Consider the following 55,541-nt stretch of genomic DNA (forward strand, 5'->3'; position numbering starts at 1 on the left):
GATCTTCATCACGCACTGGCACAACGATCACGCCGCCGGCGCGGGCGAGCTCGCGGAGCGCTCGGGCGCGCGCGTCGTGTGCCTCGGGCCGGAGGCTCCCTACCTCCGGCGCGACACCGCGACCGGCGGCGTGCTCGGCTGGTTGTCCGACGCGGTGCCGGAGGTGGGGCCGTTCGTCCTCGCGAAGGGGCTCCTCGGCTCCGCGCCGATGCGCGCCGTCACGCCGACCGACATCATGAGCGACGGCGACGATCTGTTCGGGCTCCGCGTCATCGCCACGCCGGGACACACGGAGGGGCACGCCGCCTACTACTGGGAGGAGGCGGGGATGCTCTTCGCCGGCGACGCGCTCGCCTTCATCGACGGCGAGCTGCGCTTCATGGCGCGCTCCGTCACCCCCGATCTCGCCGCCGCGCGCGCGTCGATGCTGCGCGTCCTCGAGCTCCCGTTCCGCTACGTGTGCCCCGGCCACCGCGAGCCCGGCCCGGTGGACGACGACGAGCGCGCGCGCTTCGCCCGCGTCGTCGCCGCGGGGAGCTGGCCGTTCCTCGGCTAGAGGCCTAGCGCTCGTCTTTGCGGAGGCGGCGGCGCTGGGTGCGGGGGAGCTTGCCTTCGAGGGGCTGGCGCTGCGCGGTCGGCATCATGTGGAAGCGGCTCGGGGCGCGGCTCGCTTGCTCGGCGACCTTCACCTTGTCGCGCGTGACCTCGATGAAGCGCTGCTGCGAGCGGAGGAGCGGCGCGTTCGGCTTCGGCTGCACGCGCGAATAGGTCCCGTTCGCCTCGAGCGTCCACGCCTTCACGTTGTCGGAGAACTGCACGTTCAGGATCTCGATCAGGCGCGCGCGGATGTTCGGGTCGTCGATCGGGACCATCACCTCGACGCGGCGATGGAAGTTGCGCGGCATCCAGTCGGCGCTCGCGATGTAGACCTCGTCCTTGCCCGCGTTCGAGAAATGGAAGATGCGGCCGTGCTCGAGGTAGCGATCGATGATGGCGCGGACCTCGATGTTGTCGCTCACGCCCGGGACGCCGGGGCGGAGACAGCAGATGCCGCGGATCATGAGCGAGATGAGGACACCCGCCTGCGACGCGCGGTAGAGCGCCTCGATGACGTCCTCGTCCACGAGCGCGTTCATCTTCGCGACGATGCGCGACGGACGGCCCTGGCGCGCGTTCTCCGTCTCGCGCGCGATGAGGCCGAGGGTGGCCTCGTGGAGGCCGAGCGGCGCGACGATGAGCGAGTTCCACTTCGCCGGCGCGCTGTAGCCGGTGAGCAGGTTGAAGAGCGAGGACGCGTCGGCGCCGAGGGAGGGGCGCGCGGTCAGGAGACCGACGTCGGTGTAGTGACGCGCGGTGCCGGGGTTGTAGTTGCCGGTTGCAAAGTGCACGTATCGGCGGAGCGAGCCGCGCTCGCGGCGGATGATGAGGAGGCACTTCGCGTGCGTCTTGAGGCCGAGGAGGCCGTAGACGACGTGGACGCCGCTCTGCTCGAGCGTGCGCGCCCACTGGATGTTCGACTCCTCGTCGAAGCGCGCCTTCAGCTCGACGATCGCGGTGACCTGCTTGCCCGTCTCGGCCGCGCGCGCGAGCGCCTTCACGATCGGAGAGTCGCCGCCGGCGCGGTACAGCGTCTGCTTGATCGCGAGGACGTCCGGGTCCTCCGCCGCGCGCGTGATGAGCTCGACGATCGGATCGAACGACTCGTACGGGAGGTGGAGGAGGATGTCGCTCTCGCGGATCGCGGCGAAGATGTCCTCCGCGTCGCGGAGCGGCGGGACGACCTGCGGGTGGTACGGCTCGTCGCGGAGGTCGCGGCGCTCCTCGCGCGGCACCCAGCCCATGAGGTCGGAGACGTTGAGGAGCGCCGAGCGATAGACGTCGCGCTCGGGATCGAGCTTGAGCGCCTTCACGAGCTTCTGGAGCGAGTTCGGGGTCGGCTCGCCCGCGACCTCGAGGCGGACCGCCGCGCCGCGCTCGCGGCGGCGGAGCTCCTGCTGGATCGTCTGGAGGAGGTCCTGCGCCTCCTCCTCGTCGATCTCGAGGTCGAAGTTGCGCGTGACGCGGAAGGTGTACACGCCCTTCAGCTTCACGCCCGGGAAGATCGTGCCGACGTGGCGCGCGATGAGGTCCTCGAGCAGGACGAAGGAGTGCTTCGCGAACCCGGGCTCTTGCTTCGGCTGCTGCACCTCGAGGAGGCGCGGCAGCATCATCGGCACCTGCACGACGCCGAAGCCGGGCTCGAGCTCGCCCTCGCGCGAGAACATGACGCCGAGGTTCAAGCTCTTGTTGCGGACGTGCGGGAACGGGTGGCCCGGGTCGATCGCGATCGGCGTGAGGATCGGGAAGACCTCGTTGTGGAACCGCTCGTCGAGCGCGGCGAGCGCGTCCGGCGGCAGGCTGTCGGGCTTCATCAGCACGAACGAGCCGTCGGACGCGAGCTGCGGGAGGAGGCCGCCCATCAGCGACGCCATCTGCTGCGCGATGAGCTCGTGCACGCGCGCGGAGATCTTCACGAGCTGCTCGTGGGCGGTGAGGCCGTCGGCCGCGAGCTCGCCGACCTCGCCCGTGAGCTGCTGCTTCAGGCCCGCGACGCGGACCATGAAGAACTCGTCGAGGTTCGAGGCGGCGATGGCGTGGAACTTGAGGCGCTCGAGGAGCGGCACCGCCTCGTTGTCGGCCTCGGCGAGGACGCGCGCGTTGAACTCGATCCACGACAGCTCGCGGTTGAGGTAGAGCGCGGGCGCGCGCAGGTCCGGCGTCTCGGCGGGCGTGACGGAGGTGGCCGCGACGTGCGGCCCCGACACGCGCTCCGCGGGCGCGGGCGGCACGACCGAGACCGGAGGGGCCGGCGGGGTCGACGCCTGAGGGGTCGGCGACGAGGTCGGCGGCAGGTCCGGGACGGACGTAGGCATGCGTCCGCTAGTCTAGCCCGATCGGAGCGGCTCCGGCTGTGACGGTTGCGCGACGAAACGTCACTGCAAGAGGTCGTCGCGGACCCAGACCTCGGAGGGGTAACCGCCTCGATTCGTGTACTTTTCACGCATGAACGACGCCGCGCGCGGGCAGTGCGCGTCGAAGTCGAGGTGCGCGTTCGTGTTGCTCATGAGCGGGGAGAGGCTGACGAGCACGAACGCGGCGGGCGGGTCCTGCGTGATGCGCGCGAGGAGGTCGGCGGCGTGGCGGTCGCGCATCGCGCGGATGACCGCCGCTTGCTCGCGGGTGGGGCGCACCGCGCCTTCTTCCCATCCCCCCGCCGCCGCGGCGTCGACGTTCAGGTCGTACGCGTAGATGTACGGCGTCGCGCTGAGCCTCCGCGCGAGGAAGAGGAGATACGGGTCCATCGCGTAGGTCTGGACGCGATCGGTCGGCTTCGTGGAGCTCGCGACCGCCGCCGCGGCGACGCGCATCTGATGAGGGAAGTAGTCGATGCGATCGAACCAGCGCAGGCGCTCGGCGCTCTCGAGCGCGGCGGTCGTGCGCGCTCCCGGCGACGGCGCGGGCGGATACGGCGCGGCGCGCCCCAACACCGCGGCGTGGATGCCGATCGCGCCGGCGCCCGCGAGCGCGAGGAGCGGGACGCGCCGGCGCAGCGCCGCCGCGGCGACGATCCACGCGAACGTCGTGCCGGCCGTGATCGGGTGAAAGTGGTAGGGGAAGCCCTTCGCCTGGACGAGCATCGAGACGAGCGCGAGGACCGGCATCAGCGCGATCGGGAGCGCGCGCGTCGGCAAGACGCGTCGCGCGATGAGCGCGCTCGTGCCGAGCGACGTGAGCACGGCGAGCACGGCGATCGACTTGTAGCCGGGCATGGAGAGGATCGCGCCTGCCGGCCGCGGCCAGATGAAGCGGTACATCGCGGGCACGTCGACGAACGTGATGTGCGCCCACGCGCGGACGTCGCCGCACGCGAGCAAGAAGAGGAAGGGCACGAGGAGCCCCGCCGCGCCGCCGAGCGCGAAGAGCACGAAGCGCCGCCGCCGGTCCTCGCCGAGCACGATCGCGAGCACCTCGGCGACGGTGAAGAGCGCGAAGGTCGGCTTGCCGAGCCACGGCAAGAACGACGCGGCGCCGGCGAGCACGACCATCGCCGCGCCGCGACGCGACCGCACCTCGTCGGCGGCGAAGAAGAGCGCGATCGACACGAGCGCGAACCAATCGAGGAAGCTCTCGCGCTGCGCGGTGTCCCAGAAGCCGAACGAGAGGTACTGCGCCGAGAGCGCCACCCACGCCGCGAGGCCCCAGAGCGCGCGCTCTCCGCGGCGCGCCTTCGCGGCGACGAGCGCGCCCGCGACGACGAACGAGGCGCCGGTCACGGTGAGATCGAGCACGCGGAACCGATGCTCGTCCTCGCCGCCGAGCCACTGGAAGAAGACGTGCACCATCGTGATGACGGGGCCGTTCACGTCGCGCACGTCGCGGTAGAGCACGTCGCCCTGCCGGACCGCCCACGCGATGTACTGAAAGATGCCTTGATCGCGCCCGAGCGTCGTCCACGACGCCCGCCACGTCGCGTCGATCACCCACCACAGCGCGGGCAGAACGACCCCGAACGGTACGAAGATCTGCGCGCGACGACCCATCTCAGAACCGCGGACCCTACCATGCAAAGTGCATTGCTCGTGCCACGACCCGATGGGTGTAGCCCTCGGCTCGTCCTGAACAGCTTGACTTGGATGCGGGGTCGGCGACGCTAGGGGGCCAACCCATGAACGAACCCGTCCGACGGTTGCCGTTGCCGGATCGCGCCCAAAGAGCACGTGAGTTTGCAGAGGCGCTCAGCGCAGCCAAGGGGAAGCACCTCCTCATTGCGCTGCGCGGGCACCCCGATCCCGACGGCATCGCGTCGGCGCTCGCGCAGGCGCACATCGCCCAGCGCGTCGGCGTCGCGAAGACGACGATCAGCTACTGCCACGAGCTGTCGCACCGCGAGAACCGCGCGCTCGTGAAGCTGCTGAACGTCGAGATGAAGAAGATGCGCAACGTCGTCGACCTCGCGGAGCCGGCGGACTTCATCGCCCTCGTCGACGCGCACGACGTCGACCCCGACATGGTCGGCGTCGATCAGATCGAGACGCTCACGATCGTCGATCACCACCGCGCGCACGCGCCGCCGCGCGCGCGCTTCATCGACATGCGCAACGACGTCGGCGCGACCGCGACGATCTTCGTCGAGTACCTGCAAGAGCTCTTCCCGCTCTCGGCCGAGAGCGACGACGACCGCCGCGTCGCGACCGCGCTCATGCACGGCCTCGCGACCGACACGGACGACTTCTCGCTCGCGCGCACGACCGACTTCCGCGCCGCGGCGCAGCTCGCCGAGATCTGCGATCGCGATCTCCTCCAGGACCTCTCGCGTCGCCTCATCGCGCCGTCGGCGATGGACGTCATCGCGCGCGCGCTCGCGGCGCTCGTCGTCCGCCGCAACTTCGCGATGTCCGGCGTCGGCTTCGTCTCGGAGAGCGAGCGGGACACGATCGCGCAGGCGGCCGACTTCTTGATCCGCCGCGAGGACATCGACACCGTCGTCGTCTACGGCATCGTCGGCGATCGCTTCATCGAGGGCTCGCTCCGCACGCACTCGCCGAGCGTCGATCCCGCGCTGTGGATCGAGCAGGCGTTCGGCCACGACGAGCGCGGCAAGGCCTACGGCGGCGGGCGTCGCGACAAGGGCGGCTTCCGGATCCCGATCGGCTTCCTCGGCCGCGCGACCGATCGCGCGCAGCTCTGGGCGCTCGTCGAGCACGCCGCGCGGCAGGCGCTCCTCAAGCAGCTCGGCGAGGAGGGCCCGCTCGGCGCGGCCGCCGCGCACGCGCCGCTCCCGGCCACGCGAACCCCCGAGTAGTGCGGATCGCCTTCGTCGGCCTCCCCCTCGCGGCGCTCTTGCTCGCGAAGGATGGCCACACGATCGCGTGGGCGGGGATCTGCCGGAGGGACGCGCCCGGCACGCGGCGGCTCCGGCGGCTGCTCGGCGACGGCGTCGTGCACGTCGTGCCCGACCTCGCGCGCGCCGCCGACGCGATCGCGGCCGCGAAGCCGGACCTCGTCGTGAGCTGGTTCTGGACGAAGAAGGTGCCGCGCGCGGTGCGACGGCTCGCGCGCTTCGGGGCGATCGGCGTGCATCCTTCGCTCTTGCCGCGTCACCGCGGACCGGATCCGACGTTCTGGGCGATCGACGCCGGCGACGAGGTGACCGGCGTCACGGCGCACGTGCTCGAAGACGACTACGACACCGGCGCGATGCTGGGGCGGCGATCGCTGCGGATCGATCCGGCGTGGAGCGCGTGGACGCTCGCGAAGAAGCTCGATCGTCCTTCGCTCGCGCTCCTGCGTGAGGTCGTGGGCGCCTACGCGCGCGGCGAGCCGCCGGCGGCGGAGGCGCAGGACGAGGCCGCGGCGACGCCTGCGCCGACGCCGGACGACGACGTCCTCGAGCTGCGATGGACCGAGCCGGCGGCGGCGATCGTGCGGCGCGTGCGCGCGGCGAGCCCATGGCCCGGCGCGTTCACCGCGATCGGCGACGAGGTGCTCACGATCACACGCGCCCGCGTGACGACGAACGTGCCGCGCGCCCTCGAGCCGGGCGAAGCGTTCGTGCGAGACGGCGTCGCGATCGTGCGCGCGGCCGACGCGGGAGTGGAGCTCCTCGGCGCGCGCCTCGACGAGGAGGAGGAGCTCGACGCCGAGACGATCGCCGACCTCGTCGGCGCTTCCTCTTAGGCGCAGGGGCGCGGCGCTTCCTCTTAGGCGCAGGGGCGCGCGGGCGCTTCCCCTCGGTGCGGGGGCGCGCGGGCGCTTCCTCTCAGGGGCGGGGGCGCACGGGCGCTTCCTCTTAGTGCGGGGGCGCGCGGGCGCTTCCTCTCAGGGGCGGGGGCGCGCGAAGAACGCGCGGGCGCCGGCGAGCTGGAAGCCGGCGCGACGTGCGTTGCGCTCGCTCGACGTGCCCGGGCCGGTCATCACGCACGCGAGGTCGCTCCCGCGTTCGTGGGCCGCCGCGAGCCGCACGTTCATCAGCGCCTGCTGGAGGCCGCGGCCGCGGTGGTCGGGGCGGACGGCGCCGCCGAAGAGGATCGTGAGGCCGTGGCTCGACTCGGAGCAGCCGACGCCGACGATCTCGCCGCGGGCGCGCGCGACGAAGGTGTCGTTCGTCGGCATCGTGAGATGCATCATCGTCCTACCAACCGCGATTTCGGAAGGCTCGCGCTCGGGCGAAAAGCAGCGGTCGTTGTGGACCGCCGCCGCGCGCACCGCGCTCGCGTCGGTGCGGTCGAGCCGCTCGATCGTGATCCCGGCCGGCGGCGGCGTGCGCGCGACGTCGCGGACGGAGAGCGCGAGGACGTGCGTGAAGAAGCGGAGCTGGAAGCCGCGCGCGGCGACCGCATCGAGGACGGGGGCGGGGGCGTACGACGACGTCTCGAGCTTCGTGTCTTCGCCGCGCGCATCGAAGAACGCGATCGCGCGGTCGACGTGCTCGGGCGCGAGGCCGAAGCCGGTGACGCGGTTCGAGTACGCGCCGTGGCCCGCGAACGCGGCGGCGCACTCGTCTCCGAAGCGCAGCGTCTCGTCGGCGAGGGCGAGCGTCAGCTGCAGGTGTTTCGCCTCGAAGCGGCGTGCGACGGCGGCGAAGTCCACGGCGCAACCATAACCACGCGCCTCGGAATGCAATCCCGCGCCACCACTTTTCTTCAGATGCCTCCTCTTCAGATGCCTCCTCTTCTTCAGATGCCTCGGCCGAGGAGGGCGAGCGGCAACACGAAGGCGACGTTCGCGTCGCTCGGATCGTCTTTGCGGATCGTGAGCTGGTTGTGGACGTCGCGCACGCCGAGCACACCCTCGGCGACCTCCTCCGCGATCCGCTTCGAGCGGCGATCGGTGACGGTGCCGGTCAGCGTGACCTCGCCGGCGTGCACCGTCACGTCGATGTCCGTCGCGTCGAGGTCGCCGCGGTACGTGAGCGCGTCGTTCACGTCCTCGAGGATGCGCGCGTCGGCGCGGACCGCGTTCTTCGGCGCCTTGCCGGCGTGGAGGAGCTCGAGGGCGCCGCCCTTCAGACGCTGCCAGAAGCTGTCGCGCCGTCGATCGTGATCGAGGTGCGCGAAGTAGGGATCCTCTTTCGGCGAGGTGTAGTTCAGCCACGGCCACGCCTCGCGCTCGTGGAGGGTGGGACCGTTCTCGTCGTGCTCCTGGCGGTCGTGCTCGTCATGCCTGAAGTCGCGGTGGTACGCGTAGCTGCCGTCCTCGGGGTGGAGCGCGGGACCGCGCCCGTAGCCTTCCTCGTCGATGCGGCTGTTGCGCGTGTAGAGGTCGCGCTGGTTCCAGTGCGAGACGCCGATCGCCCACGGGCTCTGGTTGATCGAGCGCAGCCTCTCGATCTCGCGGATCCGATCGCGCCGCTCGACATCGGGATCGTGCTCGATGCGGGGGGTTGCATAGCGCTCGCGCTCGGTCCGGTCACTCCAACTCATCGGGTCCTCCACCCCCATACGTTGCGAACCACGTGCCGTCGCGCGATCCGCGTGGGGTAGGAGCGCGCGATGCACTCTCGACGCTTTCGAGAGGCACGGAAGCGCCTCGATCGTCGCAGGATCGAGCGCGGCACCTTGTCCCGGGGCACGGGGCAGCTTCCTTGGTTCGGCGCGGGACGGTCGCGTACCATCGTTCGGGCGAGGTCACCTGGTGAGCGATCCGATCACGATGTCGAAGTCTGCCCGCGAGTCGCTCTCACGCGGGCTGAACGCGCTCCAGGCCGATCCGAGCGTGCCGAGCCATCTCGTCGAGCTCGCGGCGCCGATCGCGCAGGCGATGGGCGCGCTGCACCAGCTCGAGAAGACGAGCCAGCTCGCGCCGCACGCGGAGGTCGCGCTCAACCACGTCCGCGGCGCGCTCGCGCAGCTCCAGGCGGCGCCGCCCAACCACCCCGCGGTGACGAACGCGCTCGACAACGTCGCGAAGTCGCTCACGGTGGTGCACGCGCTGAGCCGCATGGCGACAGGCGCAGCCCCGCTCGTCCCCGGCGGCGCCGCAGCCCCGGCAGCGAAGCCGGCAGAGCCCGCAAACTCACCACCCGCACCTGCCGTTGGTCCCGGCCGCACGCTGGCGCCGAACCCACCGCCCGCCGCCGGCCAACCCGCATTCGGCGGGGCCGGACCGGCCCCGAAGCCAGCTCCAGGCCTCGCCGCAAGTGGCCCGACGCCGGGAGGCGGCCCGACGCAGAATCCGGCGCTCGGCGCAGGCGCAGGGGGCGGACTCGGCGCGGGTGCGGGGGCCGGCGCGGCGCTGAATCCGGGGTTCGGCGCAGGTCCGGCCGCGGGCGGCGGGCTCGGCGCGGGCGGCGCGGCCGCGGGTGCGGGGGCCGGCGCGGCGCTGAATCCGGGGCTCGGCGCAGGTTCGAGCCCGGCGCAGAATCTGGCTCCGGGCCTCGGCGCGGGCGCGGGCGCGGCGCTGAATCCAACTCCGGGCCTTGGCGCGGGTCCGGGCGCAGCGCTGAATCCGGGTTTTGGCGCCAATCCGGGGACACCGCAGAATCCGGCTGTTCCGGCGGGGTCGCCGGACTTCTCTGCGCATGCGCCGACGGTGGCGGCGCAGCCGGGGGCCACGCTGAACGCGCCGCTCCGGCCGCCCCCCGGGTTCGCCTCGACCGCGCCGGTCGGCGCGCAGGTCCCGCAGCCCCAGCAGCGCCCCGGCTCGCAGCCGAGCTTCTCGCAGCCACAAGCCGCTCACGCTCCCGGTGCCGCACCCCATGGAGCTCATGCGGCTCATGCTCACGCGGCTCACGCACCTCATGCGCCTGCTCCGGCGCCTGCGAATCCAATGGTCGCGCGCGACCCGTTCGCCGCGGCAGGGCCGAAACCGGCGACGCCGAGCATGCCGGTCCCGGCGCCGCCCGCGGCGGGCAACATGCAGCTCATCCCGGCGGACCTCGGCGCGCACAGCCCGACGAATTTCTACAAGGGACTCTCGGGCAACGACATCATCGACCACGGCGGCCTCTTCGTGTCGACGTACGTGCCGCCGAAGATCGGCACTCCTGTCCGTCTCAAGGTCTCGCTTCCCGGCGGCTACGAGTTCGAGGCGAACGCGGTGGTGAAGTGGACGCGCGAGCAAGGAGGCGATGCACCGCCGGGCTTCGGCGCGCGCTTCACCGCCATCACGAACGAAGCGCGCCAGCTCATCTACCGCTACGTCCGCAACCGCGAGCCGCTCTTCTACGACGACCTCTGATCCCGACGCGCTCACCGAGCGTCATCGTCCGCCTCGTCGCTTCAGATTCGTCGGTTCATTCGCCTCGTCGCTTCAGCTTCGTCGGTTTCATCTGCCTCGTCTGTGGAGTGACTGAGGAGTGACTGAGGACGTCCTGTGGGGACGGTGTGAAGAAGCTGGGCGGATGTCGCGACGACGTTGCGCACGGCGAGGCGACGGCGAACGTCGGGCCCCACTTCCGCGAGATCACGCGCGCGTCCACGTGCGGCAAGCCACGTGTCCCCGCGCGCGTCCGTGTGGCGTCGGAGGAGCTCGCGCAGGCGCTGCGGCGCGAGCTCGGCGACGAGACCGAGATCGTGTGCGCGCCGACGCCCGAGCTCGACGAGGTCTTCGCGTCGCTCATCGAGCATCTCGACAACGCGCCCGACGACGACGCCGAGGACGCCACGTACCTCACCGCGGGCCTGACCCCGGACGTGATCGCGCGGCTCTTCCGCGCCGCGGCGACGGTCTATCGCGCGCAGCCCTGGCGGCTCCTGCCGAACGACGACGCGCGGATCGCGGTGACGATCGCGGCGCTCGACGTCCGCGACGCGCGCCTCTCGGTGATCGGTCAGATGGGCGAGAGCCACGGCCTCGTGCTCTTTCCGAGCCAGGCCTCGTACGAGCGCTTCCTCGACGCGACCGACGACGCGTTCGCCGGTGGCGCGCCTCCGCAGCTTCCACCGCACGTGACCCTCAACTTCATCGGCCGCGACGAGCTCGAGAAGGAGCTGCAAGCCGAGATCGTCGCGCACCGATGGAGCATCGCGGGCCCGCGCGCGTATCCGCTCCCTCTCGTCGTCGACGACGACGGGATCGCGCGCCCGCCCGCCGCGCGCGAGGTCGCGGTCCTCGAGGCGCTCTCGCTCGCGGTCAGCAAGCTGCTCGAGATCGAGGCCGTCGGGGTCGCGGACGCGTTCATCGGCGCCGAGTCGATCGTCGAGACGTTCGAGGTCGAGTCGTCGCTCGGACCGGTGAACGTCGAGCTCACGATACCTCCTCCCGGGAGCGGGCTCGAACGCAACCCCTACGCCGTGGAGCTCGACATCCACGCTCACGTCACCGCGATCGAGGACGAAGACGACGAGACCGCCGCCGAGATCGAGGACGTGCTCGTCGAGCGGTTCGCGCGCTCGCCCGAGGCCGAGCCGCTCGACGACGACGCGCCGGTCTGGGTCGCGCGTCTGCTCGATCTGGCGCGGTCGTATCACGGCGTCGCGGTGACCGAGCTGTCGCCGGACGTCTTCGAGGAGATCGTGTTCGAAGATCTGCCGCGGAAGGTGAGCTGCGAGCCGGACGTCGCGCCGGAGGTCGTCGCGACGCTGCGCGCCTTCGTCGCCTACCTGACGCGCGAGCATGGCCTCGCGAAGGTCGCGGGCTGCGCGTCCGTCCTCGGCGACGGCGCGGAGGTCAAGCTTCGCAAGCGCCTCTCCGACCCACGCTACTTCGGGATGACGAAGTCGATCTTCATGGGCGCAAGGGCCGCGGGCGTCGACCTCGCGAACGAGTCCGACGTGACCGCCTTCATGACGGAGATAATGAGCGAAAAGGTCGCTCGGATGGCGTACCCGAGCGCCCCGCTCGGCCTCCCCGACGCGCCCGCCCCACGCCCTTCTCCGGAGTCACGCGCGAAGAAGAAGAAGCGCAAGGCGCAGCGCGCGAGCCGCCGCAAGAGCCGCCACTGAGCCCACACGCGCCGTCCTCGCGGCGCGCCAGGGCCGCGCCACGGCTCGACTTCAGGCGCAACAGCAGTCGCCACGGAGCCGGGCGCGGCCAGCGGCTCCGGACGCGGCGAACGGCGCGGCCGCACAGCGACGGCTCCGGACGCGCGGCCTCACCGCCACCTGCAACCCGGGCGGCGCGGGGCGCGGAACGATCGCGAGGCGACGACTCCAGACGCGGCCACGGTCGCGCGGGACGATCGGCGCGGCGAACGGCTCCGGCCGCGGTCCTCGGCGCGGCGAACGTAGAGCAGCTGCGGAGCCGTCGCACGGCGCGCCTTGCCGTCATCACGATCGCGAGCGGCTGCTGAATCACGAAATCGTCCGGGCAAACATTGACACCATTTACTGTCACAGTTATAACAGTTCCACTTCACGGCAGGACACTTTCCACTGCATGGCAGGCGGGAGAGGTGCGCGTGCCGTCGACGGAGGAAACCAATGATGCAGTTCGAGTCCGAGGCGGCGCGCCTCGAGAGCTTTGGGCGTTCCATCGACGCCATCCGGAAGGACGTGGAGGCGCGCGTCGGCGCGGCGGACCTCGCGCGCGTGCGGTGGCTGCGGCGGCTGTCGCGCGGGCTCGAGATCGCCGGGCGTGGGGCGATTCACTTCTCGTTCGAGCCGATCGGGTTCGGGGCCGGCGTCGTGATGCTCTGGCTCCACAAGCAGCTCGAGGCGACCGAGATCGGGCACACCGCGCTGCACGGCGCGTACGACCGCTTCGGCAGGGACACCGGGTTTCACTCGGCGTCGTTCGGGTGGCGCGTGCCGATCGACGAGGCGTCGTGGCGGCATGGGCACAACGTGCGTCATCACGGGAACACCAACGTCGCGGGCAAGGACCCGGACGTTCACTTCGGACCGATCCGGCTCACGGAGCACACGCCGTGGAACCCGTTCCATCGGTTCCAGGTGCCCTTCGCGCTCCTCGTGCTGTTCCCGACGTTCACGTTCATGATGAACCTCCACTTCACCGGCGTGAACGACGCGTGGGCGAACAACGGACGCGGCGGCATGGACTTCCTCGAGGACCGCTCGCTCCGATCGCGCCTCCACGCGCACGGCCGCGCGCTGCGGAAATACGTGCCGTACTACGCCTACGAGTACGGCCTCTTCCCCGCCCTCGCCGGGCCGTTCTGGTGGAAGGTGCTGCTCGGCAACTGGCTCGCCGAGACGATGCGCGACGTCTACTCGGCGGCGACGATCTTCTGCGGCCACGTCGGACCCGACACCGCCGCCTACCCGGAAGGCGACAAGGCGGCGAGCCGCGGCGCGTGGTACGCGCGGCAAGTCGAGGCGACGAACGACTTCGAGGTCGGCCCCACGTTGAGCGTGCTCTGTGGCGGGCTCGACCGCCAGATCGAGCATCACCTGTTCCCCAAGCTCGCGCCCGAACGGCTCCGCGAGATCGCCCCTGCGGTGCGCCGCGCGTGCGAAGAGCACGGCGTCGCGTACCGCACCGACACGTGGCCCGCGACGTTGAAGAAGGCCTTCGCGCACCTCCGAACGCTCTCGCTCCGCGAAGCGATGGTGGAGATGGCATGAGCGGCGAAGGCGTCGTGCAAGCCGCGCTCGACCTGGCGATGGGTGTGCTACTCCCGGAGCTCGAGATGGGCGACGGAGAGGCAGACCTGACGATCGACGACCTCGCGGCGCGCTCGCAGGTCCCGAGCCGCACGATCCGCTTCTACCAATCGAAGGGCGTGTTGCCGAAGCCCGAGATGAAGGGGCGCGTCGCGTACTACGGGCAGAAGCACGTCGAGCGGCTCGAGCTCATCGCTTCGCTCCAGGATCGCGGGCTCCGCATCGAGGCGATCCGCGAGCTCGTCCTCCGGATCGATCGCGGCGAGGTCGACATCGGCGAGTGGCTCGGGCTCGAGGCGCAGCTGCAGCAGCCATGGGACGACGATCAGCCGCGCACGGTGACGGAGGAGGAGCTCTACGAGCTCTCCGGCCGCAAGCGGGTCGGGCTCCTCAACGACCTCGTTCGCGGGAAGCTCGTCGAGCGACGCGGCAACGTGCTCTTCGTGCCGAGCCCGGCGCTGCTCGCGATCGCGACGCGGCTCGAGGGCGCCGGCCTCGACCTCGACGTCGTCATGAAGGCGCGCACGATCCTCGAGAAGCACATCGGCCGCGCGGCGAAGGAGCTCACCGAGCTCGCGGTCGACCGCGCCGGCGCCGCCGACGAGCTCGATCCCGCGAAGACGGTCGAGCACCTCCGACCGCTCGCGATGGAGGGCGTGCGCGTCCTCTTCGCGCACGCGATGCAGAACGAGCTCCGCGAGATCGCGCGCTCGCCGAAGGTCGCCAAGGTCAGCGCCCGCAGAGCGCGCGCGGATCGTCGGTCATGACGCCGTCGGCGCCCATGCCGAAGAGGCGCTGCGCCTCGGCCGGGTCGTCGATCGTCCAGAAGTCGACGCGGAGCCCGACGATGTGGAACCGATCGATCGCGGCCTGGCTCGCGAACTGAACGCCGTACGCACGCCGCGGCACCTGCGCGGCGTGCCCGCTCGGCCGCATCCACTTGAGCGCCGCGCGCGGCACGAACATCAGCCTCGCGACCTCGTTCGGCGAGAGCCCGGTCTCGCCCGCGTACCCGAGCGCACGCGCACGCGCGAGGTTCCGCCCCGAGAAGCTCGCGATGCGCACGCGCCCCTCCGCCTTCTGCGCGCGGATCGCGCGGAGGAGCGCCGGGATCATGTCCGGCGACGTCTGCTTCGCGTCGACGTTGAAGAGGATCCCCGGAAACGCCTCGAGCGCCTCTTCGAGGAGCGGCATGCGATAGACGACACCCGGCGCGAACACGCCGGCGCGACGCGGCGTGAAGCGCGCGCCCATGTCCCAGCGCCGCACCTCGGACCAGCTCGCGTCGGCGATCGCGCGCGCGACGCCTGCCGCGCGTTCGCCGGTGGCGTCATGCGAGAGCACGACACGACCGTCCCGCGTCATGTGCGCGTCGGTCTCGATCGCATCGGCCCCGAGCGACAACGCGAGCGCAAACGACTCGAGCGTATTCTCCGGCAACTCGAAGCTCGCGCCACGATGCGCGTAGATCATCGACGCATCCTAATCGACCCCCGCGGCGAGGGAGGACGCGGTGTGGCCAGGACGCGCGACCGCAGGCGGGACGCCACGAGCGACGCGCGGGCACGGACGAGCGACCCGCGGCGGGAGGTGCGAGCGATGCGCGGGCGGGCGGGACGCGCGAGCGGACGAGCGACCGACGCGCGGCGGGACGCGCGAGCGATGCGCGAACGACGCGCGAGCAGAACGCGCGAACAACGCGTGGGCGGGACACGCGACCGACGGCCGGGACGCGCGAACGACGCGCCAGCGGGACGCGCGAGCGATGCGCGAACAAACGCGCGGGCGGGACGCGCGAGCGATGTGCGGGCGGGACGCGCGGGCGGGACGCGCGAGCGATGTGCGGGCGGGATGCGCAACCGACGCGCCAGCGGGACGCGCAACCGACGCGCGGGCACGGGCGAGCGACCGACGCGCGGGAGGATGGGATGCGCGGGAGGATGGGACACGCAAACCCAGCGGGACGCGCGAGCGACGTGACGCGGGATGCGCAACCGACGCGCCGGCGGGACGCGAGCGATGCGGGCAGGACGCGCGACCGACCGACGCGCGGACACGAGCGACCGACGCGCGGGCGCGCGACCGACGCGCGAACCCAGCGGGACGCGAGCCGACGCGCGAGCGCGCGACCGACGCGCGAGCGCGCGACCGACGCGCGAGCGCGCGACCGACGCGCGAGCGCGCGACCGACGAGCGCGGCCTGCGCAACGGGACGAGCGGCCAACGCGCGGGATGCGCGAGCGGGACGCGCGGCCGACGCGCGGCAGGACGCTCGAGCGATGTGCGGGACGAGCGGCCGCGCCGGCGGCGGGACGCGCGAGCGATGCGCGGCCGGCCGAAGGAGCTGCGTCGCTCCGGCGCGGGCCGATCCGCGACGGCGCGGATCGACTGCAAGCTGCCCTAGGGCGTGGAGGCGGTGTGCCGCGCACGCGGCGCAGCACTAATAGTAATGTAATATCATGCAAATAGAAGCACTCGCCGCGGCGCGAGAGCGGCGGTGCGCCTTAATTCGGACGGCGAATGGTGGTTGAGACTCGACTCCCCCACATTCACGGAGCAGGGAGGTGCCGTGCATACACTGCGCACCTTATCTCTTATCACCTTTACACTGGGGCTCGCGGCGGCTTGTGCGACTGGGGCGGATGAGGCGGGGGCGGATGCGTCCGAGCTCTCGGCTGTCCATCAGGCGCAGATCGCGACGCGGGTCTACCGGAAGCTCGTCGGGCGTGATCCGACCGCGGCCGAGATCCGCGCGCTCCGCGAGGCGACCCTCGACGAGATGGTCGACCACGTGCTCGCGTCGGAGGACTACGCGCGGAATGGGTTCTTCTCGTTCCAGCGTGACCGGCTCCTCCTCCATCGCGACGGGGACGACAACTGGCGGAGACGATCGCTCGGCGACTACTGCGCGCTGAAGCTCGATCTCGAAGACGTCGCGCGCGCCGACCAGGACGGCGCCGGCTACTACGAGATCCTCCGCTACCGCGATCGCTGGCTCTCGATCACCGACGCGAGCCTCGGGATCCCTGTCGCGTGCCTCGCCGAGAAGGTCGGCCCCCTCAAGAAGGCGATGAACCTCCCCGGCGGAGCCGCGACCGCGACGCCGACCGCGCAGACCTGCGCGAGCCGGCTCAACTCGCGCGCCGCCTTCAAGACCGCGCTCGGCGCGCTCCCGACGAGCGCGAACGAGCAGCCGATGCTGACCACCGCGCCCGCCCGCACGCTCCTCGCCGACCTCCTGAAAGAGCGAGCCTTCAAGCCCGCGAGCGGCGCCGGCCCCGCCGTGGAGCTCGCGGACGACGCGTCGGGCCGCCCCGCGCTCCGCGTCCCGAACGGCGTCGCGAACGATCGCTGCGACACGCTCGATGCGCTCGCGCCGAGCGGAGCCGCGAGCCCCACGACCCCCGCGACCCCCACGATCCCCGTCGGCACCGCCGCGCTCGCGTTCCTCAAGGTCCGCGTTCCCGAGGTGACCGAGGGCGTCCACGGCAGCATGTACTGGCTGTCGCGCCACGGCTCGACGCAGAAGAACCGCGATCTCCACCGCGCGCGGATGGTGTTCTTCTCGTATCTCTGCACCGAGATCAGCCCCGCGATGGCGGCCGTCGGCGGCGGCGAGCCCGTCCACATCCCCGAGCTCGTGCCGTACTTCGATCCGGCCGACGAGCACGTGAACTCGTCCGCCAACTGTTACAACTGCCACACTCAGGTCCAGCCGATCGCGAACTACTTCGGCGAGCTCACGAAGGGCACCGACTACACCGCGACCGCGACCCCGACCTTCTTCAGCAACTACCACCGCGGCGACGGCTTCCGCCGGCCCGGCGGCCTCTGGAAGGGCGACGCGTTCCACCCCGACGGCGCAGGCGCGTTCGGGATGGGCGGCCTCGCCGACCTCCTCTCGAACCTCCCCGCCGCCCACGAGTGCATCGCGCGGAACGCGTGGGGATCGCTCGTCGGCTCCGGCTATCCGCTGACCGACCGCGAACGCAGCGCCGCCGTCGCCGCCTTCAAGGGCGACGGCACGTTCCGCTTCTCGAGCCTCCTCCGCCACCTCGCCGTCGAGAGCCCGCGCGGGAAGGCCTTCTTCGAGGGCGGCGAGAACGCGCTCGCGCAGGTGCAACCGCCGGCGTCCCCCGACTGCCGCGACGTCGCGTCGGTGCCCGACGACGCCGCCGACGCGCACAAGACGCTCCTCGTCGGCTCGTGCGCCGGATGCCACAGCGGCTCCGGGAGCCGCGCCTTCTTCGACCGCGTGATCGAGGGCGGCGTCTCGACCTCGGTCTTCAACCCGGAGCGACAGGTCGGGCCCGACCTCCGCTACAAGCACCTCGCCGAGTTCTACGACAACGCTTACTGCAAAGTCTGGTCGGACCAGATGCCGATCGGCGGATGGAGCTCGCCGGACGCGACCCCCGCCGACGCGATGAAGAAGAAGGCGCTCTGCTTCCTCGGCGGCAAGCGCAACGAGGCCGCGCGCGCGAGCGACGACCCGCAGATCCGCGCCCTCGACGCGCGACCTTGCGCCGGTCAGGACGGCCCGCCGAACCGCGACCCCCACCCTATTCAGCCCGATTGACGATGAGACTCCACTTCCTTCTCTGCCTTCCACTGACACTGACACTGACACTACTGAGCGTGGCCTGCGCCGAGCGGCCTGCCGGCGAGCCGACCGGCTCCGCCGCGAGCGAGCTCGCCGGCGACAGCCCGCGGAGCGCGCGGCGCGTGCGGCTCGAGCGGCTCGCGTCGGTCGACGCGCTCGCGCGCCTCTATCTCGGACACGGCCTGAAACGTGACGAGCTCCTCGCGCTCGACGCGACGAGCGAAGAAGGCGTGATCGCCGCCCTGAAGGCGCGGCCCGACTTCCGCCAGCAATACGCGACGCGGCTCGGGACCTTCGGCGCGACGGAGGGCAAGGGCGCGAGCTCCAACGTCGTCGACCCGCGCGCTCCGATCGCGGACGTGTTTGGCGAGCCCAAAGACGCCGAGCGCTTCGCCCGGTGGCTCGTCTGGACGCTCGCCCCCGCCGCCGCCGACGACGTGCTCGCGAAGCACGACGCGGTGCTCGGACAGATGACCTACGACGAGCTCCTCGACGCCGTCCGGGCCGGCGCGGCCGCGCGGAGGGGATCATGAAGCGCGTCCTCGGAGCGCTCGCGATCGCGGTCGTCGTGGCGTGCGGCGCCGCCCCCGAAGGCGACGCGAGCGACACCTCCGGCATGACGACGGGCCCCGCCGCGATCCACCCCGGCTGGTTCAAGACGCCGGAGGCGATCGTCGAGACGATGACCCGGACGTGGGAGCTCACGCTCACCGCCGACGAAGAGAGCCGCTACGTCGGCGGCCTCCGCGCGAGCCTCGGCGGCGTCAGCGTCGCGCAGCAAGGCTCTCCGATCGATCGACCGCACGAGCTCTTCGCGCTCGCGCTCCAGTCGCTCGCCACGTTCACCGCCGAGAAGCTGGTAGCCAAGCAGATCGCGAAGACGGCGGCGGGCGAGCCGTACGTCTTCGACGGCCTCGGCCTCTCGGGCGAAGACGACGGCTGCTACGCCGACGACTCGCAGGACTGGTGCGACGCCGCCGACGGGATCTTCGTCGGCGAGCTGACCGCGCGCGGGTTCGACCCGACCGCGCCGTCGCGGAGCGACCGGAAGCGCCTGATGCACAAGATGCAGAGCATCGGCGAGTTCTTCCTGATGGCGATCGACGACCGGACGACGATGCCCGACGGCGACCGGCACGCGCCGGCGTTCCTCGTCGACGAGGTCCTGCTCCCGAAGCTGCGCGAGGCGCCGCTCTCGGTCGAGCAGGAGAAACAAGCGTGGCAGGAGGTCATCACGACGATCCTCCTCGGCGGCTACTACTTCGACCTTCCGGCGACGGAATAGCGGGAGCGAGACATGAGCCTCAGCCGTAGAGACCTCCTTCGTGCAGCCACCGCCGGCGGGATCGGCGTCCTCGGGTCGAGCTTCCTCCGCTTCGAGGACATCGCCCGCGCCGAGACGACCTCCGATCACTTCTTCCTCTTCATCGAGCTCCGCGGCGGCGTCGCCTGGAACCTCGCGACCGGCGCGCGCGACCTCGCGACGCTCCCGCTCGACGATCCGAAGGTCGTCCAGAAGATCGAGCTCAAGGCCGACGCGACGACCGCGCCGTTCACGACCGAGCAGCGGAACGCGCTCCTGAACGCCCCCGGCGCGCGCTCGCTCCACGGCAACTTCATCGTGCTGCCGTACATCGGCTCGCTCGAGGAGTCGTACCGGAAGGGCACGACGCGCCTCGGCTGCCCCTGGCGCCTCGGCCTCTCCGGTCACGCGCTCGAGGAGCACGTGAACGATATCGCCGTCGTCCACGGTGTCCGCAACATCCACAATTTCCACGGCGGCGCGAACGACGAGATCTGGTCCGGGATCTTCAACGACCGCGCCGACCAGAAGAAGAAGCACGTCGCCGCCACCCTCGCGCAGAGGCTCACCGCCGAGCGCGGGGGGCTCCTCCTCGACAACATCGTCTTCGAGGGCGCGACGTTCCCGGGCAAGACCGCGAGCGACTTCGCGACGCCGATGAAGATCGACGTCCGGTCGCTCGGGCTCCTCGCGGTCGCGCAGTCGACCGGGACGGTCGCGCCCGAGCAGCGGTTCGCCCGCGCGCGCCAGCTCGCGGAGGCGCTCGGCGATCAGACGACGCTCGGCCCCCAGCACAAGGACGCCTTCCTCGGCTACCTCTCCGCGCTCGAGAAGGGCCCCGCCGTCCAGAAGAAGCTCGCCCAGATCGCGGATCGGATCGCGACCGGCGAGGCATCGTACGACCTCGATCTCCAGGTCGACACCGCGATCACGCTGTTCGAGTCGCGCCTCACCCGCGTCGCGACGCTCTGCCTCGGCACGCCGAACGGCATGAACCAGATCGACGGCAACGGCCTCTTCGACGGCCACTACGGCTTCTTCCACAAGGCGCCGGCCACGGCCACCTCACGCACGCGCACGTACGGCCACTACCTCAACGTGCGGAGCGCGATGGCGTCGATCTCGCGCCTGATCAAGCTCCTCAAGTCGACGATGGTGAACGGCAAGTCGCTCTTCGAGCAGACGACCGTCGTCGTCGCGAGCGAGTTCTCGCGCCCGTCGAACTTCGTCGGCAACGAGGACGGCGGCGGCTACCTCGGCGTCGGCCACTACCACTTCAACAACGACTACATCCTCTTCGGGAAGGGCATCAAAGGCGGCGCGTGGATCGGCGAGAACGATCCCGTCACGCAGTACTCCTACCTGACGAAGATGACGAGCCTCGACCAGCCGGATCCGACCCGGCTCGAGCAGCGCGCGCCGTCGTTCTTCACCCTCAACCCGGCGACGAACATCCGGAACGTCCCGTCCGACGCCAGGATCGAGGGCCTCGCCTGCGAGTCCCAGATCCAGTTCGTCGGCGGCGCGGAGCGTCCGATCATGCCGAAGGACATCCTCCGCACGCTCTACACCGTGGCCGGCCAAGAGAGCTTCCGCGAGAGCTACGACGGCAACTGGTTCTCGGACGCGCGCACGATCCGGCCGATCCTGGCCTGACTCAACGCAGGGCCGCGGCGAGCGTCCCTCGCCGCGCGACGACGACGTCCTCGAGGCCCAACCAGTCGGCCATTCGACGGAGCTCGGCGCGAACCGGCTCCGCGACCGCGCCCGCGCGTCTTCCCTCCTCGAGCCACGCGCTCTGGACGCGCAGCACGCGCGCGGCGCGGTCCGCCTTCAAGTCGACGCGCGCGACGAGCTCGTCTCCGAGCAGCACCGGCAGCACGTAGTACCCGTGCGTGCGCGCGGCCGCGGGCGTGTAGATCCCGATCCGGTAGTGGAAGTCGAAGAGCCGCAGCGCGCGCGGCCGATGCCACACGAGCGGATCGAACGGCGCGAGCAGCGCGCATCCCTCGAAGCGCCGGGCGCGCGCGTCGCGATGCCTCCACGCGGGCCGGTCCCAGCCCTCGACCGCCACCGGCTCGAGCTCGCCCTCCTCCACCAGCTCCGCGACGCGAGGGCGCGTCTCCTTCCGCGAGAGGCGAAACCAGTCCGCGAGGTCGTCCTCCGTCGCCACGCCGAGCGCGCGCGCCGCGATGCGCACGAGCTCCCGGTGCGCGTCGGCCTCGCGCGGCGTCGGCGCCGCGTGCACCTCCGCCGGCAAGACGCGCTCCGGCAGATCGTAGACGCGCTCGAACCCGGCGCGCCGCGTCGCGACGCAGAGCCGACCTTGCCAGAAGAGCGCCTCGACCGCGTGCTTGGCCTCGCTCCACACCCACCAGCCGCCCTTCGACGCCTCCGCCGACGACAGCTCCGACGCCGCGAGCGGCCCGCGGTCCCGGATCTCGCGCAGCACCCGCGCGAGGTAGCGGCGCTTCTCTCGCGCGAACCGCGCGACGTGTCCCCACGTGCCGACCCCTTCACGCGCCCGCGCCATCCGCCAGCGAAAGAGCGGCTGCGACCCGACCGGCAGCAGCGACGCCATGTGGCCCCAGTACTCGAACAGCCGATGCGTCCGCCACGCCGCCGCGTCGAGCACCCCGCGGTCATACGCACCGACCCGTGCAAAAACCGGCAGGTAATGCGCCCGCGCGAGCACGTTCACCGAATCGATCTGAACGACCCCCAACCGCTCCACGACCGCAACCCCCCTCCGCCGCCCCCCAAACCCCTGCCCTGCCACCGCAACCCGCCGCGCCTCACCAACCCTCATCCCCACCATCCTCCCACGAATCCACGCAGCGGTTCCCAAGGGGCCCCAGAAGCGGGCGCGAAGCGCCCGGCGTCTTCGCCGGGCCGTGTCTGGGGTAGGGGTGTCGGGGGCAAAGCCCCCGACGTTGGGTGCTATAGTCGCGCCCGCGATGCGGCGAGGCGGCCTGTGCTGGAGGGTCCTCGCATGCGCCATCTTGCTCCTGCTCGCCCTCGTCGAGCCCGCGCGCGCCGCGTTCGATCCGACGCTGCGCTGGCACACGATCGAGACGCCCCACTTCCGCGTCACGTACTTCGACGGGCTCGAGCAGGTCGCGCAGCACGTCGCGAGCACGATGGAGAGCATCTACGGCGAGATGGTCATCGCCATGGGGTACGAGCCGCAGAAGGACAAGACCGAGGTCCTCGTCATCGATCCGACCGAGTCCGCGAACGGCTCCGCGTCCGCGCTGCCCTTCAACGCGATGCGCCTCTACGTGACGTCGCCGGAGGACCTCTCGCCGCTCGGCGACGTCGACGACTGGTACCTCGAGCTCCTCGCGCACGAGTACACGCACGTCCTCCACACCGACAACATCCGCGGGATCCCGACGCTCGTGAACGCGGTGCTCGGCAAGACGCTCGCGCCGAACCAGATCCAGCCGCGATGGATCCTCGAGGGCTACGGCGTCTACCACGAGAGCCGGCGCACGAGCGGCGGACGCCTCCGCAACTCGATGTGGGACATGTGGCTTCGAGCGGACATGCTCGAAGGCAACATCGCCACGCTCGACCAGATGTCGAACGTCGTCCGCCGCTGGCCGCAAGGGAACCTGTTCTACCTCTACGGCTCGTACTTCATCGACTGGATCGCGCAGACGTACGGCGAAGAGGCGCTCCGGCGCGTCGCCCACGACTACGGCGGGCAGCTCATTCCGTGGGGCATCCACCGCTCCATCCGGCGCGCGACGGGGAAGACCTACGAGGAGCTCTACCCGCTCTGGATCGCGGCGATGAAGGATCGCTACGGCGCGCAGGCCGACGCGGTGAAGAAGAAGGGGATCCGCGAAGGCACGCGCCTCACGCACCACGGTCAGCTCGCGCGCTACCCGCGCTGGATCCCGAAGGGCGCGTGGCCCGAGCACCAGGGCGGCCTCCTCTACTGGAGGGACGACGCTCACCAGCGCGTCGGCCTCTACGCGCTCGACCTCCGCCGCGACGGCGCCGGCAACGTCGTCACGGTGAACGAAAAAGGCAGCGAGCTCGTCGCGCGCACCGCGTCGGCCGAGTCGGTCGCGACCTTCACGCCCGAGGGCGGCGTCATCTTCGGATCGGCGCAGGTCGACCGCATCGCGTTCGTCTACAACGAGCTCGAGTACCTCGCCCCTGGCGCGAAGAGCCCGTTCGGCACGCCCGACGGCGAGCGATCGGTGCTCACGCAGCCGCGCGATCGCGCGACCGATCCGAGCGTCTCGCCCGACGGCCGCCACATCGTGTTCGTCAAGAACAACGCCGGCACGCGATCGGTCCACATCGCCGACATCGACGTGAACGCCGTCATCACCAACGAGCGCCCGCTCGTCGCGGCCGCGTTCACCGAGCAGGCGTTCACGCCGCGCTGGTCGCCCGACGGCAAACACGTCGCGTACAGCCGCTGGCGCCCGGGCGGCTACCGCGACGTCCGCTACGTCGACGTCGCGAGCGGCGCCGTGCGCGAGGTCACGTCGGACCGCGCGGTCGACGGCAACCCGTCGTTCTCCGCCGACGGGCGCTGGCTGTTCTTCCACTCGGACCGCACCGGCATCAACAACGTCTACGCCTACGAGCTCGCCTCCGGCCGCCTGCGCCAGGTCACCAACGTCGTGAACGGCGCCTACTGCCCGGAGCCCTCGCCCGACGGCAAGACGCTCGCGTACGTCGGGTACACGTCGAAGGGCTTCGACGTCTACGCGATGCGCATCGACGAAGACGCCTGGACCGAGGCGCCCGCGTACGTCGACGACCACCCGCCGATGCCGAAGATCGAGCACAAGAAGTGGCCCTCGCGCCCGTACAGCCCGTGGCGCACGCTGATGCCGCGACGCTACGGCCTCCAGATCACCGAGGGCGCGTTCGGCCGCGCCGTGATCGTCGACGCGACCGCGACCGACATCACCGGCCGCCACACGGTCTCCGCGACGATGACGAGCGAATTCGAGCAGCCCACCCTCCAGGGCTCGCTCGGGTACACGTACGGCGGGATGTACCTCGACTACACCGGGAGCGCGTTCCGCTCGATCGCGCCGCGCGGCGGCTACGCGCTCGGCAGCTACCGGCCCACCGTGATCCAGGAGACGATGGGCGTCGCGAACACGCTCACGTACTACCAGCCGAGCTCCTACGACACGCGCACGTACGTGGTGACCCACTCGCTCGGACGCACCGGCGCCCAGCTCCCGATGCCGATCGAGCGCCTCGATCCGTACGAGACGCCGGCGTTCCCCACCCGCGGGGTCACGAGCACGCTCCACCTCGCCTACTCGTACAGCAACGCGGAGGGCTTCCTCTGGAGCATCGGCGCCGAGCGCGGCTACGCCTACTCGATCGCGTTCGACCTCACCGATCCGCTCATCGGCGCGCAAACATCGGGTTTCGCGACGAACGCGGATTTCACGATGTACCTGCCGATGCCCTGGATCCGGCATCACACCCTCGCGCTCCACGCCGGCGCCGGCACGAGCGGCGGCGCGTTCCCCGGTCGCGGCGCCTTCTTCATCGGCAGCTTCGTCGATCTCCCCGTCGTCGACACGATCCGGAACGTCCTCATCCAGGGCGGCGTCACGCTGCGCGGATATCCGAGCGTCGTCCAGGCCGGCCGCAGCTACGCGCTCACGAACGCGGAGTACCGCTTCCCGATCGTGAACCTCGATCGCGGACCGTCCACGCTCCCGATCTTCCTCAACCGCATCAACGGCGCGGCGTTCATCGACTACGGCAGCGCGTTCGACGACTTCCCGCTCGCGCGCTTCAAGACCGGCGTCGGCGCCGAGGCGTGGTTCGATTTCACGCTCGGCTACGTCGCCTCGTTCACCTTCCGCGCCGGCTACGCGCGCGGGCTCGCGAGCGGCGGCATCGACAAGATGTACTTCGTCGCCGCCGTTCCCTACTGAAAAACAGCTGCAAATGGCTGCAGCGGAGCCGGCTTGTTGAAATTGATTTTCAACAACCTGAAAAACGCGGTAAGGGAGCGGCCAAGGAGATTCTTAGAGATGCAGAACCGCGTTGTGCTTGGGGGTTTCGTTCTTGCGTTGGTCGGTGCGGCGCTCGCCGTGGCGTGCGGTGACGACGACGACGTCGGCTCGTCGACCTCTTCGACTTCGTCGAGCACGAGCAGCAGCACGTCGAGCACCTCGAGCACCTCGAGCACGTCCAGCTCGACCTCGAGCTCGTCGAGCACGGGCGGCCCCGACGACGCGGCCGACGGCACGCCGGTGCTCGTGCCGCGCTCGACCACGCGCCTCCTCAACGCGATCAACCCGTACGGCCTCACCTACGCCGAGGACGGCCAGCTCTACGCCTCGGGCGCGACGGTCGACGGCACGCGCAGGCTCGCGGTCTGGCGCTTGACCGCCGACGGCGCGCGCGATCCCAACTGGGGCACCAACGGCGTGGTCTCGCTCGAGGTCCCCGGCGTCAACAACATCGCGTCGTTCGACATCGCGGAGGTCACGGCGAACAACTTCGTCGTGCAGGCGGTCGGCGGCGGCAAGGTGTGGCTCGTCAAGTTCACCGTGAGCGGCAACACCGGCACGTTCGGTACGCCGCGCGAGGTGAAGTTCGGCTGGTCCGACGGCGACACCGGCTGGCCCGCGGGCAGCTCGCCCACGTACCAGGGCTGGGGCGTCGGCATCGACAAGAGCGACGCGGCCGCGCCGAAGGTCGTCGTCTTCGCGTCGGGCGCGCCGGCGAAGGCGACGCCGCCGGAGCCGCAGCGCACCGACGCCGATCGCTGGATCGCGCGCGTGCTCTGGCCGGCGACGGGCGACGACTTCGCGGTCGATCCCTCGTTCAACGGCAACGGCGCCGCGTACACCGTCGACGGCGACGGCAAGAACATCAACGACAACGCGCGCCGCGGCTTCGTCGCCGCGGACGGCACGATCTACTCGTCGGGCTACACGAACATCGGCGGCAACAAGGTCATCATCATCAAGCTGAAGCCGGACGGCACGCCGGACCCGGCCTTCAACTTCGGCACCACCGACGGCACCGCCGCGGGCTCGACGACGCCGCTCGCGCGCCCGGGCCAGGTCCGCGTCATGCCGTTCACCGGCAACGGCGCCGGCGCCGAGGCGTACAACGTCGTGCTCCAGCAGTCCGGCCGCTTCATCACGACCGGCTACGGCACGTCGAACTTCGACGGGCCGACGTCCCAGCCCGACCTCGTCTCGGTCGGCTTCAAGGCCGACGGCCTCGACGCGACGTACGGCCGCGCGGGCGGGTTCGCGGTCCAGAGCGAGCAGGACAAGGGCGCCGGCGTCGGCCCCACCGGCTTCGAGGACCGCGGTCGCGACCTCGTGCTGCTGCCCGACGAGCGCGTCGTGCACGCGGGCGCGTACGACGGCCAGGCCGCGATCTTCGTCACCTCGAAGGACGGCGTGCTCGACACCACGTCTGGCGAGAAGGGCGTCGTCTCGTACGCGTGGCTCGGCAACTTCTTCGGCATCGCCCGCTCGGCCGACGGCAAGAAGATCGCCGCCTCCGGCGTCTCGCTCGTGCAGACGAACGACGCCGGCGCGCTCGACGCGGGCCAGGGCAGCGACTCCATCATCGTGACGCTCGACGTCGCGCGCTGATCGCCATGCAGCTCCGCGAGAAGCTCGCAGGCGCGGGGGTCGGGCTGGCGATCGTCATCGCCGCGATCGCGGCGTGCCGTTCGACGGACGATCCCCTCGAAGGCACGCCGCAGGGCAACACCAGCACGAGCAGCTCGTCGACGTCCGGCAACGCCTCGAGCGGCGGCGCCGACGCGGCGGGCCTGCCGAGCGGCGACATCGAGTGCGGAGCTGCGCCGACGGGAGGAGCGTTCTCGAAGCAGGCGCTCCTCGGCGCGGCCGCCGACTGCGCGGCCTGGCACTCCTGCCAGCTCGTCAACGCGGCCTCCGCGCTGCGGAAGGCCGTGCACGAGAACGGCGATCGCCAGGCGGCGTGGAAGGTCGCGATGGACTCCGCCTCGCGGCTCGAAGGCTTCCGCTTCGGACCGTGGGCGAGCAAAGGCGTCGACCCGTACCACGGGCGCGGACTCCGCAGCTTCGTCCACGCGTGGCCCGACATCAACCGCTGCGAGGTCGAGAAGCAGGTCGCGCTCCGCGACTACGAGAAGGGCTGGAACCTCACCTTCCCGAGCGGCCGCGGCCTCTTCGGGCTCGAGGTCCTCTTCTTCTACGAGGGCGCGGACACGGCCTGTCTCCCCAACTCGGCGACGGGGCAGAAGTGGGCCGCCTCCTCTCCCGCCGAGCTCACGGCCGGGAAAGAGGCGTACGCGAAGGCGCTCGCCGACAACATCCTCGCCGTCGCGGTCGAGGCGCGAAACGTCTACCTCCCGGTCGCCGAGGGCGGCGAGGGCTTCAAGGAGAAGCTCCTCGCGGCCCAGGGCTACGGCTCGGAGCAGGAGGCGCTCAACGTCGTCGGCTGGTCGCTCTTCTATCCCGAAGGGGAGATCAAGGACGACAAGCTCGCGGCCCTCGCCGGGATCACCGGCGCGACGGCGGCGAACCGCGAGACGCCGTTCGCGAAGGTCGACATCGAGAACATCCGCACGAACCTCCGCGCGTTCCGCTCGCTCTTCCAGGGCTGCGGCGAAGGCGGCGCGGGCCTCGGCTTCGACGACTGGCTGACCGAGGCCGGACACCAGCAGCTCGCGAACGACATGCTCACGGCGCTCGCGAAGGCCGAGGCCGCGGCGGCGGCGTTCCCGCCGTTCGATCAGGCGTCGCAGGCGCAGTTCAAGACGTTCTACGACGAGGTCAAGCCGCTCTCCGATCTCATCAAGGGATCGATGTTCGGCTCCGGCAGCCCGCTCAACTTGAAGCTCCCGGCGAGCGCGGCGAGCGACACGGACTGAGCGAACGTGAAGATCGCGAAGCGCCTCCTCGAGCCGATCGACGCCGCCTGGTTGGCCGCGTTCCGCGTGCTCTACGGGCTGGCGCTCGCGATCTCGATGGAGCGCTTCCTCGCGCACGGGTGGGTCGAGGAGCTCCTCGTCCGCCCGCGCTTCAAGTTCCACTACGCCGGGTTCGCGTGGGTGCCGGTCCTGCCGAGCGGCCCGATGCACGCGCTCTTCTGGATCTTGATGGGGCTCGCGCTCGCCGTCGCGGCGGGCGCGGCGTTCCGCGTGACGGCGCCGCTCTTCGCCGCCGGCCTCACGTACATCCAGCTCGTCGACGTCTCGACGTACCTGAACCACTACTACCTCGCGGCGCTGCTCGCGTGGCTCCTCGCCGCGTCGCCGGCGAACCGGATGTGGTCGGTGGACGCGTGGCTGCGGAAGCGCGCGCGCGAGGACGTCGCGCGCGCGTGGCTCTGGGTGTTCCGCGTCCAGATCGGGCTCGTCTACGTCTACGCCGGGCTCGCGAAGCTGCAGCCCGACTGGCTGCTCCACGGCCAGCCGCTCCGGATCTGGCTCGGCGCGCGCACCGACCTCCCGATCCTCGGGCGCATCTTCGCGTGGGGCGGCGTGCCGCTCATGATGAGCTGGGCCGGCTTCCTCTTCGACCTCACGATCGTCGGCTGGCTCTCGTGGCGCCGCACGCGACCGTACGCGTACGCGGTGCTCCTCACGTTCCACACGCTGACGCGGCTCCTCTTCGACATCGGGATGTTCCCGATCATCATGAGCATCGCCGCGCTCGTGTTCTTCAGTCCCTCGTGGCCCCGTCGCTTCGTCCGGCGCCCTGCGTCGCCGCCGATCTCGATCGCTCCGGCGCGCTGGCATCGCTACGCGCTCGCGTTCGGCGCGCTCTACTGCGCGGCGCAGCTCCTCCTCCCGCTGCGATCTCGGCTCTACGGCGGCGACGTTTTGTGGCATGAGCAGGGCATGCGCTTCTCGTGGCGCGTCATGGTTCGAGCAAAGGGCGGCGCGGTGACGTTCCTCGTGAAAGACAAGACGACGGGCGCGATCACGCACGTCTCGCCGCGGCGCTACCTCGCGCCGTTCCAGGAGAACGAGATGGTGGGGCAGCCCGACCTCGTCCTCCAGCTCGCGCACGCGATCCGCGACGATCACGGCGGCGACGTCGAGGTCTACGCCGACGCGATCGCCTCGCTCGACGGACGCCGCGCGCAGCGCTTCATCGATCCGAACGTCGACCTCGCGCGCGTCGACGACACCCTCGCGCCGGCAGCGTGGATCTTGCCGGCGCCCACCGATCCGCCGCCTCATACGCGCCCCGTGCTGTGAAACGTCGCACCGCTCTCCTCGTGGTGGGGATCACGTTCGCGAGCAGCGTCGCGCGCGCGGACGACGACGAGGTCGTCGTCGCCGGCACGCGGGTCTCGCACACCGCCGGCTCGGTGCAGGTCGTCGACAAGCAGAAGCTCGAGCGCTTCGAGTACGACGATCCCGGCGCGATCCTGCAGCAGGTCCCGGGCGTGTACTGGCGCGGCGAGGACGGCATCGGCCTCCGCCCGAACCTCTCCATCCGCGGCGGCAACCCGGACCGGAGCAAGAAGCTCACGCTGATGGAGGACGGCATCCTCTTCGGCCCCGCGCCCTACTCCGCGCCGGCGGCGTATTACTTCCCGCTCGTCACGCGCATGACGCAGGTCCGCGTCATCAAGGGCCCCGCCGCGATCTCGTACGGTCCGCAGACGGTGGGCGGCGCGATCGACTTCGTCTCGCGACCGATCCCGATCGACGGGAGGCTAGAGGGCGCGGTCGACCTCGCCGCGGGCGAATACGGCTATGGCAAGCTCCACGCGTACGGCGGGTGGGGCGACGAGAAGATGGGCGTCCTCGTCGAGGGCGTGCGCCTCGAGAACGACGGCTTCACGAAGCTCCCGAGCGGCGCGGACACGGGCTCGACGCGCAACGACTGGATGGTGAAGGCGGGCTACACGCTCGACCCGCACGCGAAGACGAAGCACCGCTTCCAGCTGAAGCTCTCGTACGGCGACGAGGTCTCGAACGAGACGTACCTCGGTCAGAGCGACGCCGACTTCCGCTCCGACCCGTACCGCCGCTACCCCGCGAGCGCGCTCGATCAGATGCGGAACCACCGCACCGGCGTGGTGGTGAGCCACGTCATCGACGGGCCGGAGTCGCAGTACAAGCTCGAGACGAAGGTCTACCGCTTCGACTACGCGCGCACGTGGCGAAAGCTGAACCGCCTCGGCAACGCGGGGGCGGCGGAGGTGCTGCAGAACCCGAACGATCCGTCCTACGCCGGCTACTACGGCGTCATCACGGGCCGGACCGACTCGAGCACCGCCGCGAACACGCTGTGGGTCGGCCCGAACGATCGCCGCTTCGTGAGCCAGGGCGTCCAGACCGTCCTCTCCACGACGACGCGCACGGGGCCGATCGATCACCGCCTCGAGGCCGGCGTTCGCCTCCACTACGACGAGATCAAGCGGCTCCACAGCGAGACCGCGTACCTGATGCAGGGCGGCGAGCTCGTGAACGCGAACGAGCCCACGCTCACGGTCGCGAACAACCGCGCGAGCACCTACGCGCTCGCGACGCACCTCACCGACGCGATGTCGTGGCGCGGCCTCACCGTCACGCCCGGCGCGCGCGTGGAGGTCATCGCGTCGAAGGTCGAGGAGCGCGGCGCGACGCGCGGGACCGACACGGGCATGACCGCGGTCGTGCTGCCGGGGGTGGGGGCGTACTACGAGATCACGCGCGAGCTCGGCGTCCTCGGCGGCGTGCATCGCGGCTTCAGCCCGCCGCCGCCGGGGAGCGGCAACGACGTGAGGCCGGAGTACAGCGTGGCGTACGAGGCGGGCGCGCGGTACACGCGCGGCGCGGCGCGCTTCGAGGTCATCGGGTTCGTGAACGACTACTCGAACCTCACCGACGTGTGCACGCTCGCGAGCGGCTGCGTCGCGGCCAACCTCGATCGCCAGTTCGACGCGGGCAAGGCGGTCGTCCGCGGCCTCGAGGTCTACGGCACGTACGAGCCGCGCCTCCGGCGCTACGATCTCCGCTTCCCTGTCACCGCCGCGTACACGCTGACGGAGGGCTGGTTCCAGAACTCGTTCACGTCGCAAGACCCGATCTACGGCAACGTCCGCGAGAACGACGACATCCCGTACATCCCGCTCCACCAGCTCAACGTGACGGGGGCGGTCGAGCACCGCCGCGCCGGCGCGAACGTCGCGGTGACGTACGTGTCGCCGATGCGCGAGGTCGCGGGCCGCGGAGCGGTCGAGAGCGCGCTCCACACCGACGAGCAGCTCTGGGCCGACGTCGGCGCCTACGTCGCGCCCCTCCGCTGGCTCCGCATCTACGCGAACTGGCGCAACATCTTCGGCGGCGAGTTCATCGTCGGCCACCGCCCCTACGGCGCCCGCCCCAACGCCCCCCGCTGGCTCCAGGTCGGCATGAAGGCGACGTTCTGATCCTCAGAGATCGACGAGGACGTCGCCGCCGGACGCGGGGAGGGTCAGTGTGCGGTCGGTGCAGCGGAGGCCTTCGGGCTTTTCGTTCATGTTGCGCAGCGGTGGAATCTCGTCGAAGGAGCAGACCTTCACGGCGTACGAGCCGGGAGCCAGGTTCGTGCCGCGCCAGCAGTCGCCCTCGCGAGTGACGCTGATCGGCTGCCAGTGGATTGGTTTTTCGGCGCCGGGGTCGATCTGCACCGAGTAGAAGGCGGGATCGTTGTGGTTCCACTTGGGGCCGTCGCACCAGTGGTGGCCATACCCGTTGAGCTGCAGCGGCGGGGTGCCGATCTCGAAGTCGATCGGCGTTTGCTGCATGTCGAGCGCGACCCAGCGCGGCGCGTCCGACGCGTTGCGAAGGACGAGCGTCGTCCTCGCATGCGCGGCGCTCGCCTCGTCTCTCTCACTCTTCGAGGGCGCGGGCGCCGGCGTGCTGACCGGCTCGGTCTCGCCGCCACACGCCGCGAGCGCGAGCGCGAGCGCGACGAGCGCGACGTGGAAGGGACGCATGCGCGGCGCGTCAGCGCGTTCCGTGCCACGCACGTTCGCCGCGAGATCGCGGCGGCTCGCAAAGCGCACCGCGACAGCGCGGACAGAGCTGGCACAGCGCGGCACGGCTCTGGGGGTGGCGATCCCCAGCTCCCCAGCTCTATTCGGGCGAACGTGCCGCGCCGTCGTTGCTGAGCGCGGGGTAGACGATGCCTGCGAGGGCCGCGCCGACGAGCGGCGCCACCCAGAACAGCCAGAGCTGCTCGATCGCGAAGCCGCCGCAGAAGACGGCGGGTCCGGTGCTGCGCGCCGGGTTGACGGAGAGGTTCGTGACCGGGATGCCGATGAGGTGGATGAGCGTGAGGCACAGGCCGATCGCGATCGGCGCGAAGCCCTTCGGCGCGCGCGCGTCCGTGGCCCCGAGGATCACGAAGAGGAAGAAGAACGTGAGGACGACCTCGGCCAGGAAGCACGCGCCGAGCGCGTAGCCGCCAGGAGAGTGATCGCCGAACCCGTTCGACGCGAAGCCCTGATGGACGTCGAACCCCGCCTTGCCGCTCGCGATCGCGTAGAGAGCGCCGGCGCCGAGGACGCCGCCGATGACCTGCGCGACGACGTACGGGAACGCCTCGCGCGCCGGGAAGCGCTTCCCGACGACGAGCCCGAGGGTCACCGCCGGGTTCAAGTGACAGCCGGAGACGTGCCCGATCGCGTAGGCCATCGTGAGCACCGTGAGCCCGAACGCGAGCGACACGCCGAGCAACCCGATGCCGACGTTCGGGAACGCCGCCGCGAGGACCGCGCTGCCGCAGCCACCAAACACCAACCAGAACGTCCCGAAGACCTCTGCACCTGCGCGCTTCATGATCGACATACGACGACTCCTCGCTCAGAACGCAAAACCGGATTGAAACTGAAAGCCGATGCTCGGCCGCATCGCGGTCCCGGCGTCCCGTAGGAACATCGGGACGTCGCCCTCGACGTAGTAGGTGACCTTGTCGCCGAGCTTGGCGACCGGCAGCACGACGATGGGCACGAGGCCGATGTTCGTCGGCGCGCCCACGATCGTCGCGACGCGAAGGCCCGCGGAGACGGGACCGGCGTTGTAGACCACGCCCGGATCGACGACCCAACGCGTGGCCGCAGGCGTCGCCTTCAGCTCGTTCAGCGCGATGAACTCGAAGTCCACCGACCAGCGCTCGTCGAGCTTGACCGTGAGGCCCGGCGTGAGACCGATCGTGACGAAGTCCGCGCCGATCGCCGTGACGGGGTCCGCGATCGTCACGATCGGCACCGCGAACCCGAGGTGCCCGCCAACGCGCGGGAACGCGCCCGCGCTCACGGCGGGCGCGGACGCCGGCGCCGAAGCGGGTGCCGGCACCGAAGCGGGTGCCGGCGCCGAGGTGTTCCCGCTCTCTTGTGCGAACGCAGGCGCTCCCCAAAGCGCGGCGCCGATCGTGACGAGCCCCAAGGAAGCTCTGCGAAGCGAATGACGCGTCATCGTAAGTTACCTCTGCGCGACGTCGAGCACGGCTCGTGCCTTGTCGCTCTCGCGCGGATTTCGAGGAAATTCGTGTATTTCGTCCCGCGTCATCGCGCCCCTGTAGCGCCGATGCAGCAATCTCCGTCGCGCCGGCGCTGCAGCAGGCGCGCTGTCCACCCCCGGTACCCAAAGCGACCGCGCGAAGCGCGCTGCGCATCGCTCTCCAACCGCGTGAAGGTCAGGCGCGGGTCAGAAGACCTGCGAGCGATCGACCGACTTCGCGGGCGGAGGCGTCGGCGACGGTTGCGGCGGCTCGGCGGTCTCGATCGGCGGCGGCTCGGCGACGACGGACGGCGCGCCGACGACCGGCGGCTCCAGCGGCGGGGGCTCGACCGGCGGCTCCGACGGCTCCGATGGCGGGGCGGCGACCGGCTCCGGCGGCGGGATGAGGTCGGAGCCGCGATCGAGCGTGACGGCGGGGGCCTCGAGCTTGCTGCCGGCGGCGAGGCCGGCGGGGGCGACGTCGTCGCGGCCGAAGCGACCATAAGCGACGGTGAACGCGCCGCCGAGCGCGAGGAGGACGACGGCGGCGATGATCGCTTGGCGGTTGCTCCCACGCGGAACGCCCGCGGCGACGATCGCGCTCTCTTCCTTCGGTGGAGCAGGAGCGGAAGGCGGCGGAGCGGAAGGCGCCGACTGCGAGGGCGGTGGGAGCGAGAACGTGACCGCGGGGCGGTTGCCGGCGGCGCGATCGAGCGCGGTCGCGAAGGACTCCGCGGTCTGGAACCGATCGCCGATGTTCTTCGCGAAGGCCTTGTCGAAGAGCTCCGCGATCGCGGGCGGGAGGTCCTTGCGATGCTCGGTGATCGCGAATGGTTGCACGCGCGTGAGGCGCTTGAAGAGCTCCTCCGCGTTCGCGCCGTCGAACGGGAACTGCGCGGTGAGCAGGTGATACGTGATGACGCCGAGCGCCCAGACGTCGGCGCGGTGATCGAGCAGTTTGCCGCGCGCCTGCTCCGGGCTCATGTACGCGGGCGTCCCGAGGAGGAAGCCGCGCAGCGTCGCGTGCTTCGCCTCGCGCGCGGTGACGCCGCGAGGGAGACTCGGCGCGGCGCCGGCGCTTCGCGCGTCGTCCTTCAGCTTCGCGATCCCGAAGTCGAGGATCTTGATGAGCGGGTTGCCCTCCTCGTCGAGCGTGAGGAACACGTTGCCGGGCTTGAGGTCGCGATGGACGATCCCCTCCGCGTGCGCGACCGCGAGCGCGCGCGCGACCTGCTGCACGACGGGGACGACCTTCGCGAGCGGGAGCAAGCCCGAGCGCGCGAGGCGCGTGTCGAGCGGCTCGCCGCTGAGGAGCTCCATGACGAGGTACGCCATGTCGCCGTCGTCGCCGTGATCGGTGACCGACACGATGTGCCGCGTCTTGCGCGAGAGCATGCGCGCGACGCGCGCCTCGAGGAGGAAGCGCGAGTCCGCGGTGGAGCCGTCCTCGTGCTGGATGTCGCGGAGGACGAGCTTGATCGCGACCTCCTCTTCGAGCGACAGATGGCGCGCGGCCCAGACCTCGCCCATCGCGCCGACGCCGATCTTGCGGAGCAGCTCGTATTTGTCTCCCGCGATGCGGCGGCCCGCCACGAGGTCGGGAGGCACCGAGGAGGAGCGTACCGGCGCCTTCGCTGCGTCCTCTTTGAAGAAGCCGCTCTCGGTGAGCATTCATGGAAAAGTATACCGATCGGCATCACCGCGCCACGGGCGGCGTGACGCACTGCGCCGCCGGCTCCGGCGTTCTTTCCGCGGCGGAGAAGTGCTAACTCCGCGTCGTGACGGCGATGACGGCGCACGACGAACGAGTCCGCGGGGCGCTCCAGCGCGCGCTCGCGACGGTCCCGTTCTACGCGAAGCAGAGCCTCGCCGGCCTCGTCACGCCCGACGCGCCGATCGACGACGTGCTCGCGCGGCTCCCGCTCCTCACGCGCGATCGCGTGCGGCCGACGCTGCCGAAGCAGTGGTTCCCCGAAGGTCGCGACGCGAAGGCGGAGCTCGCGGCGGGATCGGTCGCCGTCATCGAGGTCGGCGGCGCCGCGCGCGTGCGGGCGCTCTTCGATCCGAAGTGGTGGCGCAAGCAGGAGCTCGCGGCGCTCGCGACGAACCCGCACGCGAAGAGCGTGCTCGACGGCGAGGTCGGTGCGTTCAAGGACGCGGTGCTCTGGGTGCCGGAGCGCGGGACCGGCTCGTGCGGCGCGGGCGATCCCGGCTACGACGATCGCCTCGAGGGCACGCGGCTCCACCTCAACTCGCGGCAAGACCCCACCTTCTGGACCGAGCCCGTGATGACGCGGATGCTCGACGAGCTCTCGCTCCACGAGACGAAGGCGCTCTTCGCGGACCCGTTCTACCTCGACGTGCTCGCGCGCCACGCCGCGATCCTCGGCCGCCGCCTCGACGTGCGCGGCTGGATCTCCACGATGCGCGCGCGCCCCACGCTCGCGCAGCGCGCGGCCCTTGCCCGGGTCTTCCAGGGGACCTACATCGACGTGCTCGGAGCACGGGAGGTCGGCACGCTCTTCGTTCAGCAAGACGACGGAAACATGCATCATGCAGGCATCTCGACGCACGTGGAGCTGCTCCGCGCGCGGGTGGAGACGCCCGGCGCGGAGGACGTCGCGCTCGTCGTCGTGACGACGCTCGATCGCGAGGTGCAGCCGCTCGTGCGCTACGTGCTCGGCGATCTCGTGCAGGTCGCGCCGAACGCGCCGAACGCGCCGAACGCGAACGGGGCGTCCATTCGCACGGTCGAAGGCACGCTCGACGACGCGCTCGTCCGCCCTGACGGCGCGCTCGTCACCGCCGGCGCGATCGATCGCGCGATCGGCGACGGCCCGCGCGGCTATCAAGCGACGCAGGCTGCGCCCGGGGAGGTCGAGATCGAGGTCGTCGGCGGCTCGGCGGCGGAGGTGCAAGAGCGCCTCGCGCCGCTGCTCGCGGGCATGAAGGTCACCGCCCGCGCGGCGACGGCGATCGGCGTGGAGCCGAACGGAAAATATCGGACGACGCGGCGCACGGCCCCCGCGCTCGCGGTCGAGGCGGTCTTCGAGACGGCCGGAGGAGACGCAGCTTCATGAGCACCATCGACGACGTCGCAGCGCGGGTCCGCCCGCAGATCCCGCTCCTCGCGCGCGAGCTCGGCGGGCGCCCGCTCGTGTTCCTCGACAACGCCTCCACGACGCCGAAGCCGCGCTCGGTCATCGACGCGGTCGTGAATTACTACGAGAAGTCGACCGCGAACGTGCACCGCGGCGTGCACTCGCTCGGCGAGGAGGCGACGCGCCTGTTCGACGAGGCGCGGCGCGAGGTGGCGACGCTCATCGGCGCGACGCCGGGCGAGATCGTCCTCGTGCGCGGGACGACGGAGGCGATCAACTTCGTCGCGAACGGCCTCGAGCTGGGTCCGGAGGACGAGGTCGTCTTCCCCGCGAGCGAGCACCACGCGAACTGGATCCCGTGGCGCGTGCACGGCAAGCCGGTCCCGATGCCGATCGACGACGACGGCGTCCCGCGCTGGGAGACGCTGGAGTCGCTCATCACGCCAAAGACGCGCCTCGTCTCGATCGGCCACGTCTCGAACGTCACCGGCGCGATCGCGCCGGTCGAGGAGGTCGTCCGCGTCGCGCGCGCGCGCGGCGTGCCGGTCCTCCTCGACGCCGCGCAGTCGCTCTCGCACTTGCCGCTCGACGTCGCGCGCCTCGGCGTCGACTTCCTCGCCGCCTCGAGCCACAAGGCGTTCGGTCCCTCCGGCGTCGGCATCCTCTGGAGCAAGAAGGAGTTCCTCCAGAAGTGTCCGCTCTATCAGGTCGGCGGCGGCATGGTCTCGCTCAACAACGACATCGACATCGGCGGCTTCGTCCCGCGCGACGCGCCGTTCAAGTTCGAGGCGGGCACGCCGGCGATCGAGGCGACGATCGGCTTCGGCGCGGCGATCAAGTGGATGCGGAGCATCGGGATGGACGTCATCCGCGAGCACGACGTCGCGATGAGCAAGTACCTCATCGAGGGGCTCGCCGACATCCCGGGCGTCCGCGTCCTCGCGAAGACGCTCCCCTCCGACAAGCGCATCGCGCTCGCGACGTTCGTGGTCGACGCGCCGGCGATGACGCAGGAGAGCGTCGCGCGCGCCCTCTGCGACATGTTCGCGTGCTGCGTCTCGGCCGGCTTCCACTGCACCCACGTCCTCCACGCCCGCGCCCACCTCCCCGGCACCGTCCGCGCAAGCCCCCACGTCTTCAACACGACCGAAGAAATCGACACCCTCCTCGAAGGCGTCCGCGAAATCGCGTCGTAACGAGCGAACCACGCGACGCCGCGCGGCCGAGCCTGAGCGGGCCGGGGCGCGAGTTGATGCGCGGCTGAGCGCCGCGCGCGGGAGGGGCGGTGGGGGACTATAGTGCGGCGATCGATGACGATCCTGTCGCCGCCTCAGCAAGTTCGCGCGTTTCGTTGGGTCGTTCTCCTTCTCTCCGTCGGGGCGGCGATGACGTTCTTTCCGCTGTGGGCGCCGCTCGTGCTCGCGGCGTGGACGGCGGTCATGCTGCGTCCCTTCTCCCTCCGCATCGCGCGCGCGATGGGGCGCGACCGCGCCGCCGCCGTCATCGTCGTCCTCCTCGTGATGGCCGTCTTCGTCCCGCTCCTCGCCGCGCTCGGCTCGCTCACGCTCGGCGCGATGGACCTCGCGCGCAGCCTCGCGAAGTCCGGCAACGCGAAGAGCGCGTTCATCTCGGTCGTGCAAGGCAACGGCGGCGAAGGCGGCGACCCGCTCGACGGGCTCCGCTCCCCCGGCAAGCTCGTCGAGCTGGTCCAGGAGCACGGCATGTCCGCGGTGCAGATCCTCGGCGGCGCCGCGGGCGCGGTGGCGCACGCGGTCCTCGGCACCTTCATCTTCTTCTACGCGACCTACGTGTTCCTCATCGACGGGCCCGACCTCTACGAGTGGATCGAGCGCCACGCCCCGATCGAGCCGACGCACACGCAGCGCCTCGCCGCGGCCTTCGTCGAGACGGGCCGCGGCCTCTTCGTGGGCATCGGCCTCACCGGCTTCTCGCAGGGCATCGTCGCGACCATCACCTACTTCGCGCTCGGCGTCCCGCGCGCCTTCGTGCTCGGCCTCGTGACGTGCCTCGCCTCCCTCATTCCCTCCGTCGGCACCGGCCTCGTCTGGGTCCCCGTCGCGATCGGCCTCGCCCTCGCGGGCCGCCCCGGCTCCGCCGCGATCATGGTCGGCGTCGGCGTCTGCGTCATCGCCCTCATCGACAATGTGCTGCGCCCGGTCTTCGCGCGCTTCGGCAAGCTGCACCTCTCGACGTTCATCCTCCTCACGTCGATCTTCGGCGGCCTCGCCATCTTCGGCACGTGGGGCCTCTTCCTCGGCCCTCTCTTCGTGCGCATGGCGAAGGAGGCGCTCGAGCTGCAGCGGAAGGACCGCCTCCTCGAGAAGCGCGCCGAGCTCGACGCCGCGGCGGCCGCGACCGCTAGCGACGCGACACCTGACTGAAGCCGAGCTCCTCGAGCGCCTTCCGGATCGCGTCGCGCGCCTCGTCCATCACCTTCGGGTCGGGGTCCTTCTGTTGCCGATCGAAGTCGAGGTCGTGCGCGTCGTCGATCGGCACGAGGTGCACGTGGACGTGCGGCACCTCGAGCCCGGCGACGAGCATGCCTACCTTGGTCGGCTGGAACGCGCGCTGGATCGCCCGGCCCGTCGACCGCGCCGTCTCCATCACGTGCGCGTTCAGCTCGGCGGGCATGTCGAGCCAGTGATCGATCTCCTCGCGCGGCACGACGAGCGTGTGCCCCGTTCGCAGCGGATGCGCCGACAAGAACGCGACGCACCGCGCGTCCTCCCAGACGAACCGCCCTGGTAGCTCTCCCGAAATGATCCGCGTGAAGACGGTAGGCATGCCCAAGACCGTACCGCTGTGGCGAGCCGTTTCGCGCTGCGTTGGATCGCGCAGGGTGGTGCGCAATTAGCGCGGGGCCCCGTGGCTCACCATGATCCACCCAAGTAAATTCAATATGTTACGTACATTCAACGGTTGGTACAGAAGGTGATGAAGGGTAGGACAACCACCGCAACCGGAGAGATTGCCATGAAGGTCAGCCACATCGCGTTCGCCAGCCTCGCCCTCGTCGCCGTCGCCTGCGCTCCCTCGACGAGCGAAGACATCGACACCGGCGCCGGCGCGGCGAGCGAGGAAGTGGTCGCGGCCAAGTCGATCACGGTCGGCGGCATCACGCTCAAGACCGAGCACGCGTCCGCGAAGGTGAAGGCGCAGAACCCGCCCGAGGAGTGGAACCCCGAGTTCGACTCCTGCGAGACGAACGTCGACTACTTCGTCATCAGCGGCACGCAGCACGACGCCGAGATCAACAAGGCCCTCCGCGGCGAGTGGCAGCTCCCGACCGCCGCCTCCTGCGAGTACGCGGAGACCTACGACGCCGGCGTCACGCTCCACATCCTCGATCCCGAGCAGGGCATCCTCAGCCTCACCGAGGGCGAGAGCTTCTACGGCGGCGGCGCGCACCCGAACCACGGCATGGAGTTCAAGGTCATCGACCTCGAGAGCGGCAAGCTCCTCACCCTCGCCGACTACGTGAAGGACGACGCGACGCCGAAGCTCCAAGACCTCGTGAACAAGGAGATCGAGACCTCGCTCACGCGCGTGTACTTCGACAGCCCTCGCTTCGACCAGAGCGGCCGTAAGCGCACCTACGAGGTGAAGCCGCTCGACGCCGAGGGGCAGGAGATGATGAAGAACTTCGCCGACTACTACTTCACGACCTGGGAGGACGACGCGAAGCGCCCGTCGAAGCCGTCCGAGCTCCGTGACTTCCTCGTCGCCGGCACCGGCATCCGCATCGATCTCTCGAACCAGCTCCCGCACGCGTTCGGCGGCATGGAGGCCTCGTACAAGCTCACGTGGGGCGACCTCGAGCGCGCCGGCGCCCTCCGCACCGACACCGATCTCATCGCCCGCACGAAGGCCGCGCGCCCGCGCCAGCCGCGCTGAGGGACACGAAGGCGACGCGTCCTCGACGCGAGCTGGGATACGGTCGCGAGAGGAACGATGGACCTCCTCGCGATCTCTCGCCTGCTCACCACCCGCTTCGTCTTCGGCCCGAACGACGATCCCGCCACGATCCCGATCGCCGCGCGCGGCCTCATCGGCAACGGCCGCACCGCCGCGCTCGTCGCGGTCGACGGCTCGATCGACTGGCTCTGCCTGCCTCGCTTCGACAGCCCGAGCGTCTTCGGCCGGATCCTCGATGCCCGTCGCGGCGGAGAGATGGCGATCCGGCCGGCGTCGCGGCCGTACGAGAGCCTGCAGCGGTACGATCCGGACACCAACGTCCTCGAGACGCTGTTCTTCATGAACGGCGGCACGCTCCGCGTCATCGACTCGATGCCGTGGAGCGACGATCCGCGCGCGTCGAGCCACGAGGTCCACCGCCGGATCGACTGCCCCTCCGGCTCGGTCGAGCTCGAGATCGTCTTCGACCCGCGCTTCGACTACGCGCGCGACGTCCCCACGATCCACCTCGCGGAGCACGGCGTCCTCGCCGAGGGGAAGAACGGCGAGCGCCTCGCGCTCTCGATCTCGCAGCGCCAGCAGTTCACGCCGCGCCCCGACGGCGGGATGCGCGCGACGACGACGCTCACGCCGGGGAAGCACCTCTGGGCGGTGCTCGAGTGGGACGCGCAGAGCGTGGAGCCCACCGCGAGCTATCGGCCCTACGAGCACCTCCGCACGACGCGGCGGATGTGGCGCGAGTGGTCGTCGAAGCTCACCTACGACGGACCGTGGCGCCACCACGTCCTTCGCTCCGCGCTCGCGCTGAAGCTCCTCATTTATCGGCCGACCGGCGCGGTGGTCGCCGCGCCGACGACGTCGCTCCCGGAGTGGCCGGGCGGCCCGCGCAATTGGGATTATCGCTTCACGTGGGCGCGCGACGCGGCGATGACCATTCGCGCCGCGAACCTGATTGGATATGGCGCGGAGGCGCGCGAGTTTTACCACTTCCTCCGCGACGCCGTCGACGACCGCGTCGGGCTCGAGCTGATGTACACGATCGACGGGAAGCGCGTCCCGGAGGAGGCCGAGCTCGATCACCTCGCCGGGAGCTTCGGCGCCCGCCCCGTCCGGATCGGAAACGGCGCGCGCGACCAGACCCAGCTCGACACGACGGGCGCGATCGTCGACAGCGCCCACCTGTTCGAGCGCTTCGGCGGCACCCTCACCCTCCACGCGTGGCGGAAGCTCGCGAGCGTCATCGAGCGCGCGGAGCGGCAGTGGCGCGACGCCGACCACGGGATCTGGGAGCCGCGCCACGGCGTGCGCCACAACGTGCACTCGAAGCTGATGAACTGGCTCGCCCTCGACCGCGGCAGCCAGCTCGCGACCGCGTTCGGCCGGCGCGACCTCTCCGATCGCTGGGCGAAGTGCGCCGCCGAGGTCCACGCCGACATCTGCACGAACGGCATGGACGCGAGCAGGCGGCACTTCGTCAGCGTCTACGGCGAGGAGCGCCCCGACGCGTCGCTCCTGCTCCTCTCGACGCAGGGGTTCCTCCCCGACGACGATCCCCGCCTCGCCGAGACCGTCGCCTGGCTCCGGCGCGAGCTCTCGACCGGACCGTTCGTGCACCGCTACCACGACGCCGACGGCGTCGGCGGGCCCGAGGGCGCGTTCGTGCTGTGCGGCTTCTGGCTCGTCGAGGCCCTCGCGCTGCTCGGAGAGCTCGACCAGGCGCGCGAGATCTTCGTCGCGCACGCCGAGGCCGCCAACCACCTCGGGTTGCTCGCGGAGGAGATCGATCCGACCGATCGGGTCCAGCTCGGCAACTTCCCGCAGGCGTTCAGCCACCTCGGCCTCATCAACGCCGCGCTCCGCATCGACCTCGGGCTCCGCCTCCGCAACGAGGGCTCCTCGCGCGCGCCCCACCTCGTCGGCTCGCTCACGCGCAAGATCTGACTCGTCGCGCGCACGGGCCTACCGGCGCGCGCAGGATCGATCCTCGATCGGCGCGTCGACGAGCGGGACCGCGAGGCGCTCCGCGATCCGCGCGCGCCGCGTCGTCGCCGGCACGAGGGAGATCGTCGCCTCGTGGTGCTCGGTCCAGAGCGGCACCGCGGTGACCTCGCGCACGCGCGCTCGCGCGGGGCCCGCGTCGGGCGGCGTCTTCTCGACGACGACGCGCAGGACCGCGACGTCGCGCGGATCGCCGCGCCGCAGGGGGTCCTTGTCGGGGACGTAGTCGTAGGACTGGTTCGAGAGCAGGTTGCCGATCGAGTAGGCGACGAGCGCGTCGCGCCCGCCCGCCGAGACGCGCTCGACGCGCTGGAGCACGTGCGGATGATGTCCGATCAAGAGGTCGGCGCCGGCAAGGGCGATCATGCGCGCGACGTCGACCTGCTCGCGCCGCGGGGCCGCTTCGTACTCGTTGCCCCAGTGGAGCGAGACCGCGACGAGGTCGACGCCCGCCGCGCGCGCCGCCCTCACCTCGCGCTTGAGCGCTCCGAGATCGAGCATGCAGACCCGCGCCGGCGACGCGTCGTCCTTGAAGTTCATGAGCTGCGTCCGCGCGAACAGCGCGATCCGGATCCCCTTCACCTCGAAGTGCCGCGCCGCGCACGCCTCCGCCGGCGTCGCGCCCGCGCCGACCGCGACGAGCCCGCTCCGCCGCACCGCCTCGAGCGTGTCGAGGAGCCCCTTCATCCCCTGGTCGTAGGCGTGGTTGTTCGCGAGCGAGACGACGCCGACCCCCGCGTCGACGAGCGCGCCGAGGAGGGGCTCCTCGGCGTGGAAGACCATCGGACCGCGGCGGCCGTGCCGCTCCGTCACCGGCGACTCGAGGTTCACGAAGGCGAGGTCGGCGTCGCGGAGCGAGGCCCGCGCCGCCGCCAGCATCGCGCCGTAGCCGTCCCCTCGCTGCGCCGACTCGCGGACGGCCTCGTGCGCGATGACGTCGCCCCCGAACGCGAGCACCGCCGCGCCGTCCCCGCCCCGCGCGCACCGCTCGTCGCTCGCGTCGCGCTCCGGCGCCGCGAGCTCGACCCGCCCCGCGCTCTGCACGTGACGCGCCTCGCGCGCGACCGGCGGCGCGTCGTTCGCCCGCGACGCGCACGCGCCGAAGGCGGAGCCGAGCACCGCCCACGAGACGAGCACCGCGCACCGAGCGAGCGTCCGACGCACGCTCCGGATCCTACGCGCGTCGCGCTCCGTCGTACCACTTCAGGGGCGCTTCGGCTTCGCGGCGTCGGCGGGGGGGAGCGTCAGGGTCGTGGGGTCGTTGCGCCAGGGGGGGCGCTTGCGGCCGGTCTTGCCCGTCGCGATCTTCGACCAGGACGGGCGCACCTGCGTCGTGGCGGTCGGCGCCTCCTCCTCCGCCGGTCCTGGCTGCGCCGCGCGGCGGAACGCGATCGCGAAGTCGACCGCGGTCGCGTAGCGATCGTCGCGCTTCTTCGCGAGCGCCTTCGCGAGCACCTCCTCGATCGCGCGCGGGATGTCGGGGACGATCTCCTTCGGCCGCGTCGGGTTGCCGTGCACGACCTGGTAGAGGATCGCCGGCATGTCCGCGCCGCCGAACGGGCGCCGGCCCGTGAGCGCGCGGTACGCCACCGCGCCGAGCGAGAACACGTCCGAGCGCGCGTCGATGTCCTTGCTCTCCGCTTGCTCCGGCGACATGTAGCCCGGCGTCCCGACGAGATCGCCCTTCGTCATCGTGTCGGCGCCGACGAGCTTCGAGACGCCGTAGTCGAGGATCTTCCACTCCGTCAGCGTGCTCGACGGCAAGAAGAGGTTCTGCGGCTTCAGGTCTCGATGGATGACCCCCGCGCCGTGGAGGAGCTCGAGCCCCTTCGCCGTCGACTCGACGAGGGAGACGACCTCGTCGAGCGGGAGGTTCGTGCGATCGCGCAGGATCGCGGCGAGGTCCTGGCCCTCGAGCAGCTCCATCACGATGTAGAGGTCGCCGGCGGGGCCGCGGCCGGTGTCGCGCACCTCGACGAGGTTCGGGCCGCGGACCTTCTGCGCGATCTCCGCCTCGCGCACGAAGCGCTGCGCGAGGTCGTCGTCGCCGACCGCGCGCAGCACCTTCACCGCGACGCGCTCGCTCGCGTCGGAGCGCGCGGCGTAGACCTCGCCCATCGCGCCGCGGCCGACGATGTTGCCGAGGAGATAGCGGCCCAGCGTCTGGCCAGTGAGGCGGCCCGCGTTGCCGGCGCGGAGCGCGACGTCGAGGTTCTCGCGCACCTCGTCGAGCTGCGCCTCGCGCGTCTGCGCCACGCGCATCGCGGCGTGACCCCTCGCGACCGCCTCGTAGAGCGCGCGGCGGCTCGACCGCGTGATGAGGAGCTGGATGACCATCACCGAGCCGACGATGACCGTCATCGAGATGTGCTGCTGGAGGCGCGGGTTCTTCCAGAGCCCGGTGTCGGGCAGGACCCCGACCGTGACGAGCAACGCGAGGAGGACGTAGCCGGCGATCGCGATCGCCGCCATCACCGACGCGAACCGGCGGTCGTGATGGCTGACGAAGAACGCGAGGCCGAGGACGAAGATGGCGACGATCGGCGTGAAGACGCCGAGCGCGTAGATGAGCGCGAGCGCGCAGACCGCGCACACCGTCCCGAAGACGCGGAGCAGGTTCTTCGAGATGCCGTGACCGTCGTGCGACCGCCACCAGACGTAGGCGCCGACGAGGGCGAGCGAGACGACCGGCGCGAGGACGGTCGCGCGCTGCGTCCACGTGAGCGAGCGGAGGAGGATGACGACGACGCCGAGCGACGCGAGGATCGTGGTCGCACGACCGAACGCCGCGACGCGCTGAGACTCCTCGTCGCGGAGGACGTCCTTCGCGTCGGTCAGGTCGTCGATCTCGGGCCCCATCCGTGATGGGAGCGATGATACGTCGGTCGCGCTGTCAGCGTACGACTCTGGAGTGGCCGCTCTTCGGCTCCTCGTCGATCAAGGTGCGGAGGACGTCGAGGAGCTCGCTCGGCGTGCACGGCTTCGACAGCACCATCCGCGCGCCGCAGTCCTTCGCCTTCTGTTTGAGGTTCGGATCGGCGGTGCCGGTCAGCACGATGATGGGGATGTCCTTCGTCCGCGGATCGGCGTGCAGGATGCGCGTCGCCTCCCAGCCGTCGAGGATCGGCATCGCGAGGTCCATCACGATCGCGGCGGGGTGCGAGCGGAGCGCGCGCCGCACCGCCTGCCGACCGTTCTCCGCCGTCTCCGCGCGCATCCCCGCGTAGTCGAGGAACTCGGCATACATGTCTCGTGTGTCAGAATAGTCGTCGACGACGAGCACGAGCGGAGCGTGCCGCGTCGGTGGAACGTGCGAAGCAGCGGCCATCACGAGTCGACAGGCAAGGTTCGCACCGCCCGCAGCTCGAAGTAGCGCCGCTCCATCGGGCTCCGCGCGAGCGCGATCGCGGCGCGGAAGTGCGCGTGCGCCGCTGCATGACGGCCGCAGCGGAGCTCCGTCTCCGCGAGCGCGGCGAAGTAGAAGGGATACGTCTCGAGCCGATCGCGATCCGCGATCGCGTGGAGCTCGGCGAGCCCGCGCTCCGGTCCGTCGCGCTCCCCGATCGCGATCGCGCGGTTGAGCGCGACGACGGGCGAAGGCCGCAGCGCGAGGAGTCGATCGTAGAGGAGGACGACGACGTCCCATCGCGTCTCGCCCGCGCTCGGCGCGATCGCGTGCTCGTACGCGATCGCGGCCTCGACGTGGAGCTCGCTGATCGTGTCGCCCGTCGCCGCGAGCTCGAGGAGGCGCGCCCCCTCCGCCGCGAGCGCGCGATCGAACCGCGAGCGGTCCTGGTCCGCGAGCGCGACGAGGTCGCCGCCCGCGTCGACGCGCGCCGGGAGCCGCGCCGCGTGCAAGCACATGAGCGCGGCGAGCGCGTACGTCGACGGCGCTCGCGCCTGCGGGTGCTCGAGGAGGAGGCCGGCGAGGTGGATCGCCTCGCGACAGAGCTCGGTCCGCACCGCGAGCTCCGGATGCGCGCCGTGGTAGCCCTCGTTGAAGAGGAGGTAGAGCGCGCGCTGCACCGCCTCGAGCCGGGCGGCGACCTCGCCGGCCTGGAAGTCGAAGAGCGATCGCGTCTCGGCGAGGGCCTGCTTCGCGCGCGCGAGCCGCTTCTCGATCGCGGCCTCGCTCGCGAGGAACGCGGACGCGATCTCGCGCACGCCGAAGCCGGAGAGGACCGACAGCACGAGCCCCACCTGCGCCTCGGCCGGCACCTTCGGGTGACAGCACGAGAACATCATCCGGAGCATGCTGTCCTTGATCGCGCTCGGCGCGAGCGACTCGTCCAGCGTCGGCGACGCCGTCCACTCGCTCTCGAGCATCCGCCCGATCTCGGGCGCGAACGTGCGCGCGGTGCGCTCGCGCCGAACGACGTCGAGCGCGAGCCGCTTCGCGACCGTCATCAGCCACGCGCTCGGGTTCTCGGGGACGCCTTGCAGCTTCCACGTCTCGAGCGCGCGGCAGAGCGCCTCCTGGACGACGTCCTCCGCGAGCGGGAGGTTGTGCACGCCGAAGACGCGCGTGAGCGCCGCGAGCATCCGCGCCGCCTCGCGACGAAACAGATGCTCGGTCAGCTCCACGCTCACATGCTCATCGCCGGCCGGACCTCGACGTCGCCGCCGCCCTCGAGGAGCGGACAGCCGCGCGACAGCTCCACCGCGTGGTCGATGTCCTTCGCCTCGACGATGCTGAAGCCGCCGATGACGTCCTTCGCCTCCGCGAACGGGCCGTCGACGACCGACCTGTCCTTGCCGCGGAGGACCTTGCCGCTCGGATGGAGCGGGAGGCCCATGTTCTTGAGGGCCCCCTTCGCCTCGAGGTCCTTCATCCAGGCGAGCCACTTCTGCATCGCCTGCTGCGTTTGCTCGGGCGTCTTCGCCCAAGAGGGATCACCACCGCGATAGAGGAAAACGAACTCGGCCATGGGTCACCTCACATCTGCATTGCGGGACGGACTTCGACGTCGCCGCCGACCTCGAGGATCGGACAGCCGCGGGAGAGCTCGATCGCGTGGTCGATGTCCTTCGCCGTGACGACGCTGTAGCCGCCGATCGCGTCGCCCGCGTCCGCGAACGCCGCGACCGACTTGTCCTTGCCGCGCACGACCTTGCCGCTGCGCTCGAGGGGGAGGCCGCGCTCCTTCAGCGCGCCCTTGCCGGCGAGGTCCTGCATCCAGCCGATCCACCGCTGCATGATCGCCTGCATCTCCTCGGGCGTCCCCACCGGACGCCGCCCACGGTACAGAAAAACGAACTCGCTCATGGTCTGGTCTCCTTGTTTCGAGAGATTCGACTCACGACGCGCGACCCCATCATCAGCGGACAAGAAAAAGTGGGGCCCCAGAAAGCGGCCGCGAAAGCGGTCGCGAAGCGACCCGCCGCTTCGGCGGGCCGTGTTCTGGGGTGGGGGTGTCGGGGGCGAAGCCCCTGACTATGAAAAGAGCTTTTCCGCGATCTGGACGGCGTTCAACGCTGCGCCTTTGCGGAGGTTGTCGGCGACGACGAAGAGGCAGATCGCGCCCGGCACGGCGAGGTCGTCGCGGACGCGGCCGACGAAGACGGGATCGGTGCCCGCGACGTCGAAGGGCTGCGGGTGCTTGCCCGGCGCGTACGCCTCCTCCATCAGGACGACGCCCTCCGCCTTGCGGAGGAGGTCCTTCGCCTCCTTCGCGCTCATCGGGCGGTGGAACTGGACGTGAACGGACTCGGAGTGACCGGTGACGACGGGGACGCGCACGGTCGTCGGCGAGACGCCGATCGAGTCGTCGCCCATGATCTTCCGCGTCTCGTTCACCATCTTCAGCTCTTCTTCCGAGTAGTCGCCCTCGCCCGCCTTCCAGTCGCAAAGGACGTTGAACGCGATCCGGCCGGGGAACACCGTCGGCGTCACGGTCTCGCCCGCGAGGGCGGCCTTCGTCTGCTGCATGAGATCGTCGACCGCCGCGACGCCCTTGCCGCTCGTCGCCTGGTAGGTGCTGACGATGATCGACTTGATCTTCGCCGCGTCGTGGAGCGGCTTCAGCGCGACGACCATCTGGATCGTGGAGCAGTTCGGGTTCGCGATGATGCCCTTCGGACGGAGCTTCGCCGCCTCGATGTTCACCTCCGGCACCACGAGCGGGCACTCGGGGTCCATCCGCCACGCGCTCGAGTTGTCGATGACGACCGCGCCCGACTTCGCCGCGATCGGCGCGAACTCGCGCGAGACGCTCGCGCCGGCGGAGAAGAGCGCGACGTCGACGCCTTCGAAGGACTTCGGGCCGAGCTCGGTGACGACGACCTCGCCGCCCTTGAACGGCAGCGGCTGCCCCGCGCTCTTCTTCGACGCGAGGGCGACGAGCTTCGAGACCGGGAAATTCCGCTGCTCGAGGGTCTTCAGCATCTCGCGACCGACCGCGCCGGTCGCGCCGGCGACGGCGACGACGAAGGATTTCGACATAGTGTCGCTCTCATACCACCGGGACCTGCACATCCGAAGCGGTGGATCATTTCTCCCGCCGGCGAGACATGTCCGACCTCCAGGTCCGGCGCGATCCGGCGCGTTTCGTGCGGCTGGATGGACGGCATGCATGTGGCCTAGCAAGCAACACGATGATCAAGGTCTCGCGGCTGCTTCTCGCCTCCAGTGTCGTATCTTTCGCGCTACTCCAGGGCTGCGCCTCCGACGACGACGAGCCGTCGAAGAGGGAGAAGAACCCGTTCGGTACGCGCGAAGAGCCCGTCTTCGTCGAAAAAGCCGTCAACGCCGATCACAAGTTCTCGAACGCCGTCGACGCGACCGATCCCAAGAAGCTCGTCGTCCCGACCGCGGGTCAGGACGCGGTCCTCTCCAAGATCGAGGTCGGCACGATCCTCGCCGGCGACCGCGACAAGACCGCGACCGACCTCACGCAGTCGAAGAACCCGTACGGGTTTCTCCGCAAGGTCACCGGCGTCAAGACCGAGGGCGGCAACACCGTCATCGAGACCGAGCCGGCGACGCTCGACGAGTGGCTCCAGAACGGCGACATCTACTACGACGATCCGACCTCGCTCTTCGACGACGACGTCGCCACCGGCGGCAAGATCAAGACGCGGACGCTGAAGACGCTCGCGGAGTCGGGAGGCGGGTCGGGCAGCGCGTCCTCGGCGATCAACCAGGAGTTCGAGGGTCCGGAGATCTTGACCGACCGCGGCATCAAGGTGAAGCCCATCGTCAAGTTCGCGAACGGCACGCTTCAGGTCAACACGAAGTACGACGGCTACTTCCGCGTCCGCACGTTCATCGGCATCCCGACGAAGGTGAGCACGAAGTCCCTCCTCACCGTCGATCCGCTCGTCGGCGTCGACCTCACGATCGGGGTCGCCGCGCACGACGTCGGCACGATCGGCATCGCGATGGGGGAGAAGAAGTTCGATCTCCCCGGCGTCGTCATCCCGATCGCGGCGCCGATCCCGCTCACCGTGCGCGTCTTCCCGCGCCTCAAGTGCTCGCTCCAGGGCGGCGGCGAGACGAGCGCCACCGTGCGCGCCGAGCTCCGCGGTCACGCCGCGGTCGGCTTCGAGGCCGAGGCGAGCATCAATGGGATCGACACGAAGAACCTCTCCGAGTCGCCCACGATCTCGCCGACCTTCCAGTTCAAGGGCGGCGTGGTGAAGGGCGTCATCGGCGCGAAGTGCTCGATCGTCGCGGTCCCCTCCGTCCTCGCGTTCGACGCGGTCGGCATCAACGGCGAGGTCGGTCCCGCCATCAGCGTCGACCTCACCGCCTGCGCGGTGGGCAACGTCCAGTCGCAGAGCATCAGCGGCGGCATCACCGCGACGGAGCAGCACGGCATCCAGCTCCAGTTCAACACGCGCCTGCAGATCCCCGTCGTCAGCAGCATCGGCATCGACATCCCGCTCGCCACCTTCAGCCCGCTGCAGAGCGAGAAGAAGTACTTCCTCGGGAACAAGGACACGTGCGAGCTGAAGCAGGAAGACAGCTGCGCCGGCCGCTCCGACGGCTTCTACTGCTCGACGAAGGAGCCATGGACCGGCTTCTACTGCGAGGACAAGGTGATCGCCTCCGGCCAGCAGTGCGCCAACGAAACCGAACGCTGCGTCGGCGGGACGAAGACCGAAATCCGCTGCAATTAACGTTCGAGAGGGCTCTGCCCTCTCGAGCTCTCCCGCCGGGGCCGCTCCGCGCGCGGGGCGCGCTCCGACGCCCCGGGCCCCACCGAGAGGGAGGGCTCACGCTCTGAGGGTCGTCCTCGGAGGGCGGTGTAACATTGGGGGGGCCGCTCCGCGCGCGGGGCGCGCTCCGACGCCCCGGGCCCCACCGAGAGGACCGAGAGGAAGGGCTCACGCTCTGAGGGTCGTCCTCGGGGGGCGGGTGTAACATTGGGGAGGATGCGTTCGAAGCTCGCTCTGGTCTCGGTCGTTGGCCTTGTTGCGTGTCACGCTGGGGGCGGGGGGAAGACGGCGGAGAACGCGGCGTTTCGTGGTCCGTTCGTCGGGGCGAGCCAGGACCCTACCCTGCGCGGGGCGCGGCTGATCCCCGAGTCGGTCGACGAGACGACGACGTACGGCGCGGAGGCGGGCGGCGGGATGCGCGTGATCACGGCGGGGCTCCGCGTCGTGTCGTCGCCGAACGGCGCGCTCGTCGCGGCGGAGGATCGGCTCCAGCCCGCGCCCTCCCTCACCGTGAACCTGCCGGAGCGCCTCGGCGGCGGGTTCCTCTTCGTGCTCGGCACGCAGATCTGGCGCGCCGATCGCTGGCTCGCCGCCGCGAAGCCGATCTACAACGCGACGCAGGGCATCCAGGCGATCATCCCGGGGCTCGACCGCGTCTACGTGCGCTCGCCGAGCGTCACGACCGCGATCGACGGGCGGACGGGGCAGGTCCTCGATCTCGGACCGTGGCCCGCGAGCCCCTACGTCGCGAGCTACGCCGCCGCCGACGGCTGGCGCGCCGCGGCGGTGACGGACATGCGCGGCGTCGTCGCGACGTTCGACGCCGGCGCGACGTGGCGCACGCTCGACCTGCCGATCGAGGCGAAGCAGGTCGTCGCCGATCGCGACTCCCTCGCGATCGGCGGCTTCGAGGCCTCGCGCACGGAGGCCTGGTACGAGGTGCGGCCCGACGGGAGCATCGCGCGCCTCGCCGGTCCGCCGCGCGACTTGAAGACGAAGCTCACGCCGACGCCGGCGACGAGGTACGGCACGCCGTCGCCCGCGAAGACGGTGGCGGAGCCGAGCCCGAAGCCGCCGGAGCCGCGCGACGCGCAAGCCGACAAGGAAGACTTCGACGTGAAGACCTTCGGCAAGCGCCCGCTCGCCGCCGCGATCGAGGACGGCTGGCCGCTCACCGACGGGAGCGCCGTCGTCGCGCGCGACGGCGCGCTCGCCCGCATCCGCATCACGGACGGCGCGCTCCTCGAGGTCGTGCGCGACGCGTTCCCGCTCAAGCCCGCGCGCTGCCACCCGATCACCCTCACGCGTCCGAAGGCGATCGGCGCCTTCGGCTTCGTCTGCGGCGAGCCGCGCGGGACGACCGTGCTCTACGCCTACGAGCCGCTGCGCGGTCGCCTCTCCGAGCTGAAGCGCTTCGACAAACCGCGCGTCGTCACCTCCTCCGGCAACGGCGCGATCGCGGTGCGCGGCCCCTGCGCGGAGGACGGCGAGCCCACCCCGCCCGCGCGCCCCGAGCCCGCCAAGCTCGAGCGGGCGAAGGACGAGGACAAGTCGAAGGCGAAGGCGCCGGAGAAAGACGATAAAAAAGAGGAACCCAAGGAAGACAAGAAAGACGACAAACCCGCACCGACGACGACGCCACCGCCGCCCCAGAACGAGATCCACCCGTACTGCGTGCTCGGCCACGACGACACCTGGCGCGAGATCCACGTCCGCGGCGACGTCGGCGGCGAGCGCGTCGTCGTCCTCTCCGACGGACGCATCGTCGTCGTCTCCCCGCCGCAAGGGATCGGCGCCCCCGCGCGCTTGACGATCCTCGACAAAGGCAAGGCGACGACCGCCGCGGTGACGTTCCCCAAGCTCACGGTCGAGAAGGCGCGCGTGCTCCGCCTCGGGCTGTGGCTCGACGGCTTCGAGGAGCGGCGGCCCAACGTCGTCGGCGGATGGATCGAGGCCGGCGGCGTGCTGATGGGCCTCGAGATCGCGCTCGACGGCAAGGCCGAGCCGGGCCAGTTCCTCCGCGACGCGGGCGTGCCGTTCGTGTCCGGCAAGTACGGCCTCGGCTGGACGCAGTCGCGCCGCGGCTACGAGACGATCGACGGCGGCATGACGTGGACGCCGATCGATCTCCCCGATCCGCTGCTGCCGACCTCGAAGGTCGAGCGCCGCGCGTGCGGTCCGATCGGCTGCATCGCGCACGGCTGGCTCCGCGTCGGCTGGGGCGAGCAGAAGCGAGAGGCGCCTCCCTCGGCGCCGCCCGCCGTCTACGGCTCCTCCGCCGTCGCCTCGCCTTCCCTCCAGCTCGCGTGCGAGCCGCTCGCGACCGCGCCGCCCGCCGTCCCCGCGCCGCGCACGACCGCCGCGGAGGGCCGCGAGCCGACCCCCGCCCGCGTCAGCCACGGCCGGCCGGTGGCCTACGGGTCGAGCGGCGTGCTCGGCGGCGGCTTCAACGGCCTCCAGGAGCTACCTGCATTCTACAATCAACCCGCGGTCACGTTGCGCGACCCGGACCGAGGCATCAACCCGATCGAGATCCGCCAGATGCTCGACGGCGCGCAGAGCAGCGCGGGCCCGGTCGCGAAGCTCTACGGCTGGGGACCGCGGTCGGGAGACTGGGACACGCAGGGTCGCTGGCAGGTGAAGTGGCTCTCGCCGTTCCACGGCTGGCCCGAGGTGAAGGCGTCGCTGCCCACGCTCCCGCCGGCCCTCATCGTCGACATGACCCGCCTCACCGGCTACTCGTACGGCAGCTACAGCTACGGCGGGGCCCAGTCTCAGCTCGCGCAGGGCGACGACGGCTCGCACATGCTGCTCATCGCGAAGCGCTACATGGCCGGGCGCATCGACCCGACCCTCTTCGAGCTCGAGGCCGATCGCGCGCCGGTCGAGGTCCACCGCGCGGACGGCGAGCCGTTCGGCGACGTCGAAGGAGCGGTGCGCGTCTCGGGGCGCTGGTTCATCTCGACGCCGCCCGGCACCGCGACCCCCTACGGGACGCCGCAGGTCTCGTCGCAGACGATCATCTGGCAGGTCGAAGGCGGCGTCGCGCGCGAGCTCGTTCGCGTCCCGCGCGCGTCGTCCGAGGTCATGACCTTCACGACCTACGGCAGCTCCTCCCGCGGCGCGCGCCTCGCACGCCGCTCCGACGGCCGCGCGATCGGGCTCGTCGCCGACGGTCAGCCGACGCCCGCGCGCACCAACGTCAGCACGCGCTGGGTCCTCCCGATCGATCTCGAGACCGGCGCGCTCGGCGAGCCCGAGCTCCTCGGCTACGTCGACCTCGCCGGACGAGCGCTCGACGCGTGCACCGACGACGTCGTCGGCTGGGTCCTCGACGCGCCGATGCCGAGCGGCAGCGCGGTGCGCGTGAAGCTCCCGAGAGGGAGCGGCCTCATCCAGAGCGCGCAGCTCCGCATGCGCCTCACGAGCGATCGCGCCTGCGTCGAGCGCGTCGGCGGCAACTACGACGGACAGTCCGCCGACCGCACCGCCCAGCTCGTTCGCCCCGGCGCCCCCACGCGGACGATGCTCCCGATGAAGCCCGGCGACATCGCCGTCAGCGCGATGAGCGCCCTCATGCGGTACCCCCTCCGCTGCACCGTTGCGAAGTGACACAACGACTCAGAGGCAACCTCATCAGCCGCTAACGTCGGATGCGGTCGTGCAAGAACGCAGCACCACGTCTTCCAGATCTGCATGGAAAACAGACCAGCTTTCACAAGTGAAGGGCCTAATTTACGAGCATTTGCGTGATACGTTCATTGGCACGTTCCTAGCATTGTAGGAATGTGCCCGCGCGGAGAGTGGCTGCCCCCCCGGCCCCTTCGCGCGGGTTTTTCTTTGTCCGGGCCAGCTGCTCGAATGAAGAGGTATGCGCCGCGCTGTCATCGGGCTCGTCGTCGTCGCCGCATGTGGAGGCAAGCTCGCCGACGATCCGGTCGGGACGACGGAGAACGAGCGACCGGCCGATCGGCGCTCGAGCAGCGGAGGGAGCTCGTCCGGCTCGACCCCTCCGCCGATCGACGACGCCGTCACGCCGCTCGAGAACCGGTGCGGCGCCGACAGCGTCCCCTGCACGTCGAGCGCATGCGTGAGCCTCTCGTGCATCGGCGTCACGCACGTGCCGCTCGCCGGCGATCGCCTGATGGCGCGCGGGCTCGAGGACGTCGTCGTCGCGGCGAGCGCGGTCGCGAGCACGCTCGACGGATCGATCTCCACGCTGCGGCCCGCGAACGGCGATCCGAGCACGTACGAGATCCGAAACGGCATCGGCTTCGTCCGCGCGCCGCAACCCGGCGGCGGACCGATCGGCGTCTGGACGTTCCGGCGCCTCGACGTGAGGGTCGGCGGCATCGTCTTCCAGGGCGACGCCGCCGCCGTCCTCGCCGCGCGCTCGGACGTGACGCTCGCGCCCGGCACCGTCCTCGACGTGAGCGCGCGCGGGCAGACGCCCGGC

Annotated in this window: 43 protein-coding genes (1 of these 43 only partly in view); 24 read left to right on the forward strand and 19 right to left on the reverse strand. The window is 70.8% G+C overall.

The genetic code is table 11. The features are described 5' to 3' along the window. On the forward strand, window positions 1-556 hold the 3' portion of the coding sequence (locus KF837_41055) for an MBL fold metallo-hydrolase (GenBank protein MBX3233784.1). The gene continues 188 nt to the left of window position 1, outside the view; the window shows 556 of its 744 coding nt (coding positions 189-744); its start codon lies beyond the left edge, outside the window; it ends in the stop codon at window positions 554-556. Between the two features lie 4 nt (window positions 557-560). Here the strand turns inward: KF837_41055 and ppk1 are convergent, their stop codons facing one another. Together ppk1 and KF837_41065 are read right to left on the reverse strand one after the other, a co-directional pair. Then, complete coding sequence (ppk1, locus tag KF837_41060; GenBank protein MBX3233785.1) at window positions 561-2,912, reverse strand: polyphosphate kinase 1; 2,352 nt, start codon at window positions 2,910-2,912, stop codon at window positions 561-563. 60 nt (window positions 2,913-2,972) lie between these two features. Further along, complete coding sequence (locus KF837_41065) at window positions 2,973-4,580, reverse strand: hypothetical protein (GenBank protein ID MBX3233786.1); 1,608 nt, start codon at window positions 4,578-4,580, stop codon at window positions 2,973-2,975. Window positions 4,581-4,705: 125 nt separating this feature from the next. Between KF837_41065 and KF837_41070 the strand changes: the two genes are divergently transcribed. Then, a complete protein-coding gene (locus tag KF837_41070; protein MBX3233787.1) occupies window positions 4,706-5,842 on the forward strand; it encodes a bifunctional oligoribonuclease/PAP phosphatase NrnA in 1,137 nt (378 codons plus the stop codon). After that, window positions 5,842-6,717, forward strand: a complete 876-nt coding sequence (locus KF837_41075) for a hypothetical protein (GenBank protein ID MBX3233788.1) — start codon at window positions 5,842-5,844, stop codon at window positions 6,715-6,717. The genes KF837_41070 and KF837_41075 overlap by 1 nt, the downstream gene beginning before the upstream one ends. 141 nt (window positions 6,718-6,858) lie before the next feature. Here KF837_41075 and KF837_41080 read toward each other — a convergent pair whose 3' ends face one another. Both KF837_41080 and KF837_41085 read right to left on the reverse strand, forming a co-directional pair. Further along, window positions 6,859-7,629, reverse strand: a complete 771-nt coding sequence (locus KF837_41080) for a GNAT family N-acetyltransferase (GenBank protein ID MBX3233789.1) — start codon at window positions 7,627-7,629, stop codon at window positions 6,859-6,861. Window positions 7,630-7,715: 86 nt separating this feature from the next. Continuing rightward, a complete protein-coding gene (locus KF837_41085) occupies window positions 7,716-8,462 on the reverse strand; it encodes a BON domain-containing protein (protein MBX3233790.1) in 747 nt (248 codons plus the stop codon). 1,345 nt (window positions 8,463-9,807) lie between these two features. Between KF837_41085 and KF837_41090 the strand changes: the two genes are divergently transcribed. The 4 genes from KF837_41090 (at window position 9,808) to KF837_41105 (ending at window position 14,311) form a co-directional block, all read left to right on the forward strand. Continuing rightward, complete coding sequence (locus tag KF837_41090; protein MBX3233791.1) at window positions 9,808-10,218, forward strand: PilZ domain-containing protein; 411 nt, start codon at window positions 9,808-9,810, stop codon at window positions 10,216-10,218. A 146-nt stretch (window positions 10,219-10,364) separates the two neighbouring features. After that, on the forward strand, window positions 10,365-11,924 hold the full coding sequence (locus KF837_41095) for a hypothetical protein (protein ID MBX3233792.1): 1,560 nt from the start codon (window positions 10,365-10,367) through the stop codon (window positions 11,922-11,924). Window positions 11,925-12,401: 477 nt separating this feature from the next. Next, window positions 12,402-13,505 (forward strand): fatty acid desaturase, encoded by a 1,104-nt coding sequence (locus KF837_41100; GenBank protein MBX3233793.1) that lies wholly within the window; start codon window positions 12,402-12,404, stop codon window positions 13,503-13,505. Then, window positions 13,502-14,311 (forward strand): MerR family transcriptional regulator, encoded by an 810-nt coding sequence (locus KF837_41105; GenBank protein MBX3233794.1) that lies wholly within the window; start codon window positions 13,502-13,504, stop codon window positions 14,309-14,311. Before KF837_41100 ends, KF837_41105 begins: the two co-directional genes overlap by 4 nt. Here KF837_41105 and KF837_41110 read toward each other — a convergent pair. After that, complete coding sequence (locus tag KF837_41110; protein MBX3233795.1) at window positions 14,274-15,017, reverse strand: hypothetical protein; 744 nt, start codon at window positions 15,015-15,017, stop codon at window positions 14,274-14,276. The genes KF837_41105 and KF837_41110 overlap by 38 nt on opposite strands. A 1,096-nt stretch (window positions 15,018-16,113) precedes the next feature. Here KF837_41110 and KF837_41115 point away from each other — a divergent pair. The 4 genes from KF837_41115 to KF837_41130 are packed head-to-tail and all read left to right on the forward strand — an operon-like array spanning window position 16,114 to window position 21,106. After that, entirely contained in the window at window positions 16,114-18,123 is a 2,010-nt protein-coding gene (locus tag KF837_41115; protein ID MBX3233796.1) for a DUF1588 domain-containing protein, read from the forward strand. 59 nt (window positions 18,124-18,182) lie between these two features. After that, window positions 18,183-18,680 carry a hypothetical protein gene (locus KF837_41120; GenBank protein ID MBX3233797.1) on the forward strand — a complete coding sequence of 166 codons (498 nt, stop codon included), beginning with the start codon at window positions 18,183-18,185 and terminating at the stop codon, window positions 18,678-18,680. Continuing rightward, complete coding sequence (locus KF837_41125) at window positions 18,677-19,432, forward strand: hypothetical protein (GenBank protein ID MBX3233798.1); 756 nt, start codon at window positions 18,677-18,679, stop codon at window positions 19,430-19,432. The genes KF837_41120 and KF837_41125 overlap by 4 nt, the downstream gene beginning before the upstream one ends. 12 nt (window positions 19,433-19,444) lie before the next feature. Beyond that, on the forward strand, window positions 19,445-21,106 hold the full coding sequence (locus tag KF837_41130; protein MBX3233799.1) for a DUF1501 domain-containing protein: 1,662 nt from the start codon (window positions 19,445-19,447) through the stop codon (window positions 21,104-21,106). 1 nt (window position 21,107) lies between these two features. Here KF837_41130 and KF837_41135 read toward each other — a convergent pair whose 3' ends face one another. Further along, window positions 21,108-22,268 (reverse strand): YcaQ family DNA glycosylase, encoded by a 1,161-nt coding sequence (locus KF837_41135; GenBank protein ID MBX3233800.1) that lies wholly within the window; start codon window positions 22,266-22,268, stop codon window positions 21,108-21,110. Window positions 22,269-22,452: 184 nt separating this feature from the next. Between KF837_41135 and KF837_41140 the strand changes: the two genes are divergently transcribed. Next, window positions 22,453-25,383, forward strand: coding sequence for a PD40 domain-containing protein (locus KF837_41140; protein ID MBX3233801.1), 2,931 nt, complete (start codon window positions 22,453-22,455; stop codon window positions 25,381-25,383). Here the strand turns inward: KF837_41140 and KF837_41145 are convergent. Continuing rightward, window positions 25,377-25,727 carry a hypothetical protein gene (locus tag KF837_41145; protein ID MBX3233802.1) on the reverse strand — a complete coding sequence of 117 codons (351 nt, stop codon included), beginning with the start codon at window positions 25,725-25,727 and terminating at the stop codon, window positions 25,377-25,379. The two genes, KF837_41140 and KF837_41145, sit on opposite strands and share 7 nt — an antisense overlap. Between KF837_41145 and KF837_41150 the strand changes: the two genes are divergently transcribed. Genes KF837_41150 through KF837_41165 form a run of 4 tightly spaced genes read left to right on the forward strand, consistent with a single transcriptional unit; the run spans window position 25,711 to window position 31,837 of the window. Beyond that, the gene (locus KF837_41150) at window positions 25,711-27,069 is read left to right on the forward strand and encodes a hypothetical protein (protein MBX3233803.1); all 1,359 of its coding nucleotides are present in this window, start codon (window positions 25,711-25,713) and stop codon (window positions 27,067-27,069) included. The two genes, KF837_41145 and KF837_41150, sit on opposite strands and share 17 nt — an antisense overlap. A gap of 5 nt (window positions 27,070-27,074) precedes the next feature. Continuing rightward, window positions 27,075-28,337, forward strand: coding sequence for a hypothetical protein (locus tag KF837_41155; protein MBX3233804.1), 1,263 nt, complete (start codon window positions 27,075-27,077; stop codon window positions 28,335-28,337). A 6-nt stretch (window positions 28,338-28,343) separates the two neighbouring features. Continuing rightward, the gene (locus KF837_41160; protein MBX3233805.1) at window positions 28,344-29,672 is read left to right on the forward strand and encodes an HTTM domain-containing protein; all 1,329 of its coding nucleotides are present in this window, start codon (window positions 28,344-28,346) and stop codon (window positions 29,670-29,672) included. 29 nt (window positions 29,673-29,701) lie between these two features. Continuing rightward, a complete protein-coding gene (locus tag KF837_41165; GenBank protein MBX3233806.1) occupies window positions 29,702-31,837 on the forward strand; it encodes a TonB-dependent receptor in 2,136 nt (711 codons plus the stop codon). Window positions 31,838-31,840: 3 nt separating this feature from the next. On the opposite strand, the gene KF837_41170 is transcribed toward KF837_41165, so the two are convergent. From KF837_41170 to KF837_41185, 4 genes are all read right to left on the reverse strand, one after another. Further along, window positions 31,841-32,386, reverse strand: a complete 546-nt coding sequence (locus KF837_41170; GenBank protein MBX3233807.1) for a hypothetical protein — start codon at window positions 32,384-32,386, stop codon at window positions 31,841-31,843. 139 nt (window positions 32,387-32,525) lie between these two features. Then, on the reverse strand, window positions 32,526-33,239 hold the full coding sequence (gene aqpZ / locus KF837_41175; protein ID MBX3233808.1) for an aquaporin Z: 714 nt from the start codon (window positions 33,237-33,239) through the stop codon (window positions 32,526-32,528). A gap of 15 nt (window positions 33,240-33,254) precedes the next feature. Continuing rightward, a complete protein-coding gene (locus KF837_41180) occupies window positions 33,255-33,746 on the reverse strand; it encodes a hypothetical protein (protein MBX3233809.1) in 492 nt (163 codons plus the stop codon). 351 nt (window positions 33,747-34,097) lie between these two features. Continuing rightward, window positions 34,098-35,561, reverse strand: coding sequence for a serine/threonine protein kinase (locus tag KF837_41185; protein ID MBX3233810.1), 1,464 nt, complete (start codon window positions 35,559-35,561; stop codon window positions 34,098-34,100). Between the two features lie 107 nt (window positions 35,562-35,668). Between KF837_41185 and KF837_41190 the strand changes: the two genes are divergently transcribed. From KF837_41190 to KF837_41200, 3 genes are all read left to right on the forward strand, one after another. Beyond that, on the forward strand, window positions 35,669-36,970 hold the full coding sequence (locus tag KF837_41190) for a hypothetical protein (GenBank protein ID MBX3233811.1): 1,302 nt from the start codon (window positions 35,669-35,671) through the stop codon (window positions 36,968-36,970). After that, on the forward strand, window positions 36,967-38,187 hold the full coding sequence (locus KF837_41195) for a cysteine desulfurase (GenBank protein MBX3233812.1): 1,221 nt from the start codon (window positions 36,967-36,969) through the stop codon (window positions 38,185-38,187). Before KF837_41190 ends, KF837_41195 begins: the two co-directional genes overlap by 4 nt. A 189-nt stretch (window positions 38,188-38,376) precedes the next feature. Beyond that, complete coding sequence (locus KF837_41200) at window positions 38,377-39,393, forward strand: AI-2E family transporter (GenBank protein ID MBX3233813.1); 1,017 nt, start codon at window positions 38,377-38,379, stop codon at window positions 39,391-39,393. Here the strand turns inward: KF837_41200 and KF837_41205 are convergent. Beyond that, window positions 39,371-39,796, reverse strand: coding sequence for an HIT family protein (locus KF837_41205; protein MBX3233814.1), 426 nt, complete (start codon window positions 39,794-39,796; stop codon window positions 39,371-39,373). The genes KF837_41200 and KF837_41205 overlap by 23 nt on opposite strands. 189 nt (window positions 39,797-39,985) lie before the next feature. On the opposite strand from KF837_41205, the gene KF837_41210 reads away from it, so the two are divergent. Next, on the forward strand, window positions 39,986-40,906 hold the full coding sequence (locus KF837_41210) for a hypothetical protein (protein MBX3233815.1): 921 nt from the start codon (window positions 39,986-39,988) through the stop codon (window positions 40,904-40,906). Window positions 40,907-40,963: 57 nt separating this feature from the next. Continuing rightward, window positions 40,964-42,868 carry a glycoside hydrolase family 15 protein gene (locus KF837_41215; protein MBX3233816.1) on the forward strand — a complete coding sequence of 635 codons (1,905 nt, stop codon included), beginning with the start codon at window positions 40,964-40,966 and terminating at the stop codon, window positions 42,866-42,868. 18 nt (window positions 42,869-42,886) lie between these two features. Here the strand turns inward: KF837_41215 and KF837_41220 are convergent, their stop codons facing one another. The 7 genes from KF837_41220 to KF837_41250 all read right to left on the reverse strand — a co-directional run bounded on the left by KF837_41220 (window position 42,887) and on the right by KF837_41250 (window position 49,367). Beyond that, window positions 42,887-44,089: a CapA family protein gene (locus KF837_41220; GenBank protein MBX3233817.1), complete on the reverse strand. Its 1,203-nt coding sequence runs from the start codon at window positions 44,087-44,089 to the stop codon at window positions 42,887-42,889. Window positions 44,090-44,128: 39 nt separating this feature from the next. Beyond that, entirely contained in the window at window positions 44,129-45,784 is a 1,656-nt protein-coding gene (locus tag KF837_41225) for a serine/threonine protein kinase (protein ID MBX3233818.1), read from the reverse strand. Window positions 45,785-45,818: 34 nt separating this feature from the next. After that, window positions 45,819-46,172 (reverse strand): response regulator, encoded by a 354-nt coding sequence (locus tag KF837_41230; protein MBX3233819.1) that lies wholly within the window; start codon window positions 46,170-46,172, stop codon window positions 45,819-45,821. Between the two features lie 80 nt (window positions 46,173-46,252). Next, window positions 46,253-47,509, reverse strand: coding sequence for an RNA polymerase subunit sigma-24 (locus tag KF837_41235; protein ID MBX3233820.1), 1,257 nt, complete (start codon window positions 47,507-47,509; stop codon window positions 46,253-46,255). A 2-nt stretch (window positions 47,510-47,511) separates the two neighbouring features. Next, on the reverse strand, window positions 47,512-47,853 hold the full coding sequence (locus KF837_41240) for a hypothetical protein (protein MBX3233821.1): 342 nt from the start codon (window positions 47,851-47,853) through the stop codon (window positions 47,512-47,514). An 8-nt stretch (window positions 47,854-47,861) separates the two neighbouring features. Then, window positions 47,862-48,191, reverse strand: a complete 330-nt coding sequence (locus KF837_41245) for a hypothetical protein (GenBank protein MBX3233822.1) — start codon at window positions 48,189-48,191, stop codon at window positions 47,862-47,864. Window positions 48,192-48,359: 168 nt separating this feature from the next. Further along, the gene (locus tag KF837_41250; protein MBX3233823.1) at window positions 48,360-49,367 is read right to left on the reverse strand and encodes an aspartate-semialdehyde dehydrogenase; all 1,008 of its coding nucleotides are present in this window, start codon (window positions 49,365-49,367) and stop codon (window positions 48,360-48,362) included. Between the two features lie 152 nt (window positions 49,368-49,519). Here KF837_41250 and KF837_41255 point away from each other — a divergent pair, with 152 nt between their 5' ends. The 3 genes from KF837_41255 to KF837_41265 all read left to right on the forward strand — a co-directional run. Then, window positions 49,520-51,046 (forward strand): hypothetical protein, encoded by a 1,527-nt coding sequence (locus KF837_41255; GenBank protein ID MBX3233824.1) that lies wholly within the window; start codon window positions 49,520-49,522, stop codon window positions 51,044-51,046. Window positions 51,047-51,301: 255 nt separating this feature from the next. Beyond that, window positions 51,302-54,697: a hypothetical protein gene (locus KF837_41260; protein MBX3233825.1), complete on the forward strand. Its 3,396-nt coding sequence runs from the start codon at window positions 51,302-51,304 to the stop codon at window positions 54,695-54,697. Between the two features lie 259 nt (window positions 54,698-54,956). Beyond that, window positions 54,957-55,541: hypothetical protein (locus KF837_41265; GenBank protein ID MBX3233826.1), on the forward strand; the 585-nt coding region annotated here is incomplete at its 3' end.

The organism is Labilithrix sp. (assembly GCA_019637155.1).
GTDB lineage: Bacteria > Myxococcota_A > Polyangia > Polyangiales > Polyangiaceae > Labilithrix.

What these genes read in the sequence shown, in the direction of transcription:
- ppk1 (MBX3233785.1), bottom strand. Translation starts at nt 2,912, where the DNA reads ATGCCTACGTCCGTCCCGGACCTGCCGCCGACCTCGTCGCCGACCCCT.
- KF837_41065 (MBX3233786.1), bottom strand. Translation starts at nt 4,580, where the DNA reads ATGGGTCGTCGCGCGCAGATCTTCGTACCGTTCGGGGTCGTTCTGCCC.
- KF837_41070 (MBX3233787.1), top strand. Translation starts at nt 4,706, where the DNA reads ATGAACGAACCCGTCCGACGGTTGCCGTTGCCGGATCGCGCCCAAAGA.
- KF837_41085 (MBX3233790.1), bottom strand. Translation starts at nt 8,462, where the DNA reads ATGAGTTGGAGTGACCGGACCGAGCGCGAGCGCTATGCAACCCCCCGC.
- KF837_41090 (MBX3233791.1), top strand. Translation starts at nt 9,808, where the DNA reads ATGGTCGCGCGCGACCCGTTCGCCGCGGCAGGGCCGAAACCGGCGACG.
- KF837_41100 (MBX3233793.1), top strand. Translation starts at nt 12,402, where the DNA reads ATGATGCAGTTCGAGTCCGAGGCGGCGCGCCTCGAGAGCTTTGGGCGT.
- KF837_41105 (MBX3233794.1), top strand. Translation starts at nt 13,502, where the DNA reads ATGAGCGGCGAAGGCGTCGTGCAAGCCGCGCTCGACCTGGCGATGGGT.
- KF837_41110 (MBX3233795.1), bottom strand. Translation starts at nt 15,017, where the DNA reads ATGATCTACGCGCATCGTGGCGCGAGCTTCGAGTTGCCGGAGAATACG.
- KF837_41125 (MBX3233798.1), top strand. Translation starts at nt 18,677, where the DNA reads ATGAAGCGCGTCCTCGGAGCGCTCGCGATCGCGGTCGTCGTGGCGTGC.
- KF837_41130 (MBX3233799.1), top strand. Translation starts at nt 19,445, where the DNA reads ATGAGCCTCAGCCGTAGAGACCTCCTTCGTGCAGCCACCGCCGGCGGG.
- KF837_41135 (MBX3233800.1), bottom strand. Translation starts at nt 22,268, where the DNA reads ATGGTGGGGATGAGGGTTGGTGAGGCGCGGCGGGTTGCGGTGGCAGGG.
- KF837_41155 (MBX3233804.1), top strand. Translation starts at nt 27,075, where the DNA reads ATGCAGCTCCGCGAGAAGCTCGCAGGCGCGGGGGTCGGGCTGGCGATC.
- KF837_41170 (MBX3233807.1), bottom strand. Translation starts at nt 32,386, where the DNA reads ATGCGTCCCTTCCACGTCGCGCTCGTCGCGCTCGCGCTCGCGCTCGCG.
- aqpZ (MBX3233808.1), bottom strand. Translation starts at nt 33,239, where the DNA reads ATGTCGATCATGAAGCGCGCAGGTGCAGAGGTCTTCGGGACGTTCTGG.
- KF837_41185 (MBX3233810.1), bottom strand. Translation starts at nt 35,561, where the DNA reads ATGCTCACCGAGAGCGGCTTCTTCAAAGAGGACGCAGCGAAGGCGCCG.
- KF837_41195 (MBX3233812.1), top strand. Translation starts at nt 36,967, where the DNA reads ATGAGCACCATCGACGACGTCGCAGCGCGGGTCCGCCCGCAGATCCCG.
- KF837_41200 (MBX3233813.1), top strand. Translation starts at nt 38,377, where the DNA reads ATGACGTTCTTTCCGCTGTGGGCGCCGCTCGTGCTCGCGGCGTGGACG.
- KF837_41205 (MBX3233814.1), bottom strand. Translation starts at nt 39,796, where the DNA reads ATGCCTACCGTCTTCACGCGGATCATTTCGGGAGAGCTACCAGGGCGG.
- KF837_41210 (MBX3233815.1), top strand. Translation starts at nt 39,986, where the DNA reads ATGAAGGTCAGCCACATCGCGTTCGCCAGCCTCGCCCTCGTCGCCGTC.
- KF837_41215 (MBX3233816.1), top strand. Translation starts at nt 40,964, where the DNA reads ATGGACCTCCTCGCGATCTCTCGCCTGCTCACCACCCGCTTCGTCTTC.
- KF837_41225 (MBX3233818.1), bottom strand. Translation starts at nt 45,784, where the DNA reads ATGGGGCCCGAGATCGACGACCTGACCGACGCGAAGGACGTCCTCCGC.
- KF837_41230 (MBX3233819.1), bottom strand. Translation starts at nt 46,172, where the DNA reads ATGTATGCCGAGTTCCTCGACTACGCGGGGATGCGCGCGGAGACGGCG.
- KF837_41240 (MBX3233821.1), bottom strand. Translation starts at nt 47,853, where the DNA reads ATGGCCGAGTTCGTTTTCCTCTATCGCGGTGGTGATCCCTCTTGGGCG.
- KF837_41245 (MBX3233822.1), bottom strand. Translation starts at nt 48,191, where the DNA reads ATGAGCGAGTTCGTTTTTCTGTACCGTGGGCGGCGTCCGGTGGGGACG.
- KF837_41250 (MBX3233823.1), bottom strand. Translation starts at nt 49,367, where the DNA reads ATGTCGAAATCCTTCGTCGTCGCCGTCGCCGGCGCGACCGGCGCGGTC.
- KF837_41255 (MBX3233824.1), top strand. Translation starts at nt 49,520, where the DNA reads ATGATCAAGGTCTCGCGGCTGCTTCTCGCCTCCAGTGTCGTATCTTTC.
- KF837_41260 (MBX3233825.1), top strand. Translation starts at nt 51,302, where the DNA reads ATGCGTTCGAAGCTCGCTCTGGTCTCGGTCGTTGGCCTTGTTGCGTGT.